Below are 56147 nucleotides of genomic sequence, written 5' to 3'. Positions count from 1 at the left end.
TGGCCCGCGCCCTGCAACCCGGCCTGGCCGCCCTCCCCGCCGAGGTGCAGGCCGAACGCGCGATCCGGTGGCTCGCCGACCATCCGGACCGGTGGCTGCTGGTCCTGGACAACGTCGAGTCGCCCGCCCACGTCCGCCCGCTCCTGGACCGGGTCCCGGGCGGCCGGGTCCTGATCACGACCCGGCTGGCCAGCGGCTGGCACCGCCACGCCACGGTCGTCCGCCTGGACGTCCTCGCCCCGGCGGACGCGGTCGAGCTGTTCACCCGCGTCCTCACCCAGCACGGGCCGCGCGACCTCACCGGCGCCGAGGCGCTGTGCGCGGAGCTCGGGCACCTCGCGCTGGCCGTCGAGCAGGCGGCCGCCTACTGCGCGGAGACCGGCACCGGCCCGCTCGCCTACCTGGAGCGGCTCGCGGCCTGGCCCGCGACGATGTACGCCGCGACCGCCGAGGGCGGCGACTCGGCCCGCACCTGCGCCCGCATCTGGCGCCTGACCCTCGACCGCGTCGAGGCCACCCCGTACGCGGGGAACGTCCTTCGCCTGCTGGCCTGGTACGCCTCCGACCGCATCCCCCGCGACCTGCTCGCCCCGCTCGCCCCGCCCCCCGACCTCGACGCGGCGCTCGGCAGGCTGGCGGCCTACAACATGATCACCGTCCACCCCGACGGCAGCCTCACCGTCCACCGCCTGGTCCAGTCCCTCGCCCGCACCCCCGACGCCGAGGACCCCCACCGCCAGGCGCTGGACATCGAAGTGGCCCGGGGGCTCGCGACGGCACTCCTCGTCGCCGCCTATCCCGCGGACTACGCGGATCCCGCGAACTGGCCCCGCTGCCAGGCGCTCCTCCCCCACGTCGACGCCCTCACCGGCCACCACGCCGACGAGCACGACACCCCCGACACCGCCACCGTCCTCGACCTCTCCGCCTCCTACCGGGAGGACCAGGGCGCGCTGGCGCCGGCCCTGGCCGGTTTCCGGCGCGCGCTCGCCGCGCGGGAGCGCACGCTCGGCCCGGACCATCCCGAGGTGCTGGCCTCCCGCAACAACCTCGCCGGCACGTACGAGGCGGCGGGCGACCCGCGCCGGGCCGTCCCCCTGTACGAGGCCGTCCTGGCCGACTGCGAACGCGTCCTGGGCCCCGACCATCCGTACACGCTCATCACGCGGAACAACCTCGCGGGCGCGTACAAGGCGGCGGGCGACCTGGAACGGGCCGTCTCCCTGCACGAGGCCACCCTCTCCGCACGCGAGCGGGTCCTGGGCCAGGACCACTCCGACACGCTCGTCTCGCGCAACAACCTCGCCCACACGTACCTGGCGGCGGGCGATCTGGACCGCGCCGTCCCGCTGAGCGAGAGGGTCCTCGCCGACTCCGAACGGGTCCTGGGCCCGGACCGGCCCGAGACCCTCATCGCGCGCATCAACCTGGCCGGCGTGTACGAGGCGGCGGGGGACCTGGACCGTGCCCTCCCCCTGTGCGAGACGGGCTGCGCCGCCTTCGAACGCGTCCTGGGCCCCGACCACCCCCGCACCCTCTCCGCACGCAACAACCTCGCCAGCATGTACCTGGCGGCGGGCAGCCCGGACCGCGCCGTCCCCCTGTACGAGGCGGTCCTCGCCGCCTGCGAACAGTCGCTGAGCCAGGACCACCCGATCACCGAGCAGGTCCGTGCCAACCTGCGGGTCGCCCGGACCGCCTGACGGAGGGCTCAGTCCCCCGCGTGCCGCACGTGGACGTGGCCGTCCCGGAGGTAGGCGGGCGGGGCGGCGGGGAGGACGTGGTCGAGGGGGTAGCGGGTCTTCTGGGCGACCCGGCAGGAGGCCGTGTTGTCGGTCTGGTGGAGGAGTTCGAGGCGTTCCAGGCCGTCGAAGGTGGTGAAGGACCAGTGGGTGAGGGCTTCCAGGGCGCGGGGGGCCACGCCCCGGCCCCGGGCGCGGGCCGTCGTCCAGTAGCCGACCTCGCCGGCCGGGCCGCCGGGGTCGTTCCGCTTGAGGACCGCGTGGCCCAGGAGCCGGCCCCGGGGGGACAGGACGGCGAAGGCGAGGCGGGTTCCGGACGCCCAGCCCTGCCGCTGGGTCTCCACCCAGCGCTCCCCGTCGGCCTCGTCGTCCACGGCGGTCGTCGTCCACCGGCGCAGGACGGGGTCCCGGCACGCCTCGATCAGCCCGGCGATGTCCTCCGTCCGCCAGGGGCGCAGGACGAGGGCGGGACGGTCGGGCGTCTCGGGCACGTGGAGGACGGCGGCGTCGGGAGCGTTCATCGGCTGATCGTAGGGGCGGCCGGGGGCGTACGGGGCGCGTCGCCGTCTCATCCGAGGCCGACGGCCACGAGGGTCGGGGCGAGGGTGAGGACCGTCGCGATCGTCCAGTACGGGTACGGCGGCGTGCCCGGGACGGTGCGGCGGCGCATCCACCCGTTGGCCAGCCCCCACACCGTCGCGAAGAGGGCGACGACGGGGACGACGATGACGAGCCAGAGGAGCATCCCGTCGTTCTCGTTCGGGTCGCGCCGGGTCCAGCCCAGGTCGGCGAGGGGCCCGTTGGTGAGGTAGTACCAGACGAGGAAGGCGGGTACGACGGCCGGGACGCCCAGCAGCAGGTTGACCGCCACCGGCACGAGGGATCTCCAGAGGGGTACGGGTTTCACGGCGCCTCCGTGGCGGGGAAGGGCGGCGCGGCGGGCGCCGGTCCGCCTACGTTAATCGGTTGCGTGTTCCCCTCGTGACGGGGTCGGATCGGCGGCATGACGATTGTGCTGAGCACGCCGGCGGTGGACGAAGTGCGCGGGGCCCTCGCGGTGTTGAGGGAGTGGCAGGACGACGGGGCGCCGATGCAGCTGCACCCCGGGGACATCGGTTGGTACTACCGCTTCGGGGCGGCCGAGACGGCTTCGGCCGTCCGGACCTGGAGCCGGGACGGGCGGATTCTCGCCGTCGGACTGCTGGACGGCCCGACGCTGCTGCGGGTGGCGGTCGCCCCGGACGCGTTCCGCGACGAGGAGTTGGCGCAGCGGCTCGCCGAGGACCTCTCGCTGTCCGGCCGCGATGTCTTCCCGGAGGGCGAGGTGTCCGTCGAGGCGCCGCCCGGCCTGCTCCTCCACGACCGGCTGACCGACCGGGGCTGGGGCGTGGACGAGCCGTGGACGCCGCTCTACCGCGACCTCGCGGGGGCGGTGGAGGACCCGGGGGCACGGGTCGGGGAGCTGGGCCTGGAGCAGGCGGAGGAGTTCGCCGCCGTGCTGCGGTCCGCGTTCGGCACGGACCGGCCCTCCGCCGCGTACCGGTACGGGATGGCGTCGGGTCCGTTCGCCGCCGACGGCCGGTGCCTGGGGATCTACGACGGCGGGGACGCCCCCGTGGCCGTGGTGACGGTCTGGTCGGCCGGTCCGGGGCGCCCGGGTCTCGTCGAGCCGATGGGCGTCCACGCGGACCACCGGGGCCGGGGCCTCGGCCGCGCGGTCACTCTCGCCGGGGCCGCCGCGCTCCGCGAGATGGGCGCGTCGAGCGTCCGCGTCTACACCCCGACGGAGAACGCCGCCGCGATCGCGACGTACGAGGCGGCCGGCTTCACGTCCCAGCCGGAGATCACCGACCGCGTCCGGAAGGGCTGACCCGCCCCCCTTCATCGCACTGGTGTGCCCAGGAGCATGATGTGTCCGGACACGAGGAGGACGCATGACGCAGACCACGCAGCCGACTTGGGGATCGACATCGCCGGGGGTTCCCGGGGATCCGAGCGGGCCGCCGCCGCAGGGGTTCGGGCCTGTGCGGCCTCCGGGTGGCGGGAACGGCGCGGTGTTCACCGTCGGGGCCGTGGCCCTCGGGATCGAGGCCGTGCTCGCCGCGCTGGTCGGCGTCCTGTACGGCTTGCGGTTCGAGTCCCATGGAGGCGAGGGCGGCCTCGGGTGGCTGTTCGGCACCGTGTTCGCGTTCGTGCTGCTGGCGGTGGTCTCGGCGGTCGCGGGGCTGGCCGTCTCGGCGGCGGCGGTGCTTCCCCTCGTCCATCTCGGGCGTGCGGTGGCCCGCCGTACGGGCCGGCCCGACAGCCCTCGGCTCACCCTGGCCACCGTGGCGGTCGTCTCCGGCGCCCTGGCGCTGCTCATCGGCTCCTGCGTGCTCCTGGCCGGCTTCGACGGCCCCGGCGACCTGCTGGTCTATCCCGCCCTCGCCCTCGGTCTCGTCGTCGTGCTGGCACCGGCGACCCTGTGCGCCCGTGCGGCGGGCAACCCCGGGGCTCCCGGGGCCCGTTGGCGGGTCCTCGGGCGCGTGGCGCTGGGCGGTCTGGGGCTGCTCGCGGTGACGGCCGTGGCCGGGGCGGCGGCGTACGGCGCGGGCATCCTCAAGGTCTACGAACCGCCCCGGCTCACCGCGGCCGACATGGTCGGCACCTGGACGGACGGCGACGGCGGAAGCCTCCGCTTCGAGGCGGACGGCACGGTGACGGCGAAGGGCGTCACCGGGTACGCGGCCACGGGCGAGCGGTCCGGCACCTGCGACCGCGCCGGGACGTGGCGGCTGGCCGAGGGCGAGAGTGCCGGGCTGCCGTTGGAGCTCGGCATCGCGGACTGCGCGGGCCTGTCCTCCGGCTGGGGCATCGGCGGCACGGAGGAGCGCCCGACGGTCTTCGCCTGGATCGGCGAGCCGGACACGGGCGACCGGTACGTCCTGACCCGACAGCGGTAAACCCTCCGGTACGGGGTCCCGGGCGGCGGCCCTCTCCGCACCGCGGACCGGCGGTGTGCGGGCCTCCGGTCCGGGTGGTGCGCCGGTACGGTGACCGGCCGGGTTCCGGGCGGCGTCGATGATGGCCGCGGCGGGGCCGCGGAAGTCCGGCAGGGCCCGCCGCCCCTACGCTCGGGGCATGAAGATCCGCCGGGTCGATCCCCGTGACACCGTCTGGGAGCAGGACCATGCCCGCTACCGCGTCTACTTCTGGGACGTGCCCCGGCTCACGGCCCATGAGTTCGAAGTCGCCGAGGACTCCGACGCGGACGCGGTTCTCGCCTGGGCCCGGGAGTACGCGGCCCGGCACGGCTGGAACCACACCGTCTACGTGGTGGTCCAGGGCGACGACGGCCCCGGGCTCGTCCGCCTCGCCGGCATCCTCGGCGACCCGTTCGCCCACGGCGCGCGACCGAAGCCTTCAACGGCTTCTCGCCGTCGTGGTTCCGGCGAGGGTTCGGTGGGGGCCGAATCGTCCGGCCGGTAGCGTGCCGAGTCCTGTGCGGGAGGTGCCCGTGCTGGTGAACACCGGAGGCGGCCCGATGTCGGAGACCGATCTGAAGCAGCGGCTCGCCGAGCGATTCCGCGAGGTCAACGGCGACCATCCGATGACCGATGCCGATGACGCGTACGTCAGCGCGCAGTTCGTCGTCCTGGAGGAGCTGTGCGCGATTCATGGCCGCGACGCCGACGCGGTCCGCCGGCTGATGCTGGGGCGGCGTCTGCCGCTTCCGGGGTATCTGCGCTCCGACGGTGCCGAGATGGTGCCGGCCGACCTGTTCGCCCTCGCCGGTGAGGCCGGCGGTGTGGAGCCGCTCGAAGCGTGGTTCACCGCCCACTGGGCCGATCCGGTCGCCGGGAGGGCGGAGTGGGACGCGTATCTCAGCGGGCAGTACGTGTGCCTGCGCTCGGTGACCCCGGCCGCCATTCAGCGCAAGGACCACCTGACGACCGCGATCGGCGCGGCGGCGAACGAGCCGGATGCCGGTTCCGCGCGGTGGTCCGGGCGGCTGCACGCGCTGGTCGACGAACTCGACGCGCTGGAACCGGCGTTCACGGCCTACGACCGTCTTCGGTTCGGCGGTCCCACGTCCCGGGACACCTGCGTCGACGCCCCGCGCGCCCGCTTCCCGCGCCCGTGACCCGGATCCGGCGAGCGGTCCGGCCCCGGCCGAATCGGGTCGGGCCGGGTCGGGTCGGGTCGGGTCGGTTCAGTGCGGGATGGAGTCGATCACTTCGCGCGCTCCCTGGCGGAGGAGTGCGACGGCGACCGAGGTTCCGAGGGTCGCCGGGTCGAGGCGGCCCGCCCATTCGTGCGCGTTCAGCATCGTCTTGCCGTCGGGGGAGAAGACGCAGGCGCGCAGGGAGAGTTCCCCGCCGCGTTCGACCCGGGCGAAGCCCGCGATGGGGCTGTTGCAGTGTCCTTGGAGGACGTGCAGGAGCATCCGTTCGGCCTGTGTCTCACGGTAGGCGCCGCGGTCGCCGAGGCCGCTGACCAGGTCGATCAGTTCCGTGTCGCCTTCTCGGCACTGGAGTGCGAGGACCCCGGCGCCGATCGGCGGCATCATCGCCTCGGTCGACAGGATCTCGGTGATGATCTCGGGGCGGCCGATGCGTTCCAGTCCGGCGACGGCCAGGAGCAGCGCGTCCGCCTCTCCGGCCGCGAGCTTCTCCAGGCGCTTGTTGGCGTTGCCCCGGATCGGGACGCATTCCAGGTGCGGGTGGGAGGCCGCGAGCTGGGCGACGCGCCGTACGGAGGAGGTGCCGATCCGGGTGCCGGCGGGCAGTTCGTCCAGCGTGAGCCCGCCGGGGTGGATCAGGGCGTCGCGGATGTCGTCGCGCTTGAGGAAGGCGGCGAAGACGGTGCCCGCCGGGAGGGGCCGGTCGGCCGGGACGTCCTTGACGCAGTGCACCGCGAGGTCGGCCTCCCCGGCGAGGAGCGCGGCGTCGACCTCCTTGGTGAAGGCGCCCTTGCCCTCGACCTGGGAGAGGTCGCCCATCCACTTGTCGCCCGTCGTCTTCACCGGCAGGACCTCGGTGGTGACGCCGGGGTGGAGCGCGGCCAGCTCGGCGCGGACACGCTCCACCTGGGCGAGTGCCATCGGCGAATCACGCGAAACGATACGGATCAGATCAAACGCCATGGAGGCACGATAGACCTTCGGGGCCGGGCCCGAAGACGGTCACTCCCCCGCGCGGTGCGCCACGAACCCCGCCCAGGCGGCCGGGCCGAAGGCGAGGCGGGGGCCCTCGATGTTCTTGGAGTCACGGACGTGGACCGTGCCGGGGGTGTTGGCGACCTCGACGCAGTCGTTGCCGTTACTGCTGCTGCTGTAGCTGCTCTTGAACCAGGTCAGCTCGGGTACGAAGTCCACGTCGGTTACTCCCCCGCGCGGTGCGCCACGAACCCCGCCCACGCGGCCGGGCCGAAGGCGAGGCGGGGGCCCTCGACGTTCTTGGAGTCACGGACGTGCACGGTGCCAGGGGTGCTGGCGACCTCGACGCACGTCTCACCGTTGCTGCTGTTGCTGTAGCTGCTCTTGAACCAGTCCAGTTCGGGCACGAAGTCCACGTCCTTCCTCAACCGTCAGGCAGTACGTCGATTACTCCCCCGCGCTGTGCGCCACGAACCCCGCCCACGCGGCCGGGCCGAAGGCGAGGCGGGGACCCTCGACGTTCTTGGAGTCACGGACGTGCACCGTGCCGGAAGCAGCGGCGACCTCGACGCACGTCTCGCCGTTGCCACTGCTGCTGTAGCTGCTCTTGAACCAGGTCAGCTCGGGTACGAAGTCCACGTCGGTTACTCCCCCGCGCTGTGCGCCACGAACCCCGCCCACGCGGTCGGTCCGAAGGCCAGGCGGGGACCCTCGATGTTCTTGGAGTCACGGACGTGGACCGTGCCGGGGGTGTTGGCGACCTCGATGCAGTCGTTGCCGTTACTGCTGTCGCTATAGCTGCTCTTGAACCAGGTCAGCTCGGGCACGGAGTCCACGTCCTTCCTCAGCCGTCAGGTACGTCGATTACTCCCCCGCGCTGTGCGCCACGAACCCCGCCCAGGCGGTCGGGCCGAAGGCCAGGCGGGGGCCTTCGATGTTCTTGGAGTCACGGACGTGCACGGTGCCCGGGGTGTTGGCGACCTCGACGCACGTCTCGCCGTTGCCGCCGTTGCTGTAGCTGCTCTTGAACCAGTCCAGGTCGGACGTGCCGATCATGTTTCTCCCAACAATCGTTCGATGAAGCCCCGCGATTCCACTGGCGTGAGGGCCATGGAGCGGATGATGCCATAGCGGAGGTCCAGGAACCGGAGGCGTTTCGGGTCGGACACCGGCCGTCCACCGAAGTCCCCGTCCATGCGGCCCACAGCCTTGCCGTCAGCGAACTTGAGGATCTCGATCACCCCGCTCGAACCGGGGTGTTCCGCACGCTCTGTTGGCATTACCTGAATCGAGACGTGGGGCAACTCGCTCACCTCCAGCATGTGCTCCAGTTGGCGGCGCAGCACCATTCTCCCCCCGACGGGCCGCCTCAGCGACACCTCTTCCTGGACGAAACTGAACTCTGGCGCCGGGTCCTTCATCAGCACTCCCCGACGGGCCTCACGAGCCGCCAGGTACCTCTCCAGTTGCGCCGGGGTGTACATCGGCCGCCAGCCCTGCATGATCGACCGTGAGAACTCGTCCGTCTGCAACAGGCCGTGGATGTCGAAGTTGGTGTACATGTTGAACTCCACCGCCTTCCCCTCCATCTTCGCGAGGTCCCGGATCGGCTTCGGGTAGCGGACCTCCCTGAGGTCGTTCTTCAAGTCCGCCACGACGCCGCCCGCGTTGAGCACCTCGTCGGCCCTGTCGAGGAACTCGGGGCGCGGAATGCGGTCGCCGCGCTCCAGCTTCCGGATCATGTCCTCGCCGTAACCAGTCAGGTCGCCGAGTTCTGCGGCGCTCAGGCCCGCCCGCTCTCGCCGATCCTTGAGGCGCCGTCCGACTACGGCCAGAACAGCCATGACCGGCTCATCGCCGGGATCGACCTCCCAGCCCGCATCCTCCGCAACCACACCGTCCACGTCCTGCACGCTCATGCGTGTCCACCTCCTTGTGTGGCGGCCCTCTACCCGAGGTGTGACCCAAGACAGTCGAGACAGCGCGGGACAGTCGCGAGACAGTAACCATACGTAAGGGCGTTTCTGGTGGGCAGCGTAGGCGGAGGTCGTCACGCTGGGCCCCATGAACATGGAAACCAGCCAACTCATGGCCGCCGCGCGTCACTTCACGCTCCAGCTCTCCTCGACCCGCAGGGGTGCGCGGCTCGCGCGGCTGCTGGCCGTTGAGCAGCTTCGTTCCTGGGATCTGGAGGCCGTCACGGAGCCGGTCGCGCAGATCGTGGCGGAGCTGGCGAACAACGCGGTGACGCACGGGCACGTCTCCGGGCGCGATTTCCGGCTGCGCGTGATCGTGACGGGAGCGGCGGTCCGGATCGAGGTGACGGACACGCAGGGTGACCACATGCCGCTCATCGAGGACCCCGAGGAGGTGGGCGAGACGGGGCGCGGAATGCTCATCGTGGAGGCGCTGGCGCTGCGGTGGGGGGCGGAGCGGGGGCCGGCGCCGCAGAAGACGGTGTGGGCGGAACTGGCGCTGCCGGTGGCGAATCCGGTACGGGCCGCCGGGGCGCGCGGCGCCCTGTCGCGGGGCGCCGGGGCGGGGGTCGCCGCGCCGCGAGGGGCCGCGTCGCGGTCCGGCACGACGTAAAGGAAAAAGACCGGGGGAAGTACCCTCCCCTCCCCCACCCTCTCCCCCGGCGAACCGCCGCCGGGCCCCTCACCCGGATGGGTGATCTGTGCCAACTGGGCTGGATTTGGAGCCGGTTGCCTGGCATATGCTCACGCTCACAACCCCAGACATGAGTCGGCCCCCGGCCGGGACGGCAATCCCGATCGAGGGCCTGACCACCGAGGAAGGCACAAACTTCCCGTGGCTCCGCAGCAGATTAGCGCGCCCCCGCGCGCCTCAGGGCTCGTTCACCGCAACGTGCGGCTGACCCGGCGGTACGTCGTCGTCAGCAACGACCTCGCCCAGCACCCCAGCCTCTCGTACACCGCCAAGGGCGTCGCCCTGCACCTCCAGTCGCTGCCCGCCGGGACGCCCGTCGGCATCAAGGCCCTGGCCTCGGGCGCCAAGGAGGGCGAACTCCGCATCGCGCAGGCCCTGCGGGAGCTGGAACGCTGCGGCTTCGTCGAGCGCACCAGGGAACGGCTGCCGAACGGGCGAATCGTCTGCCTGACCGTCTCGCACAACCTGCCGGTGGCTGACCCCGCCCCCGCACCGGCGACGCCCCCGCCCGCCCCGGCCCCGGCGCCCGCCGCACCCCGCACCCCTCCCCCGGGACCCGTACCGCCCCGGCCGCCCCCGCCCCCGGAGGTCGTACCCCCTCTTCCACCGACCCCGCCCCGGGAAGCCGCAACACCACCTCCGCCACCCCCGCCCCCGGCCCCGGAAGTCGCGACGCCGCCCCTGGAGGCCGTGCCGACCCCGGAAGCCGTGACGCCGCCTCCGTCCCCCGCCCCGGCCCGGGAAGCCGTCACGCCGCCCCCGGCCCCGGCGCCCGTGCCGCTCCCGCTCGCCGAGGCCGACCGGCCCGCCGCCGATCTGCTCGCCCGGCTCCGCGCGCACGAACCCCGGCTGCTGCTCTCCGAGCGGGACGTCCGGCGGCTCGCGCCCGGCGTGACGGCCTGGCTCGACCGGGGCGCGGACCCCGACGCCGTGCGCCGCACGCTCTGCGCCGACCTGCCGCCCAACCTCCGCCACCCGGCGGGGCTCCTCGCCCACCGCCTGGCGGCCCTCCTCCCGCCACCCCTCCCGGCGGGCCCCGCCCCCGCCCCGGTCGTCCCCCTCCAGAACTGCGACGCCTGCGACCACGCCTTCCGCGCCCCCGAACCGGGCACCTGCCCGGGGTGCAGCGCCGTGGCCGCCTAGGCACTGCCCGGCGGATCGCCGACACCCGGGACCGGGCCGAAGCGATCGCCGACTACTCGCCGGCCGCCATGATCGCGTTGATGAGGTCGCCGCCGCTGTCCCTCAGGGCCCGGACCGCGACCGCCCTGGACCTGCCGGTCTGGGCCATCACCAGCTCGATGTCCCTGGGGTCGATCCCGGTCTCGTCCGGGGCGTCCCCGGAGACGTCGTCCTCGGCCTCGGGAACGTCATCGAAATCTTCCGGCATGAATACTCCAAGTGCCTGGCTCCGCGAGCGGATCGAGCCCCCACGCCCTTCCGGGGCGAACGCGCGCCGGTCGCCCGCACGGCACGTGACGGCCCCACCAGCATGCGAGGCCCCCACGACCACCCCCCGGCGACACGTCCGGAAATCGCCCGGGCGAGTGACGCCGAACCCCACCCTCAGCTGCGGTTTCGCGTTCCACTGGCGTCTGTGGCCGTGCCCTGGTGTCCGCGCTTGGCGCCGTCACCGGCGCCGTCAGCGGTCCGCGCCGCCCGGGGAAATCCCGGGAACTCCGAACGCGTGTCAGGCGGCTTTGTCGTGCGGGGTGAGGCTGATGGTCAGGTCGGCACCGAGTGCCTGGGCCAGGCGGCGCAGGAGGGGAAGCGTGGGCACGGTCCCGCCGCCTTCGAAGCGGGAGATCTGCGGCTGCCGCATCCCGCACCGCTCGGCCAGCTCGGCCTGGGACAGTCCGAGCTCGATGCGCCGGTCGTGGACGAGCCGCCCGAGCTCCCGGGCGAGCGCGGAAGGCGGGTCCTGCATGGTCCCTCCCCGCCTCAGGCCGCTGGGGCGACGATGGTGACGGTGGGCTCGTCTCCGCCTGCGAGGTGCACGTCCACCGTGAGGTCCAGTGCGCGGGCCAGGCGCATGATGACCGCGATGGGCGGCAGCTCGGTGGCCGTCTCGATGCCTTCGATGTCATCGACGTCGACGTGCATGCGCTCGGCGAGGTCGGCCTCGCTCAGGCCCAGCTGCTTGCGCCGGTCATAGACGGCCTTGCCCAACGTCATGGCGAGGCCGGCCTCTTCGTAGACCCGGTCGTACTCGGGGTCGGCGTCCAGGTGCTCGCCCAGCAGCCGGCGGTGGCGACGGGTTTTCCATTCGCTGTGGTTCACCGGTTCTCCTTGAGGTCGCGGCTGTAGAGGTCGTGCCCGGCGGCGGCTTCATGCTCTGCCTCGCACCATCGCTGTGCGGCGTGGGCGCGGTCCACTTCGGCCTGCTCGCGCATCCTGGTCTTGCGGAACACGGTGAGCAGCACGACACGTCGGCCGGGTGCCAGCCAGTAGGTGATGCGCTGGTGCGCGTCGCCGAGGCGGAAGCGCAGCTCGCGGAGCTTGCCGCCCAGATGGCGGGAGTGCGGTTCGTCGAGCGTGGTGGGCTGCTCGGCAAGCAGGTCGGCGATGCGTTCGACCTGCTTGTAGTGATGGGCCGGAATGTTCTCCAGCCACAGCCGTACCTCCGGCTCGATCTCGATCGAGTACCGCCCGCCGTCCATAGCACCGATGGTATACGGGCCGGGCTGACGCGTCCCGGTTCGGCGGCGCGGGGGCCGGAGCGGGAGCGGTCCGCCGCGGGGGTGAGCTGCCTGGCCATCGCCCCCGCTGGAGGCGGTGGCGGTCACCGCCGTATCCGCTTCCACGACCTCAGGCACTCCACCGCCACCCGGCGACACGGCAGGAAATCACCCGGGCGGGTGACGGCGGACCGCAGCGACGAGCAGCCCACCGGCTCAGCATCGGACGCGCCACCACCGAGACCGGCATCGACCAGGCCGCCGCGCTCGTGCGGAACGGGTGGGTCCGGCGGCTCTCATGGCGGGCCGGGAGGTGGCCTCGCCGGGGCCTGTCCGCCCGGGACAATGGGGCATGGACACGGAGATCCGCGCGTGGGCGCGTGACTGGGCCGGCCGTCTGGGACCGGCGCTCGAACAGGCCGTCGCGGCGGTCGCGGGACGGCTCCCGGCGGACGACGTGGTCGGCGTCGGAATCGCGACCTGCGCCGACGCCACGGCGATCGTCGCCTTCGCGCACTCGCGGCGGCACCTCGACACGATGACCGCCCGGGAACCGGAGTTCGCCCTCGACGCGAAGTGGCACCTCGGCGAGTGGGACGTGGACATCGCCGGGGCCGACGACCCGCTGGAACCGGTCCGCGCCGAGGCGGACCGGGCCCGGCGGCACTTCGGCGGGTCGGACGCGGGCCTCCACGCGTTCCGGCAGGCCGTATGGGACTCGATCGCGCAGGCACTGGCGGAGTCGGCCGCCCGCGGGTTCTTCACACGGTGGCCGCACGCCGTCCGGGTCTTCCTCCCCCTCGACGCCGACCTCCCGGAAGCCGACCTCGCCCGGTGGAACGCCCCTCTGAACGACCCTGCCGGAACGACGGAGTTCCGGAAGTTCCTCCAGCTCGAAGCGGGTTGAGGCAGGGCGGACGGCCACCCGCACCGACACCGGCCGAGACCTGGACGATCAGAACGTCACATCGTCCCCTCCGCCGCGGCCTTGGTGCTCAGAACCCGTCGCCCCACCCGAAAGTGATGCGGTACGCGCGCTGGAGTGCGTGCCGGCCGTGGTCCCCGTCGGCGTAGGCCCATGCGAGGGCTGCGGAGAACCAGAGCAGAAAGACTCCCCCGACGACGCCCAGAACGACCGGCTTCCCGTTCCAGCCGAGGAGGACCAGGGCGACGGTCACGACGGCCACGCCGAGGTGGGCGCCCCACAAGTCGAGCGACGCGGCCTTGCGCGTCTCCCTGCGGCCGGCCCGCTCCGCGGCGAAGCGCTCCTCTCGAACAGACTGCGGTTCGTTCTCGTCGAAGTTCATCCCATCCCCCCTGGCACCGACGCTACATGGACCCGGTCCACGTCGGCGGATGGGCATCACGGGGACATGGATCAGGCACTCAGGGCCTAAGGAGCATCTGGCCTCGCTTCTCTCTGAGGCCGCAGCCCTTCGCCGCTCCCGCCCATTCCAGCGGGACGCGAAACGGACGCCTCGCCAGGTGCGGTGCACATCCGCCAGGTGCACGAGGAACGGACACTGCCGGTTGAGTCCCGGCGGCAGGGTCCGGAACGGGTGCTCTGGGTGCGCCTGCGCCCGTACCCGAAACGGGTGGGTTCCTCGGTTCTCATGGCGGGCCGGGAGACGGTCTTCCTAGGCTGCGGTGAGCACGCGGGGCGGCGGCTGGAGCCTTCCTGCGGCGATCGGCGCCGGAGAGCACACGTGAGCAGTGACGGCTTGGAAGGCAAGCTCGTACGGGACAGGATCCCGGAGATCATCCGTGAGAACGGGGCCGTGCCGGTCACGTACGTCGCGGACCGGGACGAGTACCGCGCCCGGCTGCGGGCGAAGCTCGGGGAGGAGGTCGCCGAGTTCCTTGAGGCGGACGCCGACTCCGCGCCGGAGGAGCTGGCCGGCATCCTTGAGGTGATCCAGGCCCTTGCCGAGGACATGGGCCTGGAGCCCGAGCAGTTGGAGAAGATCCGGCGCGCCAAGGCCGACGAGCGCGGCGGCTTCGCCGATCGGGTCGTCTGGACGGGCAACCGCTGACCCGCCGCCCGCCAGGGCCCGGCCGCGCCCGCCGCCGAGCCCGGCCGCAGCGGGCTTTCCGGCTACGGGCGGGCCGGGCCGGTGCCCTGGGTGCGCCTGCGCCAGTACGCGAAGCAGACCGCCGCCAGGAGCGGGCCCCAGAGGAGGAGCGGGATGTAGGTGGCGTGGAAGAAGGCCAGTTCCCAGCCGTGCATCGCGTTTCCGGGGTAGTCGCTCGGGAGCGGGTCGCCCTGGAGGGTCAGGCCGAACAGCGAGGTGACGAGCGCTGCCGTCCACAGGGCGGTCAGGGCCAGCGCCCCGAGGGCGGCGGGCACGACGGCCGCGAGCGTCGGCACCCGGCGGCCGCCCAGCAGCGGGATCCAGCGCGGGAAGACCTCGCCCCACGAGGCGATCAGTCCTATCGCCGTGAAGGCCAGCAGCTCGGAGACGAGCGACAGGGCCACCACGTACACCGAACCCGGCAGCCACGACGGGAGCTGCCCCCGCCCGTGCACGGCGCTGTCGCCGATCCCGAAGACGACCGTCATGATCCGCCACAGGCCGGAGGGCAGGACCGCGAAGGGGATGGTGTACGCGGCCCACCTCGCCCACCGGGGGACGCCGGGCACCGGCGCGTGCGCCCCGCGCCACGCGGCGCGCAGCCGCCCGAAGGGGGCGGGCTGGGCGGGTGCGGGGGCATGTCTGGTGGTCATGCGTGCTCCTCGGGCCGTCGGTGGGCGCCCGCTTCGGCGCCGGCGGTTCCCACGCTTCCAGCCCGGCCCCTCCCGGCGCGTCGCCCGCCGGTCCCACTCCCGGTGCGCTTCCCGGCTGACGGCGCCCCCGGCCCGTGCGCCCTGGGGATGACCACGGGCGGGCAGGGGAAGGCGAACACCTTTCCCTCCAAGGCATGTTGGCGGTACGAGGGGGGCGCCGGGGCCGTCAGAGCCTGTCGGCCGCCTCCGCCAGGACGTGGGCCAGTTCGCGGGGGCGGGTGGCCATCGGCCAGTGGCCCGAGTCGAGGTCCACGTACGTGACGTCGGCCGCGCGGGCCAGGTCCGGGCTGTCGCCGCCGGCCACCCACTCCTTCGCCTGGGCGGGGGTGAACTCCGGGCAGACGACCACGACGGGGACGTCGAAACGGCGCTCGTCGGCCAGGCGCACGATCCCCCGGGCGACCCCCTCGGGGACCGGCACCGCGACGGACGCCAGCCGGGCGCGGGCCTCCTCGTCCAGGTCGGCGGCGTCCAAGCCCTCGAAGGGGGCCCAGCCCGGGAACGGCATCACGCCGTCCTCGACCGGGAAGAAGTCGGCGTAGGCCCGCCCGTCGGGGACCGGGAAACCGCCGACCAGCACGACCCCCGCCACCTCCCCCGGGCGCGCGTCGGCCGCCGCCCAGGCCAGCGTCGACGCCGCCGAATGCCCCACCACCAGCGGCTTCCCCTCCGCCGCGTCCACGGCGGCGACCACCGCCGCCACCTGGTCGCCGAGCGACGCGACGGAGGTCCCGTCGCCCTGACCCGGCAGGGTGAGCGGCACGGGCCGGTGCCCGAGCGCGGCCAGCTCGGGGACGACCTCGTCCCACACGGAGCCGTCGAACCAGAGACCGGCGACGAGCAGGATGTCCATGGGGTTCCCCCTGGGGCGGATCGGATGCGGGCGCGGACGCGGGAACCGTATCGGCAGGCTCCGACAGGGCCCCCTAGGCCGGCCCTCCGTCCGCCCGCACATCCGGCCTTCCGGAGGGGAGGGGATACGAGCGCGTCAGAGAAGACGGAAGCCCCGCACGGCAGTTGAGCCGCACGGGGCGTTTTCGCTGTCTGGCGGTCTACGCGTCCGGCTCAAGCTCTCCGGGCACGGGTACGTGTACACCGTGCCGCAGCGGGGCACAGGTGAGCGACCGCGGCGAGGACGAACGCCAGGACGCGCAGTAACCCCGCCTCTGCGCCACGGGGGCGCACAGACGGGGCGAACTCGCCCGCTACGGGACCGTCGTCCTCGGTCGGCGGTTCTCCGAGACGCCGGGCTTGGAAAGCGCACGGTGCCGTGTGGCTGCCTGGTTCAGTACGTGAGCGGGACCGGCCGGTCGGGCCCGTCAAGCCATGCCGTCTGCCCCTCGGGCGTGACCGTCATGCCGAATCGGCCGGGATCCGGCCGCCCCTGGTCGACCCACCACGTGTACGCGTCCTTCACCGCGTTCCACAGGCTGGCGGGGCCGTGTTGGTAGACCTTGAACTCTTCCTCGGTCTCTCCGTCGTAGTCGACGGCCGCCCACGATGTCGCGTCGGCCGTGCCCAGCCACAGCCGGGACATGACGCCCGGGACGGGATTCGGCTGCCACACGTGCCAGACGTCCGGGACAGCCAGGCCCACGGAGAACTGCGCCGACAGGTCGTCGCCCGCCACAGCCCACGGAGTCAGCGAGGTGGCGCTCTCCCGGGGGACGTGCTCGTCGTGCACCACGTCGCGGTAGAGCTTGAGCCGGTTGCGCTGACTCCTCAGGAGCATGAACGCCGAGTACCCCGTGAACACCCCCTCGGCCGTCCGGCCGTCGCCCTTCGCCACGAGCCGCAGCAACCCGTAGTTGCACCATGCCGAGTCCCACGGCGTGAGGATGATTCCGCCGGGGCGGGTCTGCGCGACCCACGCGAACGGCACGGACCGCACGGAACAGGTGGCGATCACCCTGTCGTACGGGGCACGGCCCGCGTACCCCTCGGCCCCGTCCCCGGCGATGACCGTCGCGCCCGTCTCCTCGGCCTTGAGACGCGCGGCGGCCTCGCCGGCAAGGGCCTCGTCCACCTCGACGGAGACGACGTTCTCCCCGCCCACGGCGCGGGAGAGGAGCCCGGCATTCCAGCCCGTGCCCGTCCCGATCTCCAGAACCTTGTGTCCGTCCTGGAGGTCGGCGAGCGCGAGCATGCGGAACACGACACCGGGGGCGCTGGCGGAGCTGGACGGGTCCCGGTCGTCGGGATCGTCCGGGTCCTGGCCGTCGTTGATCTGCGTCACCACGGGGGCGTCGGCGTAGACCGCCTTCAGCCACGCCTCCGGGTCGTCGGCACGGTCTAACGGCGTGAGATCGTCACCCACGTAGATGCGATCCGGTACGTAGGCGGAGCGGGGCACGGCCCACACGGCGGCCTCCCACTCCTGCGGCAGGAAGCCGTCAGCTTCGAGAGAGGCACCTAGGGCACGGATGGCCGCGCGCTCCGACTCCGGGTTGATCGCCTTCACTTCTTCTCGTCCTTCTTGTGCTTCGGCTCTTCCTTGGGCTTCTGCGAGTCCGGGTTCGATCCGCTCGTGTTGAAGTCCTTGTTCCCTCCGTGCTTGCCGCCGCCGCTCGAACCGCCCTTGCCCGTTCCCCAACCCATGGTGACTCCTTCACGGTTGATGTGCTTGATGGAACCCGCCGACTGAACCGGCGGGACCGCGCCGCCCCTACTCCGACGCGCCGTCAGCACCGTTGTGGTGGCGCCCGGTCGGAGGGCGTCGTGCCCGGCGGGGGCCGGGCGGGCCCGGGAGTACGGTCCCAGGTGGAGGGGTGACCCGGAGCACGTTCCCGGTGCGGTCTCGTTCTTCGCGGCGACGGATCGGCGGGGTGGCGGATGGTCCTCTTGGAGGGCGCCGCGAAGAGCTCCGGCGCCCTGCTCAGAGGGGCTTTCCCATGAACGAGAACGCATCGGCGCACCCCCGTCCGCACCGGCCCCGCAGGCGCGGGCGCGCGGTGGCGGCGGTCGTGGCCGCCGCGGCCGCCGCCGTGCTGGCCGGGGTCCTGGCACCGGCCTCCGTCTCCGCCGCGCCCCGGCCGGACTCCGTACAGCAGCGGCTCGACGGCCTGGTCGCGCAGGACGGGGTGCCCGGCGCCCTCGCCACCGTCACCGGCCGCGACGGCCGCACCCGCGCCTACACCGCCGGGGTCGGCGACGTGGTCACCGGGGCCAAGGTGCCCCGGGACGGCCGGGTGCGGATCGGCAGCAACACGAAGGCGTTCACCGCCGTCGTCGTGCTCCAGCTCGTCGCCGAGGGGAAGCTCGGCCTCGACGCGAGCGTCGACACCTACCTGCCCGGCCTGCTGCGCGGCGACGGCATCGACGGCCGGACCATCACCGTCCGCCAGCTCCTCCAGCACACCAGCGGCCTGCCCGACTACGTCGACCAGAAGGCCGTGCTCGACGCCCCCCGGCGCTACTTCGAGCCGCGCGAACTCCTCGACGCCGCCCTGGTCAAGAAGGCCCACTTCGCACCCGGCGCCCGGTGGGAGTACAGCAACACCAACTACCTGGTGGCGGGCCTGATCGTCCAGAAGACCACCGGCCGCCCCTTCGGCGAGGAGGTCACCCGGCGGATCATCGACCGCGTCGGCCTGCGCCACACCTCCTTCCCCACCCCCGGCGACATGACGATCCCCGGCCCCCACCCCAAGGGCTACCAGCGCACCGAGGACGGCACGCCGCGCGACTACACGGTGCTGGACCCGTCCTGGGGCTGGGCGGCCGGCGCGATGATCTCGACCAACGGCGACCTCAACCGGTTCTACGGCGCGCTGCTCGGCGGCCGGCTGCTGCCCCCGGCCCAGCTCGCCCAGATGCGCGCCACCGTCCCCGCCGACGCGGTCGCCCCCGGGGCCCGCTACGGCCTCGGCATCATGAGCACCCCGCTCTCCTGCGGCGGCGTCTCCTGGGGGCACGGCGGCGGCATCCCGGGATACGCGACCTTCGGCGGCGTCACCGAGGACGGCCGCGCCGCGCACCTCGCCGTCACCACCATCCCGGGCGGCGACGGCACCGCGGAGAAGCACGCGAACGAGACCGTGGACGCGGCCCTCTGCCGCTGACCGCGCCCCGGGCCCGACCCCGCGCCCCGGCCCCGTACCCCCGCCCCGCGCCCCGGAGCGCACCCCCGGGGCGCACCCGTACGGGGGTGGGGTCCGCCCGCTCCGGTCCGGGGGTCTGCCCCATGGTCCCGTGACCGCCGGCTCCCCTAGCGTCGACGTACACCGGCGCCACGACGGACGCCGGGCACCCGACACCTTGAGAACACGGGGGACACCCATGCGCCGACGACCGCACCGCCTCGTCATCCTGGCCGCGGCCGGCCTCACGACCGCCGGACTCGCCGCGTGCGGGCCGCTCATGAGCTCGACCTTCGAGGACGACGGCACGCTCGGCGAGAAGATCACCTCGGTGCGGCTGGAGAACGGATCGGGCGGCGTCACCCTCAACGGGCGCACCGGCGGCGGGAGTCCGTCGCTGCACCGCGAGGTCCAGTACCGGGGCGACCGGCCCGAGGGCGCCAGCCACCGGATCGAGGACGGCGTCCTCGTCCTGCGCGGCTGCGGCGACCGCTGCTCGGTCCGCTACACCGTCGACCTGCCCGCCGGCCTGCCCGTGACCGGCGGGGTGTCCAACGGCGACGTCCGCCTGAACGAGGTGGGGGCGGTGCGGATCACCTCCGGGAACGGCCGGATCGAACTCGACGGCGTGACCGGCACGGTGGACGTGCGCAGCTCCAACGGCCGGATCACCGGCCGGAACATCAAGGGCCCCCGGATCGAGGCCCACACCACCAACGGGGACGTCACCCTCGCCCCGGCCACCCCCGCCGACGTCCGGGCCGGGACCTCCAACGGGGCGATCCGCGTCACCGTCCCGAAGGCCCGCTACCGGGTGACCGCCACCACGGACAACGGCCGGAAGGACATCGGCGTCCCCACCGACCCGGCGGGCACCTACGCCCTCGACCTCACGAGCGACAACGGCGACATCACCGCCCGGCACTCCTGACCCCGCGCCCCCGGCCCGTCTCAGTTCCTCCGCTCCAGCCAGGCGGCGGTCTCCCGCAGGAAGTCCCGGTCCCGGCCCCTCCCCGCCCGCACCTCCCGCTCCAACTGGCGCAGGACCCCCGGGGACCGTGCCGGATCCCGCACCGCGTACGCGCCGACGCCCGTCTCGTAGGTGTCCACCAGGATCCAGACGCCCCCGTCGAGGGCGAGCGCGGCGAAGCCCGGATGGCCCGCACGGGTGCCGAGGAAACCCGCCGCTCCCGTGCCCATGAGGTCCCACCGCTCCCGCAGCCGGACCCGGCGCCAGACCGGCATGTCGTGCCTCCGCCGGTGCTGCTCGGCCGTCCGGGCGGTCCTCGGCAGCATGAGCAGGAACTCGCCGTCCCCGTCGAACAGGCCGATGGAGGAGGCGAGTTCGTACCAGCTCTCGTTGAGTCGCTCCACCAGGCGCGGCGTCCCGTAGTCCAGTTGGAAGCCCCCGGCGTGCCGCTCCCGCTCCGCCCCGAAGACGTGCGGGACCGCCCCCTCCGGCACGCCCCCGGGCCGCAGCTCCACCCCCGCCCGCTCCAGCCGCCGCGCCACCTTCCGCTCCCACTCCCGCCGCCCCACGCGCCCGCTCCCCGCTCCGCTCCGTCCCGACCCGTCCGCCCGATTCTGCCGGTCGGCCGGGGCGTAGGGTCCCTCCCAGGGGGTGGCACATGGCCGACAGACACGACAGACACGCCGGGCACGACGCGTACGCCGGGGACGGCGACGACGGGCTGCGGGACGCCGAGCGGCGGGCCGCGCGGGCCGAGCGGATCGGATGGACGGCTATCGCCGGGGTGTCCGGGGCGCTCGGGTGCGCGCTGGTGGCCGGGGCGGTGCTCCTGGTGGGGTTCGTGGTCGCGGCGGTCTGGGTCGTGATGGCCGGGAACCGTTGATGCGGAAGGGGCCTGTGGGGCGGCGCGCGCCGCTGTAGCCTCCCGCGCATGGACCACCGCATGGACGAGCGCGCGGGCGACCCCGCGCACGACGACTTGGAGGCGGGGCGGGAGGCCGTCGCCGCCGGGGACTGGCTGGCCGCCGGACACGCCTTCGTACGGGCCGCGACCGAGGGCAGCGCGGAGGGCGCCGACCTCGCCGTGCGGGTCGTCGGCGGGCTCGTGCCGCTCGCCGACGCCGGTTCGGCCGACGCGGCGGCCCTGATCGCCGGCATCCTGCTGGAGCACTCCGACGGGTCCGCGCTGCCGACGGCCGCGGCCTACGCCCGCGCGGCGGCCGACGCCCGGCACCCGGCGGGCCAGCGCACCTACGGGCACCTGCTGGCCAACGGCCTCGGCGTCCCGGCCGACCCGGTCACGGCCAAGGCCCTCTTCCGGGCGGCGGCGGAGGCCGGGGACCCGTACGCCGCCTTCAACCTGGGACAGCTCTCCGACGACTTCGACGAGGCCCTGGCCCTGCTGCGGACCGCCGCCGAGCAGGGCGTCGAGGAGGCCGGGGCGGTCCTCGCCGACCGGCTGGCCGCCGTCGACCGGGACGAGGAGGCCCTCGGCTGGTACCTGTGGGCCGCCGGGCGCGGCCACATCGGCGCCATGCACGCCGCCGCCTCCTGGTACCGCGACGGCTTCGGCACCGCGCCCGACCCGGTGGAGGCGGTGCGCTGGTTCCTCGTGATGTTCGCGCACGGCGACGGGGACGGCGTCCACGAGGCCATAGCGCTGGTGAAGGCGGGCGCCCTCGACGCGGAGGGCATCCGCCGGGCCGGCCGGCTCGCCGGCACCCCGGGCGCGGCCGACGCCCTGCTCCCCTTCCTGCCCTGACCGCCCCCGGCCCCGCGCGAGGCCGGGGGCCCGCGAAGCTCCGCCGGACAGGCCCTAGCATCGCCGCATGGCGACCTTCGTGCACCTGACCCCCGGCGACCGGGTGGAGCGCGTCCGGCGCGGGGGGATCAAGGCGCTCGGGCCCCGGCGGGGCGTGTACCTGTTCCCGGTGCTGCCCTCGTACCCGGTGACGCACCAGTGGCTGCGCGAGCTGGCCCGGCGGCCCGGCCCCCGGCGGTACGCGGCCGTGCACGTGCGGCTGCCGGACGACGAGCCGGTGACCGTCGGCCGGTACGACGACCGGGAGCCCGCCGCGACGACGGCGGCCGGGGCCGTACGCCGGATCGGGGAGCTGGCGGACCCGCTCGGCTGGGAGGTCTTTCTGCCCCGGGCCGTCGCGCCCGGCGAGGTCCGGCGGATCCGCGCGGTGCGGCAGGTCGCCGGCTGGCGGTACTTCCCCGGCGCCCACGGCGTCACCCCGTGCGTCTGCGCCGGCTGCCGGGTGCGGGGCGAGTACGGCTCCCGGCGGCTGCGGGAGCGGCGCCCGCACCCCCTGGACGGGCCGCCGCCCGCGCCCGCGCTGCTGGCGAGCCGCCTGGAGCGGGCGGAGGCGCGCGGCGACACGGAGGAGCTGTGCCGGGTCCTCCAGGGGTACGAGCTGCGCCGCCGGGGGCCGGTGGAGCGGCTGGCCGCCCTCGCCGGGCATCCCGACCCGGGGGTGCGGCGGCGGCTCGCGTGGGCCGTGTCGGGGTGGCGGACACCGGGGGCGGACGCCCTGCTGCGGGAGCTGGCGGGCGGGGCCGAGCCCGCGGTGCGCGCGACCGTCGCCGCGATCCTCGGCCTGCGGTCCACGCCCGGCGCGGACGCGCTCCTCGCGGAGCTGGCCCGCGACCCGAGGGCCGCCGTGCGGGAGGCCGCGGCGGAGAGCCTGTGCGACCGCGACACGGACGCGGCGCGGGAGCTCCTGGACGTCCTGGCGGACGATCCGATCGCCTCCGTACGGGAGTTGGTGACCCTCCTGCGGGAGGAGTGACCGGCACCCCCGCATGCCCTCCTGTCCGCTGAGCGGACGGGGCTGACCGGATTGAGGTCTTGACGGGACATCGTCACGTCACTGAGCATTCAGCACGCGCACACCAACCGTAGGGGTCCCATCACCCCTACGGGCACCACCCGTACAGCTCCACGCCTCGTGCCACCCAGGGCGCGAGGCTCTCGCACGTTCCGTCCCATCCCCAGTTCGGAATCCGGAGCCCCCACATGAAACTCTCCGCGAGACTCTCCGCCCTGGCCGGTGCCTCGGCCCTCGTCGTCGGCGCCCTCGCCGGTGCCGCGCCGGCCTCGGCCGCGCCCACCGGTGCCACCGCCGCGCCGGACATCCCGCTCGCCAACGTCAAGCAGCACCTGGCCGACCTCCAGTCCATCGCGACCGCCAACGGCGGCAACCGCGCGCACGGCCGGACCGGCTACAAGGCGTCCATCGACTTCGTGAAGGCCAAGCTGGACGCGGCCGGATACACCACCACGCTCCAGACCTTCACCTCCTCCGGCGCCACCGGCTACAACCTGATAGCCGACTGGCCGGGCGGCGACCCGAACCAGGTCCTGATGGCCGGCTCGCACCTGGACTCGGTGACCTCCGGCGCCGGCATCAACGACAACGGCTCCGGCTCCGCCGCCGTCCTGGAGACCGCGCTCGCCGTCTCCCGCGCCGGCTACCAGCCCTCCAAGCACCTGCGGTTCGCCTGGTGGGGCGCGGAGGAGCTGGGCCTGATCGGCTCGAAGTACTACGTGAACAACCTCGCGTCGACCGAGCGCGCGAAGGTCAAGGGCTACCTGAACTTCGACATGATCGGCTCGCCGAACCCGGGCTACTTCGTCTACGACGACGACCCGACGATCGAGCAGACCTTCAAGACCTACTACGCGGGCCTCGGCGTCCCGACCGAGATCGAGACCGAGGGCGACGGCCGCTCCGACCACGCCCCGTTCAAGAACGCCGGCATCCCGGTCGGCGGCCTGTTCTCGGGCGCGGACTACGTGAAGACGTCGGCGCAGGCGCAGAAGTGGGGCGGCACGGCGGGCCAGTCCTTCGACCGCTGCTACCACTCCTCGTGCGACACGACGGCGAACATCAACGACACCGCCCTGGACCGCAACAGCGACGCCGTCGCGTACGCGATCTGGGCGCTGTCCGGCACGACGACCACGCCGCCGGCCGGCACGGTCTTCGAGAACACCGCCGACGTCTCCGTCCCGGACAACGGCGCGGCCGTCACCTCCTCGGTGACCGTCTCCGGCGTCACCGGCAACGCCCCGTCCAACCTGGCGGTCGGCGTGGACATCATCCACACCTGGCGCGGTGACCTCGTCGTCGACCTGATCGCCCCCGACGGCTCGGTCTACAACCTGCACAACCGCACCGGCAGCAGCGCGGACAACATCCAGCAGACCTACACCGTCAACGCCTCCTCCGAGGTCGCCAACGGCGTCTGGAAGCTCCGCGTGCAGGACAAGGCGTCCGGGGACACCGGCTACATCAACAGCTTCAAGCTGACCTTCCCGTAAGCCTCCCCGGCCTTACGGAAAAGACCACCCGGGCGGGTCGGTGACACGTATCCCGACCCGCCCGGGGCTCCAACCCTCTTGCTACTTGCCGGAGTTCGCCGCGTCCACGAGGGTCTGCGGGGTGACCGCGCCCGCGTAGACCTTGCCGGAGTCCGTCATCAGGACGTTGACGATCTTGGTCTTGAAGACGGTGCCGGAGCCGAACTTCCCCTTCACCTGGTCCCCGAGGGCGTTCAGGAAGTCCTGGGCCTCCGCCGGGGCCTCGTCCGTCTTCGGGGCGGGCGCGCCGGTGTCGAACCGCGCGATCGTGGTCCAGCCCTCGCCGATGACCCGGAAGCCGCCGTCCCCGCCGTTGACGCCGCCCCCGCCGAGACCGCCGAGACCCAGGTCGCCGAGGGCCTTCTCCAGCTCCTGCGGGGCCTTGTCCCCGCCCTTGCCCGCCTTCCCCAGGCCCTTCTCCACCTCGTCCGCCTCCGTCACCTTCGCGCCCTCGGGGACGCTGAAGGCGAACTCGGAGGCGGCCGGCCGGGAGAAGTCGACCGTGGTGAAGCCCGCGTCCACCACCGGCTTGCCGCCGTCGACGGAGTCCAGGGTGAACTTGAGCGGGGTGCCGCTGGCCGCGTCCACCGCGATGGTGACGGCCTTGACCGTCGAACCCTGCTGCTTCGGCGTGATCACCAACCGGTACGCGTCCCGGCCGGCGATCTTCGCCGTGCCGTCGACGGTGATCGAGGTGGTGTCCCCGGCGGCCTTCAGGACCTCGTCCGCCAGCTCCTTCGGGGTGGCGGGCAGCTCCTTGCCGAGCTCCTTCTCCGGCGCCGGGCCGGTGCCGCCCGCGCCCTTCTCGTGGAAGACCTCGTTCGAGCGGGAGTCGTAGGCCCACACCTCGTCGCCGTTGTGGACGAGGCTGTAGCGCTCCTTGCCGTCGAGGACCGTCAGCTTCTGCCGGTCCGGTCCGTCGGCCGCCACCTTCAGGGTGTGGGTGCCGGAGACCAGCCGGGTGAGCTGCGCGGACGGGTCGGCGGTGCCGGGCCCCTCCGAGGCCCCGGCGCCGGACGCCAGCCCGGACAGCAGCCCGTCGAAGGCCGGCAGCCCGAGGTCCGTGGAGACCCGGAAGGTGCCGGACAGGGTCTGGGTGTCCGAGGCGGCGATCTTCTCGATGAGCTTCTGGGCGGTGATCTCCGGCAGGTCCGGGTCGCCCGACGCGGCGAGCGCCGGGACGAGGCCGATGGTCGCGGCGGCCACACCGGCCACCGCGACGGGGACGATGTACCTGCTCGCCTTGCGCTGTGCTGCCATGGTCTGTGATCCCTCCGTGCCCTCAGTGGGCTGCCTGGTCGATGACACCATCACACCAGGACGGGAGGGCCGAATCGTCAGCCCCCGGGCCCAACCCCGCGTACCTCTCCGGGATGACAACCCCTAGGGAACCGCCCCCGGAAGGCCCCCCGGCGGGTCAGCCCGCGCGGTGCACCACCGCGTCGCACAGCTCCTCCAGGGCCGCCTTCGCGTACCCCTCGGGCAGCGGCGCGAGCATCGCGCGGGCCTCCTCGGCGTAGCGCACGGTGTCCCGGCGGGCCTGCTCCAGGGCGGGGTGGGCGCGGAGCCGGGACAGCGCCTCGGCGTGCCGGGCGTCGTCGGTGAGGTCGCCGTCGATCAGGCCGACCAGCTCCAGGTCGCCGGGGCGCCCGTGGGCGGCCGCGGCGGCCCGCAGGTGGAGCACCGGCAGGGTGGGGACGCCCTCGCGCAGGTCGGTGCCGGGGGTCTTGCCGGACTCGTGGCCCTCGGAGGCGATGTCGAGGACGTCGTCGGCGAGCTGGAAGGCGACCCCGAGCCGCTCCCCGTACTGGGTGAGGATCTCCACGACCGACTCGTCGGCGCCGGACATCATCGCGCCGAAGCGGCAGGAGACGGCGACGAGGGAGCCGGTCTTGCCGCCGAGGACGTCGAGGTAGTGCTCGACGGGGTCGCGGCCGTCGACCGGGCCCGCGGTCTCCAGGATCTGCCCGGTGACCAGCCGCTCGAACGCCTCGGACTGCACGCGGACGGCCTCCGGGCCGAGGTCCGCGAGGGTGTGCGAGGCGCGGGCGAAGAGGAAGTCGCCGGTGAGGACGGCGAGCGAGTTGCCCCAGCGGCTGTTGGCGCTGGCCACGCCCCGGCGCACGGCCGCCTCGTCCATGACGTCGTCGTGGTAGAGCGTGGCCAGGTGGGTCAGCTCGACCACCACGGCCGAGGGGACCACGCCGGGCGCGTAGGGGTCGCCGAACTGGGCGGCGAGCATCACGAGCAGCGGACGGAACCGCTTGCCGCCGGCGAGCACCAGGTGCTGGGCGGCCTCGGTGATGAAGGGGACATCGCTCTTGGTCGCGTCGAGGAGGCCCGCCTCGACGGCCGCCAACCCCGTCTGGACATCGGCCTCAAGAGCCTGGTCCCGCACGCTAAGCCCGAACGGCCCGACGACGGTCACGAGGGGTTCTCCTGTCTGCTGACGCCTGCCGGCGATCACTGGTGTGTCCGGTGGGGTTCACGCGGAGCACGCGAGTCACACGGATGGTCGATGTGTCGCTGGGATGCACTCCAGCCAGCGTATCCGGTCACGTTTCGATCACCGTGGGCGCCTTCCCGTCACCCCCGGTATGTTCGAGATCAGCTGATACGACACGGAGAGAACCTTATGTCCAGAACGGCGATCGGCAACGACGCGCACGACGAGGACGGCCCGCCCGGCGAACAGCCGCCGCCCGAGGACGACCACGCCTTCCTCGGCCATCCGCGCGGCCTCCTCGCCCTCTCCGGCCTGGAGGTCTGGGAGCGGTTCTCCTTCCTCGGCATGCAGGCGATCCTCGTCCTGTACTTCGCGGCGGCCGTCTCCGACGGCGGCCTCGGCATGGACGCCGGAACCGCCGCCTCCGTCTCCGCCGCCTACGGCACCCTCGTCTACCTGGTCTCCGTCGCCGGCGGCTGGCTCGCCGACCGCGTCCTCGGCTCCTACCGGGCCGTCCTGTGGGGCGGCGTCCTGATCGCCTGCGGCCACTACTCCATGGCGGTGCCCACCGCCGCCATGACCTGGACCGGACTCGGCCTCATCAGCGCCGGCACCGGCCTCCTCAAGCCCAACGTCGCCACCATGGTCGGCAAGCTGTACCGCACCGACGACGAGCGCCGCGACGCCGGCTTCGCCCTCTACTACATGGCCATCAACATCGGCGCCTTCGCCGGCCCCCTCATCACCGGCTGGCTCGCCGACCACAAGGGCTACCACTGGGGCTTCTCCGCCGCCGCCGTCGGCATGACCTTCGGCCTGATCCAGTACGTCGCCGGCCGCCGCCACCTCGCCGGGAAGAAGCACTCCGCCGAATTCCCGCTCGCCCCCGCCGCCCTGCGCCGCGCGATCACCTCCATGGTCGCCGGGGCCGCCGCCACCGCCGTGCTCGCCGTGCTCCTCGCCGCCGCCGGATGGCTCACCATGGGCCGCTTCGTCGACCTGCTCACCCTGATCTCGGTGATCGCGCCCGTCGTCTACTTCTGGGTCATGTTCACCAGCCCCCGCGTCACCCCCGAAGAACGCGGCCGGCTCAAGCCGTACGTCGTCCTCTTCCTCGCCTCCGTCGCCTTCAACTTCATCCTCTTCCAGGCGTACTCCACGATGATGCTGCTGGCCCAGTCGAACGCCCGCACCACCCTCCTCGGCTTCGACTTCCCGCCCAGCTGGTACGCCTCCGCCCTCGGCGCCTTCGAGGTCGCCCTCGCCCCCGTCGTCGCCACCGTCTGGGCCCGGATGGGCCCCCGCCAGCCGCACGCCTCCCACAAGATCGCCCTCGGCGTGATCCTCGGCGGCCTGTCCTTCCTCCTGATGGTCCTGCCCACCTCCGGCCACGCCGACGACACGTACCAGATGGCCGCCTGGTGGATCGTGGGCTCCTACCTGCTGCTCGGCCTCGGCGACGTGCTCCTGGAGACCTCCGGCATGTCCGCCACCAGCAAGCTCGCCCCCAAGGCGTTCTCCAGCCAGACCATGTCCCTCTGGTTCCTCTCCCTCGCCCTCGCCAACGGCATCCAGGCCCAGACCGTGAAGCTCTACGACGACGTCTCCAAGCCCGCCTACTTCGGCGTCAACGGCGCCGTCGCCGTCGCCGTCGGCCTCGCCGTGATGGCCCTGGCGCCCTGGCTGCGCCGCACCATGCACCCCGTCCGCTGAGATCCCCCCGAGGTCCCCCAGGCTCCCGAGGTCCCGCCATGCGCATCCGCACCGACTTCCCCCACGAGACCCGCCACGAGGACGTCCGCATCCCCATGGCGGACGGCACCCTCCTCTACGCCCGCGTGTGGCGCCCGGTCACCGACGAACCCGTCCCCGCCCTCCTGGAGTACCTGCCCTACCGGCTCACCGACTGGACCGCCCCCCGCGACCAGCAGCGCCACCCCTGGTACGCGGGCCACGGCTACGCCTCCGTCCGGGTCGACGTGCGCGGCCACGGCAACAGCGGGGGCCTGCCCGGCGACGAGTACGACGCCACCGAACTCGCCGACGGCGCCGCCGTCGTCGCATGGCTCGCCGCCCAGCCCTGGTGCACCGGAAAAGTCGGCATGTTCGGCATCTCCTGGGGCGGCTTCAACAGCCTCCAGATCGCCGCCCTCGCCCCCGAAGCCCTCAAGGCGATCGTCACCGTCTGCTCCACCGACGACCGCTACGACAACGACGTCCACTACATGGGCGGCTCCGTCCTCGCCGTCGACATGCACGCCTGGGCCGCCACCATGCTCGCCTTCACCTGCCGGCCCCCCGACCCGGCCCACGCGGGCGAGGAGTGGCGGGAGCTGTGGCTGCGCCGCCTGGAGGCCGTCCGCCCCTACATCCACACCTGGCTCGCCCACCAGACCCGCGACGCCTACTGGCGGCACGGCAGCGTCTGCGAGGACTACGGCGCGATCAAGGCCGCCGTCCTCGCCGTCGGCGGCTGGCACGACCCGTACCGCGACACCGTCCTCCGGCTCGTCGAACACCTCCCCGCCGACCGGGTCCGCGGCATCATCGGCCCCTGGTCCCACCAGTACCCCGACCGCGGCCTGCCGCCCGGCCCCGCCATCGGCTTCCTCCAGGAGACCCTCCGCTGGTGGGACCACCACCTCAAGGGCGTGGACAACGGCGTCATGGCCGAACCCGCGCTCCGCTCCTGGATCAGCGAATCCCACCCGCCCGCCACCGTCTACGCCGAACTGCCCGGCCGCTGGGTCGCCGACCCGTCCTGGCCCTCCCCGCACGTCACCCGCGCCGAGTACGGCTTCGGCGGCGAGCCCCTCCAGGTCCACTCCCCGCAGCAGACCGGCCTCGACGCCGGCCGTTTCTTCCCCTTCGGCAACGACGCCGACCTGCCGCCCGACCAGCGCGACGAGGACGCCCACTCCGCCTGCTTCGACTTCACCGTCCCCGAGGACGGCGCCCCCGTCGAGATCCTCGGCCGGCCCGCCGTCCGCCTCCGCCTCCTGACCCCCGCCCCCACCGGCCAGATCGCCGCCCGGCTCTGCGACGTCGCCCCCGACGGCTCCTCCACCCTCGTCACCCGCGGCGCCCTCAACCTCTCCGCCCGCCACGGCCGCGACCACGCCGTCGACGCGCCCGTCGGGGAATGGGACACGTACGCCTTCGAACTCAACGGCATCGGGCACACCTTCCCGCCCGGCCACCGCGTCCGGCTCGCCGTCTCCTCCGCCTACTGGCCCTGGCTCTGGCCCCGGCCCGACGCCGCCGGCTTCACCCTCGACCCGGCCGGCTCCGCCCTCACCCTCCCGGTCCGCGCCCCCACCCGGGACGCCGTCGCCTTCGAGGAACCCGAGCAGGCCCCGCCGCTCGGCGTCACCACCCCCGGCACCCTGGAGGAGACCCGCCCCGAACGGCTCGTCCGGCGCGACGTCGCCAAGGGCGAATGGACCCTCCAGGTCGACCCGAAGTACGGCGGCACCCGCGTCTACCCCGACGGCCTCGAATTCACCGAGGACGCCGTCGAGACCTACACCATCGCCGAGGACGACCCGCTGACCGCCCGCACCCGCTCCGACTGGACCGTCCGGCTGCACCGGCCCGACCTCGCCTGGGACGTCCGGATCGAGACCCGCTCCGAGATCACCTGCGACGCCCGCGCCTTCCACACCTCCGACGAGGTGGTGTGCACCGAGGGCGGCGAGGTCGTCTTCCACCGCACCTGGGAAAAGACGATCCCCCGCACGGCGGGCTGAGCCCGACCCGTACGGGGGATCGTCCGTCCGTCCTCCCGCGCGCCTACGCGCCCGCGCCGGCCTTCCGGCGCCGGGCCGCGAACACCGCGCCCGCGCCGAGCACGACCGCCGCGCCCGCCGCCGCGCCGATCCCCGGCAGGGCGTCGCCCGCGCCGGTCGCCGCCAGCTGCCCGCCGGTCAGCGGCACCGACGACGAACCGCCCTGCCCGGTGTGGTCCACCGGGGCCGGGGTGCCGGTCGACGGCTTCGCCTCCGGCACCGGCTTCCCGGCGGGCTTCGCCTTGACGACGTCGAAGTAGGCGTCCTCGTCCTCGGTGTAGCCGCAGCCGCCGTCCTCGATGTCGTACTCCCCCGCCGCGCTGAGGACGCCGACCCCGGCCGGCGCGCCCTTCGCGACGGTCAGCCGCAGCTTCGCGTCCGCCTTGCCGCCCTTGGAGAGCGCGCCCAGCTCGACCGCGTCGATCCCCAGGGCGGGCAGCTTCGTCCACTTCGGGTGGGCCGTGGAGGACCACTCGACCGTGGTGTGCCGGACGATCTTCTCGACGTCGTCCTCCTCCAGCTCCTCCAGGTCCTTGGCGGAGTTCGGCAGGATGCCGGAGAAGACGTACGCGTGCACCGCCTCCAGGTCCTTCTTCGCGGTGTTCTCCACCGTCAGCGAGAAGACGGCGCTGGTACCGGCGGTGACGGAGCGGGGGCCGGTCAGCGAGACGGCGAGCCCGCCGTCCTCGCACTCCTCCCAGCTCCCTTCCTCCTCCTCGTACTTCTCGAGGGCGGCCTCGGCGGCGGCGAGGGCCTTCTCGGCCTTCGCGATGTCGTCGGCGAGGACCGACGCCTTGCGGGCGAGCGCCACCCGGGCGTCGTGCCACGCGTCGACGGCCTTGTCGCGGCGCTCGGCGGCGGCCGTCCGGGCCGCGGCGGCCTCCTGGGCCTTCGTCCCGGCGGCGGTGACGAGCCCGGCGGCCAGCTCCTTCGCCTCGGGCGTGGCCTCCGGGTCGGCCTCGACCAGGGCCAGGGCGTCCTGCGCCGCCTTGAGGGCGGCGGCGGTGTCGGTGACGGCCGTCTCGGCCTCGGCGAGGGCCTTCTTCGCCGCGGCCTCCTCCTCCACCACGTCCTTGCCGATGTTGTCGTTATCCAGGTCCTTCAGGACCCGCTCGCGCTGCTCCCGCAGGCTCTTGAGCTTCTTCTCGGCCCGCTCCACGGCGGCGACCAGCCGCCCGTGCGCGGGGTCGTCCTGCTCGGCGCTGCTGCCGGCCGCCGGCTTCTGCGTCCCGGCGAAGGCCGGGGCGGCGGACAGGAACACGACGGGCGTGGTCACGGCGGCGGCCACGGCGGTCGCGAGAATGCGTCGGATCTTCAACGTGCGGACCTTTCCTGGTCAGGAAACCGGTCGGAAAGAAAAAAGGGGTGCGCGCCCGCGGGCTACGTCACGCGGGGGCGCCACCACCGTGATCGTAGGGCTCCGCCGGGCCCCCTGGCGGCGGGTTTTCCCCCCGCTCGTACGGGGACCGGCGGCCGCTCGCGGAACAATCCGGGCGCCCGGGGGCAGTTGCCCACGGAGGCCGCGCTTTCTCTGTGATCCATGTCATCCGCGCCGCGCGGCCCGAGCCGTAACGTGTCCCTCACCGATTCATCGAAAGCGAGGCACGCACCGATGTCCGAGCACAGCCCGCTCGACCTGGCCGAGGGCGACCCCTTCGGCCCGCACAACCTCCCGTACGGCGTCTTCACCACCGCCGACGAGCCCGCCCGGCGCCGGATCGGCGTCCGGATCGGCGGCCACGTGCTGGACGCGGGGGCCGCCGCGCACGCCCTCGGCTCGCCGCACGCGGACCTGCTCGGCCGGCCGTCGCTCAACCCGCTGCTGGCCGCCGGGCGCGCCGTCTGGCAGGAGGTCCGCCGGGAGCTCACCGCCTGGGTCACCGACCCGGCGCACCGCGCGGCCGTCGAGCCGCTGCTGCACCCGCTGGGCACGGTGGAGCTGCACCTGCCGTACGAGGTCGCGGACTACGTGGACTTCTACGCGAGCGAGCACCACGCCACCAACGTGGGCCGCATCTTCCGCCCCGACGGCGACGCGCTGACGCCCAACTGGAAGCACCTGCCCATCGGTTACCACGGGCGGGCGGGCACGATCGTCGTCTCCGGCACCGACGTGGTGCGCCCGACGGGGCAGCGCAAGGCGCCCGCCGACCCGGCGCCGGTCTTCGGCCCGTCGGTGAAGCTGGACATCGAGGCGGAGGTCGGCTTCCTCGTCGGCACGCCCTCGGAGCTCGGGCGCCCGGTGCCGCTCTCCTCGTACCGCGACCACGTCTTCGGCCTGACGCTGCTCAACGACTGGTCGGCGCGGGACGTGCAGGCGTGGGAGTACGTGCCGCTGGGCCCGTTCCTCGGCAAGTCGTTCCAGACCTCGGTGTCGGCGTGGGTGACGCCCCTGGAGGCGCTGGACGCGGCCCGGACCGCGCCGCCGGCCCGGGACCTCCCCCTCCTGCCGTACCTGGACGACGCGGAGGAGGAGCCGGGCGGCTACGACGTGCGGATCTCCGTGGAGATCAACGGGGAGGCGGTGGCCGAGCCGCCGTTCTCCACCATGTACTGGACGGCGGCCCAGCAGCTCGCCCACATGACGGTGAACGGCGCCTCCCTGCGCACCGGCGACCTGTACGGCTCCGGCACGGTCTCCGGCCCGGAGACCGGCCAGCGCGGCTCGCTCCTGGAACTCACCTGGAACGGCCGCGACGCCATCGAACTCGCCGACGGCAAGCGGACGTTCCTGGAGGACGGCGACGAGGTCGTCCTCACCGCGTGGGCCCCCGGCCCGGACGGCACCCGGGTGGGACTGGGCGAGGTCCGGGGCCGGATCGCCCCCGCGGCCGGCTGACTAGCCGACCCGCCAGAGGGCGGGGACGTTCGGCGGCTCCCAGCCGGCGATGGCGGTGTGGGCCTGGAGGCACACGTAGCCCACACCGCCGTAGGTGACCCTGGCCCCCGCCGTGTACGCCGTCCCGGCGGCCCACGTGCCGCCGGGCGGGTTGCTGGTGGCGGTCGACGTCGGGGTCGGCGTCGGGCTGGGGTTCTGCTTCACGTCGAGGACGAAGTCGAAGGCGGCCTCGCGGCCCCCGGAGCCGTCCCGGACGTTCATCAGCAGCCGCGGGTCGTAGATGGTGTCGGTGTTGTTCCGGGGCTCGTTCGGGAAGTACAGCTGGGTCGTGAGGATCGGGCGGCCCGGCGCCTGCACCTTGACGTGGATGTGGCGGGTGCGGCCCGGGTAGAGGCCGGGGACGATCGCGGTCAGCTTGTACGAGCCGTCGGCGCCGGTGAACTGGTGGCCGCGGAACTTGAAGCCGGTGTTGTCGTAGGCGCCGTTGTTGTCGGCCTGCCAGAAGTCCAGCAGGACCCCGGATATCGGCAGGCAGGACCGGCCGAAGACGTAGCCGCTGACGGTGAGGCGGGTGCCGGGGCCGTCGGGCATGCTGCTGCGCAGCGGCGAGTTGGGCTTGAAGTAGGGGCCCTCCATCTGCGGGATGGTCGGGTCGTCGCCGTCGTCGCAGGTCGGCGTCAGGGCCAGGTCCCCTTCGGACCCGCCCATGGTGCGGGCGAGCGCCGGAACGCCCATCAGGGCCACGGGCGCCGCCATGCCGGCCGCGAGCGCGGCCTTCAGGACCGTCTTGCGGGTGACGTGCCCGGTGCTGGTCTCGTTCTCCATGTTGCCTTGCTCCTCGGGTGGGGGGCTGAGGTCGGCAACGAACCTAAGCGGGCGGCGCGTCCGCTTCGATGGACGGAACACGGCCGTCGTGGTGTTTTCGGAAGCCGCCCGGACTGCGCCCGGCCTCCCGCCGGAAGAAGCGGCAGAAGTACGCCGGATCGTCGAAGCCGACGCGGGCGGCGACCTGACGCACCGACAGGTCGGTGGCGATCAGCAGCCGCTGCGCCTCCCGCACCCGCTCCTCCCGCAGCAGCGCGGCCGGCGTCCGCCCGGTGGCCGCCCGCACCACCTCGGTCAGGTGCCCCGGCGTCACCCCCAGCCGCTCGGCGCACTCCCGCACCGGCACCCCGGCGATCCCGGCGGCCGGGGCGAGCCGCAGGAACTCCTCCGCGACCCCCCGCACCACCGGCGCCACCGGCCCGCCCGCGCCACCGCCGCCCGGCTGCCGCGCCGCCCGCACCAGCAGGACGTGCAGCAGCGAGCGCAGCACCCCCGCGAAGCCGTCCGCGCCGCCCCGGTACTCCTCCGCCAGCTCCTCCATCAGCAGCCCGGTCCGGGCGTGCCCGGCCCCGTCCAGGTCCACCCAGGGCCGCTCCCCCAGCCGCCGCAGCAGCTCCTCGTCGCCCACCCCGCCGACCAGGAACTCCGGCGTGAACAGCACGAGCGACCCCTCCAGCCCCCGCACCCCCTCCCACCGGTGCACCTGCCCCGGCAGGATCACCCCCAGCTGCGGCGGCCGCACCGCGTACCGCTCGGTGTCGATGACGTGCACGCCGCTGCCCTCCACCACGTGCACGATCTCGTAGAAGGTGTGCCGGTGCGGGTACGCGGCCCGCGACATCGGTCCCATCGCGTCGAACCCCCCGGCGGCGAAGGGCACCTGGTCCGGCAGCCTCAACTCCAGCCGGTGCACCGGCGGATCCCCCTCCCGGGGCACGGCACAGGGCTCTCCGGCTAACACCGTGCTCCCCCGCATGGAAACCACCCCTCCACGACTGGTACAGACCATTAGCCGGTCCCCACGATCCCACGCCGGAGCCCGCCGGTCACCCTCCCCGGCGCACGAGAAGAAGCCCCGCAGGATCACTCCTGCGGGGCTTCCCGTCCGGAAGGGGTCCGGGGCCCGGCCCTCGCCGGGCGGCGGGTCAGGGCGGTGTCAGCCGCTCTTGCCCAGGTTCATCAGGACGATGCCGAGGAAGAACAGGAAGGCGCTCAGCGACATCCCCTTCTTCTGCCGGCTCGTCCAGTTCTCCCACCCGCGCACCCCGCGCGTGGTCACGGCCAGTCCGACCGCCCCCACGACGAGCACGGCGATTCCCGCGTACTTCATTCACCCCTCCACTGATGTCGGTCCGGGCGAGCGGCTCAGTCAGCCATCGCCGCCCGGATCTCGTACGTGGCGGTGGCGGTGACACCCGCCGCCGTGTTCCAGTTGTTGTACCGCGTGGCCCGGGCACCGGCGCTGACGGTGGAACCGAGCCCCGCTCTCAGTTGGTGGAACTGGTTCCGGCCCATCTTGAGGGCGGTCCGTGTCACACCGCTGAGTGCCGACTGGGCCACTTCACCCTGGTACATGGCCCTGCCGAACTTCAAGGCCAGGCCGCCTCCGGCCACTCCCACCAGGTCGAGTGTGCCCGCGACCCAGTCCCCCTTCGAGAAGTCACTGTAGGCGTCCGCCGCACCGCTCGCCATGGCGACCGGGATGAGGGCCGGGACGAAGATCGAGGCCACGCTCAGGATCGTCGTCCGATGGGTGTTCAGGAATTCGAGACCCCCCATGACCTTGCCGAAGAAGCTGTCCTTCTTCCGCCGTTCGGCGTCCGCCTTCGCCTTGGCGGCCGCGTCGGCCTCCCGCTGCCGCTTCCGGTCATCGGCGGCCTTCTTCGCCTGGGCGACCTTCTTGGCGTCGTAGTGGTACACCCGGTAGTTGGCCGGATCCGCCCGGTACGCCCGGTACTTGGCCCGGGAGGCGGCGTCCTTCTTGGGCGTCTGGTGCCAGATCCACTTGCCGCTCTTGTAGGTGTATCCGGCGGTCATGCCGCGTTCGCTGGCCCAGTAGGAGTCGCTGACGCCGTTGCCGCCGACCGGGCCGTCGGGGCGCAGGCCCGTCGGGTCGGACTTGGTGAGCGGGTTGTTGTGGGCGTAGGAGTACGCGTTCATCTGGGCCGGGTCGCCGAAGTCGACGACCGGGTCGACCGAGAGGAAGCGGCCCAGGACCGGGTCGTACTCGCGGGCTCCGAGGTGGGTCAGGCCCGTCGGGTCGTTGGTGCCGCCGACGAAGCCCCGGGTGCCGAAGACCGGCGACTGGGCGGTGCGCAGTTCACCGAAGGGAAGCTGCTTGCGCTGGGTGAACGCCAGGGTCGTGGTGTCGATGGCCGTCGTGGCCGTGCCCTGGTGGTCGTTGATCAGGTAGGAGACGGCCGCTCCGCTGCGGACCGCGACGGTCTCGCCGCCGTGGGTGTAGTAGCGGGTGGCCGTCTTGGTGGTGCCGTTGGCCGCCAGCTTCAGCTCGTCGCCGTTGGGCAGGGTCAGCACCTGGGTGCCGTCCGCGTTCTTGGTGAGGAGCCGTTCGCCGTCGGCGTTGTACACGTAAGCGGTGGTCTTGCCGCCCTCGGTGAGGGTGGCGAGCCTGCCTTCGGCGTCCCAGTCGAGGGTCTGCGCCCTGGTGCCGATGGCGCGGCCGGTGACGTTGCCCGTCGCGTCGTACTGGAAGGTGCTGACGCGGCCGTCGTCCGGGCCGCCGGTGACGGTGGCCTGCTGGACGGCGTGCGGCCGGTCGGCTCCGCCGGCGGGGTGGGTGTAGGCGGTGGTGACCGCGCCGAGCCGGTCCTTCTGCTCGGTGCGGTTGCCCGTCTTGTCGTAGCCGTACGTCAGCCAGTAGGTGCTCGGGCCGCCGACGCTCGTGGTGCCCGGTGCCGTGGCGCAGTCGGTCTTCGCCGTCCACGCCTCCGTCAGCCGGCCGAGGGCGTCGTTGGTGAAGCACTGGCGGTCGGTGACGGCCGTGGCGTCCTGGCCGGTGGTGCTGGTGAGGCTGGTGACGTTGCCGGCCGGGTCGTAGGTGTACAGCGAGCGGTCGACCCGCTGGGGCGCGAGGTACCGGTCGGTGGTGCGCTCGATCAGACGGCCGGTGTGGTCGTCGTAGGCCTGGGTCCGCCAGACCTTCTTGTCGAGGTCGGAGCCGAACTCGGTGCCGACGGGGCGGCCCTGCCAGTCGTACTGGACGTTGGCGACGAGGATGACGCCGCCGCGGGTGGTGCGGTAGGGCTGGTCGTCGCTGTTGTAGTTGGTGGTGACGCGCTCGGCGGGGATGTCGCCGATCGCGGGGTTGAGGGTCCAGAGCAGGGCTCCGGTCTTCTCCTCGTAGCCGTAGCTCCAGCTGTAGGTGCCGGCGAGGCCGCCCGCGGCGGCGGGGACGACGAGGCTGGCCGACGTCGGCTGGTACCGGTCGTCGAAGCCTCCGGCCTGCTCCTTGTACTCGGCTCCGCCGACGTAGCGGCTGCTGCTGGTGAGCCTGCCCTTGGCGAGGGTGTCGTAGGTCCACGCGGCGAGCGTGGTGGCGCCCTCCTTCAGCGCGGTCTTGCGGCCGAGCTTGTCGTAGACCGTGGTCAGGGTGCGCTCGCGGGCGTCCTTGGTGGTGACGACCCGGCCCAGGGCGTCGTAGGTGAGGTCGCTGACGCCCTTGTCGGGGTCGTCGACGCGGGTCTTCTGGCCCCGGGCGTCGAAGGTGTACGACCAGGTGTTGCCGGCCGGGTCGGTGACCGAGGACGCCTCGTCGTACTTGCCGTAGGCGTACGTCGTCGTCTGCGGCTGGGTCTGCCCGGCGCCGGCGTACTCGATCAGCTGGGTCCTGCGGCCCCTGGCGTCGGTGACCGTCGTGGTGGTCGTGCCGCCCTTCGGCGGGACGACCGTGACCCGGTCGCCGCCGTAGACGGTCGTGGTCCGCCACTTCTCGTCGCCGCGGAAGAGCGAGACGGCGTCGGTGACCCGGCCGAGGCCGTCGTAGGTGTTCTCGGTGACGTTGTCGACCGCGTTCTCCTGCTTCGCGGTGTACAGGGTCGCCGAGGGGGCGACGTCGCCGTAGTAGGGGGCGAAGGACTTGGCGACCCAGCCGCGGGTGTCGTAGCGGGTCTCCGTCAGGACGGTGTGCTGGGTGCCGGGCGCGGGGGCCTGGGTCTGGCGCTCCCTGAGCAGGCCGTCGTACAGGGCGTAGGTGGTCCGGTACTCGCCGTTCTGCTTGAGGGTCTTGGTGGTGACGGCGTTGGGCGCGGTCCGGGAGATCCGGTACTCGTACCGCACGGAGGGCTGGGTGGCGTGGTCGGCCTTGGACCAGCCGGGCTGCCAGACCTGGAGGACGCGGCCGAGGCCGTCGTGGACGGCGTCGGTGCGCTTGCCGTTGGCGTCGACGGCGGAGGTGGGGACGCCGCGCACCGGGTCGAGGTTCGTGGTGCTCTCGTGGCCGAGGGCGTTGGTCACCTTCACGGAGGTGGGGATGCCGGTGGCCGGGGTGTGGGCGGTCGTGGTGGTGTTCCCGAGCGCGTCGGTCTCGGTGAGCTCACGGCCGTACTGGTCGTAGGTGTGCTTGGCGGTGGTCAGGTACCCGGTGCCCGCGGCGTCCTGCTCGTCGAGCCGGGTGACGAGGCCCTTCGCCGGAACGGCGGTGAGGGAGGTGGCGTTGTCGTAGTAGCGGCGCTCGACGGAGATCAGGTCGGCGGGCAGGTTCGGCGTGGTGCCGCACGCCTGGGCCACGGTCCGGACCTCCGTCGGCAGGCCGAGGAGGGCGCCGGGCGCGTAGGTCGTGGTGGTGCACTCCTCGTCGCCGGTCTTCGCGGTGTCGCCGAGCCGGGACTCGGTGAGCAGGTCGCCGTTGGCGTCGAAGGTGCGGCGGGTCTCGGTGGTGCGCCAGGTCTGGCCGACGGCGGTGCGGATCCGCTCCTTCGCGCCGCCGGTGACGTAGGCGTGCCGGGCGGGCAGGCCTTCGGCCCGGGTCTCGGTCGCGGTCGCGGCCGACACCCACGGGGTGAAGCCGCTGGAGGTCTCCAGCCGGCCGCCGTCGCCGTTGTAGGTGGCCTCGTCGCGGATCATGCCCGCGAAGGCCTCGTGGTCGGTGGCGGGAACCCCTTCGCTGTCCTTGACCTCCGCGCCGGGGATGCCGCGGAAGTAGCGGTACTCCTTCAGGGTGCGCGGAGTGGAGGAGGCGCCGGAGCGCACCTGGACCCGGCCGAAGCCCTTGCGGTCGCTGTAGGTGAGGTTCTCGGCCTTGGTGAACTCGTCGTCCGGCGCCTTGCCCCAGGCCATGCCCTCGGGATAGGTGTACTCGGTCCGCTTGGGCACGCCGCCGGCGGTGTTGTCGGTCTCGACGATCAGGTTGACCGCGTAGGCGTGGAACCAGTCGAGGTACGGCTCGTAGTCGGCGGCCGGCGCGTCCGGCGGGGACCACTTGATCGGATAGCAGCGGCGGGTGTTGGCCGCCGTGGGGGCGGGCACGCTGGTGGCGGAGCAGTCCTCGGGCGTGTAGCCGACGCCGATGGTGCCGCCGCTCTCGGTGTTGACGGCGGTGACGCGGTAGCGCCTCATGCCGGGCAGCGGGTCGGGCTTTCCGCCGGTGGTGGCGCCCTCGACCCGGTTGGGGAGGGGGGTGCCGTTGAAGGTGACGGCGGGCAGGGTGACGGCGCCGGTGCCGGTGTGGCCGGTACGGGTGATCGACTTGAGCCACAGCGGGGCGGCGCCGCCGTCGCCGGTGGCCGGGAAGTTGGCGTCCAGGGCCCAGCTGTCGACGGGCTTCCAGGCGCCTGCGGACCAGACGTGGGTGGCGATGGTGGTGAGCTTGAGGCGGGTCCAGAAGGACGGCGAGTAGCGGTCCTTGCAGACGGCGCCGTTGGCGCAGTACTGGTCGAAGGGCACGTCCGGCCAGTTCTTGGCGTTGGCCGCGTCGAAGGTGGCGCAGCCGCTGACGCAGCGCTCGCCGTGGGTGAACTCGACCTTGGCGGCGGGCTGCCCGTAGAGGGCGGTGTCGCGCAGGCCGTACTCGATGCGCTTGAGGTAGCCGCTGCGGTCGTACGGGGTCGCGGTGGCGTTGCCGGTGGCCGGGTCCATGTTGCGGCCGTAGTTGTTGGTCTCCTCGCCCCAGTAGTACGTCATGGCGTTGCCGCGGGGGTCGACCACGTAGTCGAGGTTCCAGCGCCAGGCCTGCTGGCACCAGGCGTCCTTGAAGGCGGCCTGGTAGCAGGGCTCGCCGCTGTGGTTGCCGAAGACGGGGACGGTCCAGGTGGAGCGGGTCTCGGTCTTGCCGGAGACCCAGCCGTCGAGCCGGTTGGCGCCGAAGTGGTAGCGGGTGCCGTCCGGCGTCGTCACCTTCCAGTGCTCGCCGTTGTCGTCACCGTTGTTGTCGCCGTAGTTGTCGGCGGCGGTGCTGACGGCCTTCTCGATGCGGGTGCCGTCGTCGGACTGGAGGTGCCAGTCGCCGGTGGCGGTGTCCCGGATGAGCTGGTTGGTGCGGCCGTTCAGGTTGAGGACGGCGTTGTCCTTCTTCCAGCACAGGTCGCCGACCTTGGCGGTGGTGTTGTTGCTGCCGGTCTTGTCGTCCACGCAGGAGACGTACTGGCGCTCGATGTAGCCGGGTTCCATGGACCAGCCGTCGCCGATGCCGCCGGGCTGGTTGTTGGTGGCGGCGGTCCGGCCGTCGATGGCCAGGGAGCTGTAGCCGATCGAGAGCTTCGGGGCGGTGTCGCCGGGGACGTCGGGGACGGCGATGTCGTAGTTCCAGCTGAAGCCGCCGCTGGAGCCGCCGGCCGACCACGAGCCGGAGGGGGCGAGCGAGGTGGCCTTGAAGTCGCCGGAGGAGCCGGAGGCGGCCGCGGTGGCGGCGAAGACGGTGGCCTGTCCGGCCGTGGCCGACAGGGCCGCGGTGGTGCTGAGCGTGCCGGTGCCGGTGTCGTTGACGGTCGGCAGGTCGGTGCCGCCGGCGCAGCCCTTCACGCCGGGGGTCGTCAGGGCGCAGGCGGGCAGGGCCCGCAGGCGCAGCCGGGAGGCCCAGTCACCGCCGTAGGCGGCGCGGAAGGCGTCGTAGTCGAGTTCGACCCGCACCTCGCCGGTCTTCCGCTGGAGGGGTTCGACGGAGAACACCACTCCTTCGACGCCGAGCCGGTCCGCGGCGGCGCGGTCGAGCATCCGGACGCGGGTGCGGTCGGTGCCCTTGGCGTCCTTCTTGGAGACGCGGACGCCGGAGACGGCCGGGTCGGTCCGCGGGGACGGCCGGGCGTCCCGCTTCGCCGGTGCGAGGAGCACGGCGGGGTCGCCCTGGAGGCCCTGTTCGGCGGTGCGGGCCGCGGGCCAGGTCACGGCGGGGGTCTTCCAGTCGGCGACCCGGCCCTTCGCCCCGGCGGCCGCGTCCTGGGGGCGGACCTGCTCGACCTGGAGCGGTTCGGTCTTCTTCTGCGGCTCCGGCTGCCAGGCGACGGCGGCCGCGGCCACCGGTCCGCCGAGCAGTCCGGCGGCCAGGAAGCCCGCCGTGAGCAGGGAAACCGTGCTCACGGCGCCTTTCCGGACCGGTGGTCTGTGCTTTTCACGCCTAGTCATGTTCGTTTTCCCACCCCTGTGCACGTTTTGTGTGCGTAAAACGCTTGATCACTGACCGAAAGAACCTAGCCGGAAGCCCACAAGTCTCTTTACAGACGACTGAAAAATGACCCTTAGTTCGTCACATATAAAGGGGCGATTCGCATTAATTGCCGGTTAAACACCCGCAACTTCTCACCTGGTTCAGCTTTTTCAAGCCAACTATGGAAACCGAGAAGGGAGAAGCTCCGCTCATTCGAGACTGCGATCTAGTGTTCGATCCGAATGTTTTGGGGAGGGAGATCATGAAGTACCGAAACACCCGAAAAAGACCCGCGAGAACCCTCGCGCTCATGACCACGGCCGCCACGGTCCTGCTCGGCGCGATGGTCGCGCCCCAGGGCGCGTCGGCGCTCACCGCCGAGGGGACCGCGTCCCCGTCGGCCGCGCCGGCCCCGGCGCCCGAGGAGACCGCGAGCCTCCAGGCCCGGAAGACCGGGAAGCCCGTCGAGGTGCTGGCCCGCCGCACGGAGACGTCCCAGTTCTTCGCCGACCCGTCGGGCACCTTCACCAACGAGCAGTACGTCCTCCCCCGCTGGACGCGGAAGGACAACAAGCTCGTCCCGATCGACACGGACCTGGCCGCCGGCCCGGACGGCCGGCTGGCCCCGGGCGCCACGAAGACCGGGGTGTCCTTCTCCGGCGGCGGCACGGGACACGCCGTGACCATCGAGCAGGACGGCCGCTCCGTCTCCCTCGACTGGCCCTCCCCCCTGCCCGCCCCCGTGGTCGAGGGCGACACCGCGACCTACCGCGAGGTGCTCCCCGGCGTCGACCTCCAGCTGCGGGCCGGCAACAGCGGCTTCGGCCAGCTCCTCGTCGTCAAGACCCCGCAGGCGGCGGCGAACCCGGCGCTCAGGACCGTCCGCATGTCGATGGCCGCCGACGGCCTGACGGTCTCGGCCGACGCCGACGGCAACCTGGCCGCCGTGAACCCGGCCGGCCAGGAGGTCTTCACCGCCCCCACCCCGCGCATGTGGGACAGCTCGAAGGCCGCCGCCCCGGCGGGAGCGGGCCAGGCCCGCTCCCTGGCCGCCGCGGCCACGCCGCCCACCGACGCGTTCGAACCCGGGTACGGCGCGAAGGAGGCCCCGCTCGGCCTCTCCGTCACCCGCGACGCGCTGAGCCTCAAGCCGGACCAGTCGCTGCTCACCGGCAAGGACACCACCTACCCGGTCTTCATCGACCCCACCTTCTCCGCGACCGGCAGCCGCGAGGCGTGGGCCATCGCCTACAAGAAGACCCCGACCGCCTCGTACTACAACGGCGCGGGCTGGCACAACTCGGACGGCAGCGTCGGCACCAACCAGGCCCGCGTCGGCTACGAGAACGTCACCAACGGCCTCGCCCGCTCGTTCTTCCGCATGGACTCCAACAACCTGTGGAACACCAGCAAGTACATCAAGACCTCGACGTTCCGGATCAAGAACGTCTGGTCCTGGTCCTGCACCGACCGCTCCGTCGACCTGTGGCTCACCGGCGGCATCTCCTCGGCCACCAACTGGAGCAACACCGACAACTCCACCATGTGGAGCCGGAAGCTCAGCTCGGTCAACCAGTCCCTGGGCTACTCCTCCGGCTGCCCCGCGGGCGACCTCGCCTTCGACACCACCTCCGCGGCCAAGGAGTCGGTGACGAAGAAGTGGAACAACATCACGATCGGCCTCCGCGCCACCAGTGAGACCGACGTCTTCGCGTGGAAGAAGTTCGACGTCGGCACGGCCCGGCTGACCACCACGTACAACACCTACCCCAAGGCCCCGACGAACGTCTGGACCTCCCCGGACACCAACACCCCCGAGTGCCTGGCGGGCCCGTACCTCACCGCGACGATCGGAAACGCCGACCTCACCCTCGCGGCCACCGTCACCGACCCCGACGGCGGCACCGTCAAGGCCCGCTTCGTCCTGTGGCCCACCGGCTACGGCGGCGCCTCCAACGAGGTGAACCGGACCGTGGACGTCGCCTCCGGCAAGAGCGCCCGGACCGTCGTCACCAAGGCCGAGATGAAGAAGCTCCTGGCCGACAACGGCCAGACCGGCACCGGCACCTTCTCCTGGCACGTCCGCGCCGAGGACGGCGAGCTCTCCGGCCCCCGGACCTCCACCTGCTCCTTCCGCTTCGACGCCGCCCGGCCGAGCTTCCCGCCGGCCGTGACCTCGACCCAGTTCCCCGACGGCGCCGACGGCTGGCCCGAGACGACCGGCATGGCCCGCTCCGAGGGCACCTTCCAGATCACCAACAAGGACACCGAGCCGGCCGCCGCCTTCGAGTACTGGACCGACTGGGACCCGACCGTCCGCAAGGCCACCCTGCCCATCGGCGGCGGCATGCTGGCCAACCTCAAGCTGACGCCGCCCAGCGTCGGCCGGCACGCCCTGAGCGTCCGGTCCGTCGACGCCGGCGGCAACCTCTCCGACACCACCCGCTACTGGTTCTACGCCAACGGTCCCAACACCCCCGACAAGCCCGGCGACCTCAACGGCGACGGCCTGGCCGACCTCTACGGCGTGCGCAGCGACGGCGAACTGTGGTTCTACGCCGGCCACGGCACCGGCATCATGGCCCCCGCCGTCGTCGCGTCGAACCAGGACTTCACCGGCAGCGACATCACCCGCCGCGGCGACTGGACCCAGGACGGCTACGAGGACCTCATCGCCCTCAGCGGGGCCACCGACGAGAAGACCCTGACGATCTACCCCAACAACGGCTTCGGGCACGCGTGCTCGGCCCGGGGCGAAGAGGCCGACGGCGTCTCGAAGGCGTGCCAGTACGACGCGGCGACGCTCTCCGTCTACGACCCGAACAACAACCACTGGGCCGACGCCGACCAGGTCATCGCCATCGGAGACGTCGACGGCCCGCTCGACACCAACGCGGACGGCGTCGTCGACGTGCCCGGCCACCCCGACCTCCTGGTCAAGCAGGGCAACCTGCTGTGGCTGTACTACGGCTCCGCCGACCACTACCTCGACAGCGACCCCGGCCGCCAGCCCAAGCTCATCGGCACCGGCGGCTGGGCCCCCTACACCCTCACCGCCCCGGGCGACCAGGACAAGGACGGCTACCTCGACCTGATCGCCCGCCAGAACACCACCGGTGAACTGCGCCTCTACTCCGGCGGCAAGGACGGTGCCGGCCTCGGCTCCGGCTCCAGCTTCACCGTCATCGGAAGCGCCTGGACCGCCGCGAACCGCCCGCTGTTCACGGCCGTCCCCGACGCCGACAAGAACGGCACCCCGGACCTCTGGGCCACCACCGCCGACGGAAAGCTCTACTTCTACCCGAACGCCCTGGGCGCCGGGACCGTCGTCGGCACCGGAGGCTGGACCGCCTTCTCCGACCTGGCCTGACCCGTCCCCCTCCACACCGAACGGCTCGCACACCCCCGGGTGCGCGAGCCGTTCGCGTTTCCCGGCGCCCGGGATCAGTGCCCGAAGGACAGCACCGCCAGTACGGGCAGCCCGAAGAGGAGCGCCACCCCCAGGACGGCTGCGACCCGGAACCTCTTCACGGTCTCCCGGCGCTCCTCGCCCCACCGCCCTTCGAAATCCGTCCGGAACCCCTTCACGTCGAAGATCAGGGCGAACCCGAAGTACATCGACGGAACGATCGAGACGGCCACCAGAACGTCCCTCATGACATCCCCCCTCCGAAACGGCTGGACCCGCGAAGGGGGCGACGCCCCCCCGGACGCGAGCACCGGCACGACCAGGTCTCCTTCGGCCATCCTAGGAACCGGGCGGCCCCGGGACCGCGCCGCCCCCGGGGACACCGCGGCACGCCGAAGGGCCCGGCTCGCCCCCGAGCCGGGCCCTTCTTCCCGCCGTCAGCGGACGAAGACGCTCGCTTGGCCGGCGAGGTCCAGGAAGTACTGGGGGGCCAGGCCCAGGACCAGGGTGACGACCACGCCCGCCGTGATGGTGAGGGTGGTCAGGACGGAGGGGACGGCGACCGTGGGGCCGTCGGCCTTCGGCTCGCTGAAGAACATCAGGACGATGACCCGGATGTAGAAGAAGGCCGCGATGGCGGAGGCGATGACACCGACCACCACCAGCGCGCCCGCGCCGCCCTCCGCCGCCGCCTTGAAGACCGCGAACTTGCCGGAGAAGCCGGAGGTCAGCGGGATGCCGGCGAAGGCGAGGAGGAAGACCGCGAAGACGGCGGCGACCAGCGGCGAACGGCGGCCGAGACCGGCCCACTTGGAGAGGTGGGTGGCCTCGCCGCCCGCGTCGCGGACCAGGGTGACGACGGCGAAGGCGCCGATCGTCACGAAGGAGTACGCGCCCAGGTAGAAGAGGACCGACGAGATGCCGCTCGGGGTGGCGGCGATGACGCCCGCGAGCAGGAAGCCCGCGTGCGCGATCGACGAGTAGGCGAGCAGCCGCTTGATGTCGGTCTGGGTGATGGCGACGATCGCACCGCCGAGCATGGTGACGATCGCGACGCCCCACATGACCGGCCGCCAGTCCCAGGTGAGGCCCGGGAGGACCACGTACAGCAGGCGGAGCAGGGCGCCGAAGGCGGCGACCTTGGTGGCGGCGGCCATGAAGCCGGTGACCGGGGTGGGGGCGCCCTGGTAGACGTCCGGCGTCCACATGTGGAAGGGGACGGCGCCGACCTTGAACAGCAGGCCCATCAGGACGAGCGCGAAGCCGATGAGGAGCAGCGCGTCGTTGCCCATGGTCTGCGCGAGGGCCGGGTCGACGGAGCCGACGGAGCCGTCGACGACGCCCGCGATGGTGGCGTACGAGACGGAGCCCGCGTAGCCGTAGAGGAGGGCGATCCCGAAGAGGAGGAAGGCCGACGAGAAGGCGCCCAGCAGGAAGTACTTGAGGGCCGCCTCCTGCGACATCAGCCGCTTGCGGCGGGCGACGGCGCAGAGCAGGTACAGCGGGAGGGAGAAGACCTCCAGCGCGATGAAGAGGGTCAGCAGGTCGTTGGCGGCCGGGAAGACCAGCATGCCCGCGATGGCGAAGAGGGCGAGCGGGAAGACCTCGGTGGTGGTGAAGCCCGCCTTGACGGCGGCCTTCTCGTGGTCGCCGCCGGGCACCGCGGCCGCCTCGGCGGCGAAGGAGTCGACCTTGTGGCCGTGGTCGGCCGGGTCGAGCCGGCGCTCGGCGAAGGTGAGGACCGCGACGACGGAGGCGAGGATGATGGTGCCCTGGAGGAACAGCGCGGGGCCGTCGACGGCGATGGCGCCCATGGCCGCGATGTGGGCCTTGGTGGTGCCGTAGCCGCCGGCGGCGAGCGCGACGACGGCCGCGAAGGAGGCCGCCAGGGCGAGGAGGGTCAGGAAGACCTGGGTGACGTACCGGCCCCGGCGGGGCACGAACGCCTCGGCGAGGATGCCGAGGACCGCCGCGCCGACGACGATGAGGACCGGCGCGAGCTGGACGTACTCGATCTTCGGTGCCGGGATCTTGTTCAGCGGCTCGGCCGCCGTCGTCCACATGCTGTGGACGGTGAGGGCGTTCACTTGGCCGCCTCCACGTTCTGGACGGGGACTTCGGGCGTGGGGTCGGTCTTGCCGACGTCCGACATGGTGTGCCGGACGGCCGGGTTCACGACGTCCGTCAGCGGCTTCGGGAAGACGCCGAGGAAGAGGAGGACCGCGATCAGCGGGGCGACGACGGCCAGCTCGCGGGGGCGCAGGTCCGGCATGGACCGCACCTCCTCCTTCACCGGTCCGGTCATCGTCCGCTGGTAGAGGACGAGGACGTAGAGCGCGGCGAGGACGATGCCGGTGGTGGCGACGACGCCGGCCGCCGGATAGCGGGCGAAGGTGCCGACGAGGACCAGGAACTCGCTGACGAAGGGGGCGAGTCCGGGCAGCGACAGGGTGGCGAGGCCGCCGATCAGGAAGGTGCCGGCGAGGACCGGCGCGACCTTCTGGACGCCGCCGTAGTCGGCGATGAGCCGGGAGCCGCGCCGGGAGATCAGGAAGCCGGCGACGAGCATCAGGGCGGCGGTGGAGATGCCGTGGTTGACCATGTAGAGCGTGGCGCCGGACTGGCCCTGGCTGGTCATCGCGAAGATGCCCAGGACGATGAAGCCGAAGTGGGAGATCGACGCGTAGGCGATCAGGCGCTTGATGTCGCGCTGGCCGACGGCGAGCAGCGCCCCGTACACGATGCTGATCAGGGCGAGGACGACGATCACCGGGGTGGCCCACTGCGACGCCTCGGGGAAGAGGCCGAGGCAGAAGCGGAGCATCGCGAAGGTGCCGACCTTGTCGACGATGGCGGTGATGAGGACGGCGACCGGTGCGGTGGCCTCCCCCATCGCGTTCGGCAGCCAGGTGTGCAGCGGCCACAGCGGCGCCTTCACCGCGAAGGCGAAGAAGAAGCCGAGGAACAGCCACCGCTCGGTGCCGGTCGCCATCTCCAGGGTGCCGTTGGCGCGGGCCTCGGCGATCTCGGTGAGGGAGAAGTTCCCCGCGACCGTGTAGAGGCCGATGACGGCGGCCAGCATGATGAGGCCGCCGACCAGGTTGTAGAGCAGGAACTTGACCGCCGCGTACGAGCGCTGGGCCGCCGCGTTCTCGTCGGAGCCGCTGTGGGCGCGGTCGCCGAAGCCGCCGATGAGGAAGTACATCGGGATGAGCATGGCTTCGAAGAGGATGTAGAAGAGGAAGACGTCGGTGGCCTCGAAGGAGAGGATCACCATCGCCTCGACCATGAGGATCAGGGCGAAGAAGCCCTGGGTGGGGCGCCACCGCTTGGAGGAGGTCTCCAGGGGGTCGGCGTCGTGCCAGCCGGCCAGCATGACGAAGGGGATCAGCAGGGCGGTGAGGCCGATGAGGGCGACGCCGATGCCGTCGACGCCGAGCTCGTAGCGGACCCCGAAGTCCTTGATCCAGGCGTGCGACTCGGTGAGCTGGTAGCGGTCGCCGCCCGGTTCGAAGCGGGCGAAGACCAGTCCGGCGAGGACGAGGGTGGCGAGCGAGACGAGCAGCGCCAGCCACTTGGCGGCGGTGCGGCGGCCCGCGGGCACGGCGGCGGTGAGGATCGCACCGACCGCGGGGACCGCCGCCGTCACCGTAAGGAGCGGGAAGGACATGGTGGTTACACCGCCCTCATCAGCAGGGTCGCGGCGATGAGTACCGCCGTACCGCCCAACATGGAGACGGCGTACGAGCGGACGTAGCCGTTCTGGAGCTTGCGCAGCCGGCCGGAGAGGCCGCCGACGGAGGCCGCCGTGCCGTTGACGACGCCGTCCACGAGGGTGTGGTCGACGTAGACGAGCGAGCGGGTCAGGTGGGTGCCGCCGGTGACGAAGACGGCGTGGTTGAGGTCGTCCTGGAGGAGGTCGCGGCGGGCGGCCCGGGTGAGGAGCGAGCCGCGCGGGGCGACGACCGGGACGGGCTTGCGGCCGTACTGGAGGTAGGCCAGTCCGACGCCGATCACCATGACGGCGACGGTGGCGGCGGTGACGGCGGCGGCGCTGATCGGCGCGTGGCCGTGGTCGAAGCCGGTGACGGGCTCCAGCCATTCGGTGAAGCCGGAGAACTCGAAGACCGCGCCGCCGCCGACGGAGCCCACGGCGAGCAGGATCATCGGGACGAGCATGGACTTCGGGGACTCGTGCGGGTGCGGCGGCCTGCCGTCGGCGTCGGGCTGCCAGCGCTTCTCGCCGAAGAAGGTCATCAGCATCACGCGGGTCATGTAGTACGCGGTGACGGCGGCGCCGAGCAGGGTGACCGCGCCGAGGATCCAGCCCTCGGTGCCGCCCTTGGCGAAGGCCGCTTCGATGATCTTGTCCTTGGAGAAGAAGCCGGACAGGCCGGGGAAGCCGATGATGGCGAGGTAGCCGAGGCCGAAGGTGATGAAGGTGACCGGCATGTACTTCCGCAGGCCGCCGTACTTGCGCATGTCGACCTCGTCGTTCATGCCGTGCATGACCGAGCCGGCGCCGAGGAACAGCCCGGCCTTGAAGAAGCCGTGCGTGACCAGGTGCATGATCGCGAAGACGTAGCCGACGGGGCCGAGGCCGGCGGCGAGGATCATGTAGCCGATCTGCGACATCGTCGACCCGGCGAGGGCCTTCTTGATGTCGTCCTTGGCGCAACCGACGATCGCGCCGAAGAGGAGCGTGACGGCGCCGACGATGGTGACGACGAGCTGGGCGTCCGGCGCCGCGTTGAAGATGTCGGCGGAGCGGACGATCAGGTAGACGCCGGCGGTGACCATGGTCGCCGCGTGGATGAGGGCCGAGACCGGGGTCGGGCCCTCCATCGCGTCGCCCAGCCAGGACTGGAGCGGCACCTGCGCGGACTTGCCGCAGGCGGCGAGGAGCAGCATCAGGCCGATGGCGGTCAGCTTGCCCTCGGTGGCGTTCTCGGCGGAGGCGAGGACGGGGCCGAAGGCGAAGGTGCCGAAGGTGGTGAACATCAGCATGATCGCGATCGACAGGCCGATGTCGCCGACCCGGTTGACGAGGAACGCCTTCTTCGCGGCGGTGGCCGCGCTCGGCTTGTGCTGCCAGAAGCCGATGAGGAGGTACGAGGCGAGGCCGACGCCCTCCCAGCCGAAGTACAGCAGCAGGTAGTTGTCGGCGAGGACCAGGAGCAGCATCGCCGCGACGAACAGGTTCAGGTAGCCGAAGAAGCGGCGGCGCCGCTCGTCGTGCTCCATGTACCCGATCGAGTAGACGTGGATGAGCGTGCCCACGCCGGTGATCAGCAGCACGAAGGTCATCGAGAGCTGGTCGAGCTGGAAGGCGATGTCCGCCTGGAAGCCCTCGACGGGGATCCAGGAGAAGAGCCGCTGGTGCATCGCCCGGTCGTCGGCGCCCTTGCCGAGCATGTCGGCGAAGAGGGCGACGGCCGTGGCGAAGGAGACCGCGGCGAGGAGCGTGCCGAGCCAGTGCCCGGTCTTGTCGAGCCGGCGGCCGCCGCAGAGCAGCACCGCCGCTCCGAGCAGGGGCGCCGCGATGAGCAGCGCAATCAGGTTGTCCACGGTTCAGCCCCTCACAGCTTCATCAGGCTGGCGTCGTCGACCGAGGCCGAGTGGCGCGATCGGAAGACGGACACGATGATCGCGAGCCCGACGACGACCTCCGCGGCGGCGACGACCATCGTGAAGAAGGCGATGATCTGGCCGTCGAGGTTGCCGTGCATGCGGGAGAAGGTGACGAACGCGAGGTTGCAGGCGTTGAGCATCAGCTCGACGCACATGAAGACCACGATCGCGTTCCGCCGGATCAGTACGCCGACCGCGCCGATGGTGAACAGCAGGGCGGCGAGGTACAGGTAGTTGACGGGATTCACCGGGTGGCCTCCTTTCCTTCGCGGGCCTCGTCGCGGCCGCGTCCCAGGCGCTCCGCGGAGCGCTGCTCCAGCGCCTTGAGATCGGCGAGCGCCTCCGCCGAGACGTCCCGCACCTGGCCCCGCTCGCGCAGGGTGGAGATGACGGTGAGCTCGGAGGGGGTGCCGTCGGGCAGCAGACCGGGGACGTCCACCGCGTTGTGCCGGGCGTAGACGCCGGGGGCGGGGAGCGGCGGCAGGTGCTTGCCCTCGCGGACGCGCCGCTCGGCCAGCTCGCGCTGGGTGCGGGCGCGCTCGGTGCGCTCCCGGTGGGTGAGGACCATGGCGCCGACGGAGGCGGTGATCAGGAGGGCGCCGGTGATCTCGAAGGCGAAGACGTACTTGGTGAAGATGAGGGTGGCCAGGCCCTCGACGTTTCCGCCGTGGGCGGTGTTGGCCGCGCCGAGGCCGGTGAACTCGTCGAGCGAGGCGTTGCCGATGCCGGCGAAGAGGAGGACGCCGAAGCCGAGGCCGCAGGCGGCGGCCCACCAGCGCTGGCCCTTGATGGTCTCCTTGACGGAGTCGGCGGCGGTGACGCCGACCAGCATGACCACGAAGAGGAAGAGCATCATGATCGCGCCGGTGTAGACGACGATCTGGACGATGCCGAGGAAGTACGCCCCGTTGGCCAGGTAGAAGACCGCGAGGATGATCATGGTGCCGGCCAGGCACAGGGCGCTGTGCACGGCCTTGCGCATGAGGATCGTGCACAGGGCGCCGATGACGGCGACGGTGCCGAGGATCCAGAACTGGAACGCCTCGCCGGTGGAGGTGGCGTAGGCGGCGAGCGCGCTCATGCCTCCGCCCCTTCCGGTTCGGGGGTCTCGCCCTTGGAGACGGCGACCTGGCGCTCGGTGCCGGGCGCGACCTCGGTGACCAGGCCCCGGTAGTAGTCCTGCTCGGTCATGCCGGGGAAGATCGCGTGCGGGGTGTCGACCATCCGCTCGTCGAGCCCGGCGAGCAGCTGCTCCTTGGTGTAGATGAGGTTCTCGCGGGAGGAGTCGGCCAGTTCGAACTCGTTGGTCATCGTGAGCGCCCGGGTGGGGCACGCCTCGATGCACAGCCCGCACAGGATGCAGCGGGCGTAGTTGATCTGGTAGACGCGGCCGTACCGCTCGCCGGGCGAGTAGCGCTCCTCGTCCGTGTTGTCGGCGCCCTCCACGTAGATGGCGTCGGCCGGACAGGCCCAGGCGCACAGCTCGCAGCCGACGCACTTCTCCAGCCCGTCGGGGTGGCGGTTGAGCTGGTGCCGGCCGTGGAAGCGGGGTGCCGTCGTCTTCTTCTGCTCCGGGTACTGCTCGGTCAGCCGCTTCTTGAACATGGCCTTGAAGGTCACGCCGAAGCCGGCCACCGGATTCTGGAAGTCAGACACGATCCGTCCCCCTCTCATCACTCTCGGTAGCAGTATCGGGGCCGCCACTGACAACGAGGTCCCGCGGGCGGCGGGGCCCGCGCCGGGGCACGGGCGGCAGGGTCTGTCCGGGCTTGGGCGGTACGGGGAAGCCTCCGGCCATCGGGTCGAAGTCCCGTTCGGCGGCGGGCCCGGCCGCCCCGTCCTTCGCCTTGCGGTCGCGGAAGAGGTCGGCGAGGAAGGAGAGGAGCAGCACCACGAGGACGGCACCGGCCACGTACAGCACGATGTTGGTGAAGGCGATGTTCTCGTTGCGCAGCGCCCGGACGGTGGCGACCAGCATCAGCCAGACCACGGAGACCGGGATGAGGACCTTCCAGCCGAGCTTCATCAGCTGGTCGTAGCGGACCCGGGGGAGGGTGCCGCGCAGCCAGATGAAGAAGAAGAGGAGGAGCTGCACCTTGAGGACGAACCACAGCATGGGCCACCAGCCGTGGTTGGCGCCCTCCCAGAAGGTGCTGATCGGGTAGGGGGCGCGCCAGCCGCCGAGGAAGAGGGTCACCGACACGGCGGAGACCGTCACCATGTTCACGTACTCGGCGAGCATGAACAGCGCGAACTTGATGGAGGAGTACTCGGTGTTGAAGCCGCCGACGAGGTCGCCCTCGGACTCCGGCATGTCGAAGGGGGCGCGGTTGGTCTCGCCGACCATCGTCACGATGTAGATGAGGAAGGAGACCGGCAGCAGGACGATGAACCAGCGGTCGTGCTGGGCCTCGACGATGGCCGAGGTGGACATCGAGCCGGAGTAGAGGAAGACGGAGGCGAAGGCGGCGCCCATGGCGATCTCGTACGAGATCATCTGGGCGCAGGAGCGCAGGCCGCCGAGGAGCGGGTAGGTGGAGCCGGACGACCAGCCGGCGAGCACGATGCCGTAGATGCCGACGGAGGCGACCGCGAGGATGTAGAGCATCGCGATCGGCAGGTCGGTGAGCTGCATCGTGGTGCGCTGGCCGAAGATCGACACCTCGTTGCCGGCCGGTCCGAAGGGGATGACGGCGATGGCCATGAAGGCGGGGATGGCGGCGACGATCGGCGCGAGGACGTAGACGGCCTTGTCGGCGCGCTTGACGATCACGTCCTCCTTCAGCATCAGTTTGACGCCGTCCGCGAGGGACTGGAGGAGGCCCCAGGGGCCGTGCCGGTTGGGGCCGACGCGCAGCTGCATCCAGGCGACCACCTTGCGTTCCCACACGATGGAGAACAGCACGGTGACCATGAGGAACGCGAAGCAGAAGACGGCCTTGACGACGACGAGCCACCAGGGGTCCGTGCCGAACATGGAGAGGTCTTCCGCGGCGAGGGGCGTGTTCACGCCTGCGCCTCCTTCGGGGTGGCCGGGCCGATGCGGACCAGGTCGCCGGGGCGGGCGCCGGTGTCGGCGAGGACGCCGCGGCCGGTCGAGTTCAGCGGGAGCCAGACGACCCGGTCGGGCATGGCGGTGACGGCCAGCGGGAGGGCGGTCGTGCCGTCCGGGCCGGAGACCTCCAGCAGGTCGCCGTCCTTGACGCCGGTGTCGGCGGCGGTGGCGGCGGAGAGCCGGGCGACCGCCGCGTGGCGGGTGCCGGCCAGGGCGGTGTCGCCCTCCTGGAGGCGGCCGAGGTCGAGCAGCAGCCGGTGGCCGGCGAGGACGGCCTCGCCGTCGCCGGGCCGGGAGGCCGGGATGGCGTGGGTGGTGGGCTCGGAGGCCCGCTCCTCGCGCCAGCGGCCGAGCCGGTCCATCTCGCGCCGGGCCGAGGCGAGGTCGGGGAGGGCGAGGTGGACGTCGAGGGCGTCGGCGAGCATGTGCAGGACGCGCGCGTCGCCGGGGGCGAGCGGGCGGGTCATCTGCTCGGGCTTGAGCGCGGCCTCGAACATCCGGACGCGGCCCTCCCAGGTGAGGAAGGTGCCGGGCTTCTCGGCGACGGCGGCGACCGGGAGGACGACGTCGGCGCGGTCGGTGACGTCGCCGGGCCGCAGTTCCAGGGAGACGACGAAGGCCGCGTCGAGGGCTTCGCGGGCCCGCTCGGGGTCGGGCAGGTCGTCGATCCCGACGCCGCCGACGAGCAGGGCGGCGATCTCGCCGCCGGCGGCGGCCTCCAGGATCTGGCCGGTGTCGCGACCGTAGCCGTGCGGGAGTTCGCGGACGCCCCAGGCGGCGGCGACCTCCTCGCGGGCGCGCGGGTCGGTCGCGGGCCGGCCGCCGGGCAGCAGGCTCGGCAGGGCGCCGGCCTCGATCGCGCCGCGCTCGCCGGCCCGCCGCGGGATCCACACGAGCGTCGCGCCGGTGGCGGCGGAGGCGCGCAGGGCGGCGGTGAGCGCGCCGGGGACCCCGGCGAGGCGCTCGCCGACGGCGATGACGGCGCCGTCCTCGCGCAGGGCGTCGGCGGCGGCCCAGCCGGTGGGGTCGAGGCCGACGCGGGAGGTGAGGGCGTCGAGCCATTCGGTCTCGGTGCCGGGGGCGGCGGGCAGCAGGGTGCCGCCGGTCTTCTCCAGGCCGCGGGTGGCGTGGGAGGCGACGGCGTACGTCCGCTGGCCGTGCTTGCGCCAGGCCTTGCGGAGCCTCAGGAAGACGCCGGGCGCCTCCTCCTCGGACTCCAGGCCGACGAGCAGCACCGTGGGCGCGGCTTCGAGCGAGGTGTAGGTGAGCCCGGTGCCTCCCCCAAGTTCTCGGCTTCGCTCGAACAGGGAGGTGCCCCCAAGGTCGCGGCCGCGTCCGGCGACGTGCGCGGCGAGGAAGTCGGCCTCCTCGCCGGAGTGGATCCGGGCCCGGAAGTCGACGTCGTGGGTGTCGAGGGCGACGCGGGCGAACTTGGCGTAGGCGTACGCGTCCTCGACGGTGAGCCGGCCGCCGGGCAGGACGCCGGTGCGGCCGCGGACGAGGCCGCGGGCGGCGGCTTCGAGGGCCTCGGGCCAGGAGGCCGGTTCGAGGACCCCGTCGGCGTTGCGGACGAGGGGGGTGGTCAGCCGGTCGCGCTGCTGCGCGTACCGGAAGCCGAACCGGCCCTTGTCGCAGATCCACTCCTCGTTGACCTCGGGGTCGTTCTGCGCGAGGCGGCGCATGACCTTGCCGCGCCGGTGGTCGGTGCGGGTGGCGCAGCCGCCGGCGCAGTGCTCGCACACCGAGGGCGACGAGACGAGGTCGAAGGGGCGGGAGCGGAAGCGGTAGGCGGCGGAGGTGAGGGCGCCGACCGGGCAGATCTGGATGGTGTTGCCGGAGAAGTACGACTCGAAGGGGTCGCCCTCGCCGGTGCCGACCTGCTGGAGGGCGCCGCGCTCGATGAGTTCGATCATCGGGTCGCCGGCGACCTGGTTGGAGAAGCGGGTGCAGCGGGCGCACAGGACGCACCGCTCGCGGTCGAGGAGGACCTGGGTGGAGATGTTGACCGGCTTCTCGTAGGTGCGCTTGACGCCCTCGAAGCGGGAGTCGGCCTGCCCGTGGGACATGGCCTGGTTCTGGAGCGGGCACTCGCCGCCCTTGTCGCAGACCGGGCAGTCCAGCGGGTGG

The 56147-nt window shown here is 72.6% G+C and carries 54 protein-coding genes (2 of these 54 only partly in view); 19 read left to right on the top strand and 35 right to left on the bottom strand.

Going from position 1 to position 56147, the window contains the following annotated elements; genetic code table 11:
* On the top strand, nucleotides 1–1703 hold the 3' portion of the coding sequence (locus IE219_RS01865; RefSeq protein WP_189974687.1) for a tetratricopeptide repeat protein. 427 nt of this gene lie to the left of the window's left edge; the window shows 1703 of its 2130 coding nt (coding positions 428–2130); its start codon lies off the left edge, out of view; the stop codon is at nucleotides 1701–1703.
* 8 nt (nucleotides 1704–1711) lie between these two features.
* Here IE219_RS01865 and IE219_RS01860 read toward each other — a convergent pair whose 3' ends face one another.
* The gene (locus IE219_RS01860; protein ID WP_189974686.1) at nucleotides 1712–2263 is read right to left on the bottom strand and encodes a GNAT family N-acetyltransferase; all 552 of its coding nucleotides are present in this window, start codon (nucleotides 2261–2263) and stop codon (nucleotides 1712–1714) included.
* A gap of 47 nt (nucleotides 2264–2310) precedes the next feature.
* Nucleotides 2311–2649, bottom strand: coding sequence for a hypothetical protein (locus IE219_RS01855; protein ID WP_189974685.1), 339 nt, complete (start codon nucleotides 2647–2649; stop codon nucleotides 2311–2313).
* Nucleotides 2650–2745: 96 nt separating this feature from the next.
* Between IE219_RS01855 and IE219_RS01850 the strand changes: the two genes are divergently transcribed.
* The 4 genes from IE219_RS01850 to IE219_RS01835 all read left to right on the top strand — a co-directional run bounded on the left by IE219_RS01850 (nucleotide 2746) and on the right by IE219_RS01835 (nucleotide 5865).
* Nucleotides 2746–3612 (top strand): GNAT family N-acetyltransferase, encoded by an 867-nt coding sequence (locus IE219_RS01850; RefSeq protein ID WP_189974684.1) that lies wholly within the window; start codon nucleotides 2746–2748, stop codon nucleotides 3610–3612.
* A 202-nt stretch (nucleotides 3613–3814) separates the two neighbouring features.
* Nucleotides 3815–4684, top strand: a complete 870-nt coding sequence (locus tag IE219_RS01845) for a hypothetical protein (protein ID WP_189974683.1) — start codon at nucleotides 3815–3817, stop codon at nucleotides 4682–4684.
* Nucleotides 4685–4862: 178 nt separating this feature from the next.
* A complete protein-coding gene (locus IE219_RS01840; RefSeq protein WP_189974682.1) occupies nucleotides 4863–5210 on the top strand; it encodes a hypothetical protein in 348 nt (115 codons plus the stop codon).
* Nucleotides 5211–5265: 55 nt separating this feature from the next.
* Nucleotides 5266–5865, top strand: coding sequence for a DUF6058 family natural product biosynthesis protein (locus tag IE219_RS01835; RefSeq protein WP_189974969.1), 600 nt, complete (start codon nucleotides 5266–5268; stop codon nucleotides 5863–5865).
* A 69-nt stretch (nucleotides 5866–5934) separates the two neighbouring features.
* Here IE219_RS01835 and hemC read toward each other — a convergent pair whose 3' ends face one another.
* The 7 genes from hemC to IE219_RS01800 are packed head-to-tail and all read right to left on the bottom strand — an operon-like array spanning nucleotide 5935 to nucleotide 8798.
* Nucleotides 5935–6867 carry a hydroxymethylbilane synthase gene (gene hemC, locus IE219_RS01830; RefSeq protein WP_189974681.1) on the bottom strand — a complete coding sequence of 311 codons (933 nt, stop codon included), beginning with the start codon at nucleotides 6865–6867 and terminating at the stop codon, nucleotides 5935–5937.
* 39 nt (nucleotides 6868–6906) lie between these two features.
* Nucleotides 6907–7098 (bottom strand): DUF397 domain-containing protein, encoded by a 192-nt coding sequence (locus IE219_RS01825; protein WP_189974680.1) that lies wholly within the window; start codon nucleotides 7096–7098, stop codon nucleotides 6907–6909.
* A gap of 5 nt (nucleotides 7099–7103) precedes the next feature.
* A complete protein-coding gene (locus IE219_RS01820) occupies nucleotides 7104–7295 on the bottom strand; it encodes a DUF397 domain-containing protein (protein ID WP_229849535.1) in 192 nt (63 codons plus the stop codon).
* Between the two features lie 31 nt (nucleotides 7296–7326).
* Nucleotides 7327–7518 (bottom strand): DUF397 domain-containing protein, encoded by a 192-nt coding sequence (locus tag IE219_RS01815; RefSeq protein ID WP_189974678.1) that lies wholly within the window; start codon nucleotides 7516–7518, stop codon nucleotides 7327–7329.
* A 5-nt stretch (nucleotides 7519–7523) separates the two neighbouring features.
* Nucleotides 7524–7715 (bottom strand): DUF397 domain-containing protein, encoded by a 192-nt coding sequence (locus IE219_RS01810; RefSeq protein WP_229849534.1) that lies wholly within the window; start codon nucleotides 7713–7715, stop codon nucleotides 7524–7526.
* Between the two features lie 28 nt (nucleotides 7716–7743).
* On the bottom strand, nucleotides 7744–7935 hold the full coding sequence (locus IE219_RS01805) for a DUF397 domain-containing protein (protein WP_189974677.1): 192 nt from the start codon (nucleotides 7933–7935) through the stop codon (nucleotides 7744–7746).
* Entirely contained in the window at nucleotides 7932–8798 is an 867-nt protein-coding gene (locus IE219_RS01800) for a helix-turn-helix domain-containing protein (protein WP_189974676.1), read from the bottom strand. Before IE219_RS01800 ends, IE219_RS01805 begins: the two co-directional genes overlap by 4 nt.
* A gap of 145 nt (nucleotides 8799–8943) precedes the next feature.
* Between IE219_RS01800 and IE219_RS01795 the strand changes: the two genes are divergently transcribed.
* Nucleotides 8944–9468, top strand: a complete 525-nt coding sequence (locus IE219_RS01795; protein WP_189974675.1) for an ATP-binding protein — start codon at nucleotides 8944–8946, stop codon at nucleotides 9466–9468.
* Nucleotides 9469–9690: 222 nt separating this feature from the next.
* Nucleotides 9691–10692, top strand: coding sequence for a helix-turn-helix domain-containing protein (locus IE219_RS01790; protein ID WP_189974674.1), 1002 nt, complete (start codon nucleotides 9691–9693; stop codon nucleotides 10690–10692).
* 52 nt (nucleotides 10693–10744) lie between these two features.
* On the opposite strand, the gene IE219_RS01785 is transcribed toward IE219_RS01790, so the two are convergent.
* The 4 genes from IE219_RS01785 to IE219_RS01770 all read right to left on the bottom strand — a co-directional run bounded on the left by IE219_RS01785 (nucleotide 10745) and on the right by IE219_RS01770 (nucleotide 12209).
* Entirely contained in the window at nucleotides 10745–10939 is a 195-nt protein-coding gene (locus IE219_RS01785; protein ID WP_189974673.1) for a UBA domain-containing protein, read from the bottom strand.
* Nucleotides 10940–11239: 300 nt separating this feature from the next.
* Nucleotides 11240–11476 carry a helix-turn-helix domain-containing protein gene (locus IE219_RS01780; RefSeq protein WP_189974672.1) on the bottom strand — a complete coding sequence of 79 codons (237 nt, stop codon included), beginning with the start codon at nucleotides 11474–11476 and terminating at the stop codon, nucleotides 11240–11242.
* Between the two features lie 14 nt (nucleotides 11477–11490).
* Nucleotides 11491–11829, bottom strand: coding sequence for a helix-turn-helix domain-containing protein (locus IE219_RS01775; RefSeq protein ID WP_229849533.1), 339 nt, complete (start codon nucleotides 11827–11829; stop codon nucleotides 11491–11493).
* A complete protein-coding gene (locus IE219_RS01770) occupies nucleotides 11826–12209 on the bottom strand; it encodes a type II toxin-antitoxin system RelE/ParE family toxin (protein ID WP_189974671.1) in 384 nt (127 codons plus the stop codon). The genes IE219_RS01775 and IE219_RS01770 overlap by 4 nt, the downstream gene beginning before the upstream one ends.
* A 370-nt stretch (nucleotides 12210–12579) precedes the next feature.
* On the opposite strand from IE219_RS01770, the gene IE219_RS01765 reads away from it, so the two are divergent.
* A complete protein-coding gene (locus IE219_RS01765; RefSeq protein ID WP_189974670.1) occupies nucleotides 12580–13134 on the top strand; it encodes a DUF4303 domain-containing protein in 555 nt (184 codons plus the stop codon).
* 88 nt (nucleotides 13135–13222) lie between these two features.
* Here the strand turns inward: IE219_RS01765 and IE219_RS01760 are convergent, their stop codons facing one another.
* Entirely contained in the window at nucleotides 13223–13534 is a 312-nt protein-coding gene (locus IE219_RS01760) for a hypothetical protein (RefSeq protein ID WP_189974669.1), read from the bottom strand.
* A 399-nt stretch (nucleotides 13535–13933) separates the two neighbouring features.
* Between IE219_RS01760 and IE219_RS01755 the strand changes: the two genes are divergently transcribed.
* The gene (locus tag IE219_RS01755; protein WP_189974668.1) at nucleotides 13934–14260 is read left to right on the top strand and encodes a nucleoside triphosphate pyrophosphohydrolase; all 327 of its coding nucleotides are present in this window, start codon (nucleotides 13934–13936) and stop codon (nucleotides 14258–14260) included.
* Between the two features lie 62 nt (nucleotides 14261–14322).
* On the opposite strand, the gene IE219_RS01750 is transcribed toward IE219_RS01755, so the two are convergent.
* The 4 genes from IE219_RS01750 to IE219_RS01735 all read right to left on the bottom strand — a co-directional run bounded on the left by IE219_RS01750 (nucleotide 14323) and on the right by IE219_RS01735 (nucleotide 17610).
* Nucleotides 14323–14952, bottom strand: coding sequence for a hypothetical protein (locus IE219_RS01750; protein ID WP_189974667.1), 630 nt, complete (start codon nucleotides 14950–14952; stop codon nucleotides 14323–14325).
* A 226-nt stretch (nucleotides 14953–15178) separates the two neighbouring features.
* Nucleotides 15179–15865 carry an alpha/beta fold hydrolase gene (locus IE219_RS01745; protein ID WP_189974666.1) on the bottom strand — a complete coding sequence of 229 codons (687 nt, stop codon included), beginning with the start codon at nucleotides 15863–15865 and terminating at the stop codon, nucleotides 15179–15181.
* A 432-nt stretch (nucleotides 15866–16297) separates the two neighbouring features.
* Complete coding sequence (locus IE219_RS01740; protein ID WP_229849532.1) at nucleotides 16298–17473, bottom strand: methyltransferase domain-containing protein; 1176 nt, start codon at nucleotides 17471–17473, stop codon at nucleotides 16298–16300.
* Nucleotides 17470–17610, bottom strand: a complete 141-nt coding sequence (locus IE219_RS01735) for a hypothetical protein (protein ID WP_189974665.1) — start codon at nucleotides 17608–17610, stop codon at nucleotides 17470–17472. The genes IE219_RS01740 and IE219_RS01735 overlap by 4 nt, the downstream gene beginning before the upstream one ends.
* Before the next feature lie 293 nt (nucleotides 17611–17903).
* On the opposite strand from IE219_RS01735, the gene IE219_RS01730 reads away from it, so the two are divergent.
* Both IE219_RS01730 and IE219_RS01725 read left to right on the top strand, forming a co-directional pair.
* Nucleotides 17904–19073, top strand: coding sequence for a serine hydrolase domain-containing protein (locus IE219_RS01730; RefSeq protein WP_189974664.1), 1170 nt, complete (start codon nucleotides 17904–17906; stop codon nucleotides 19071–19073).
* A gap of 217 nt (nucleotides 19074–19290) precedes the next feature.
* Nucleotides 19291–20022, top strand: coding sequence for a DUF4097 family beta strand repeat-containing protein (locus tag IE219_RS01725; RefSeq protein ID WP_189974663.1), 732 nt, complete (start codon nucleotides 19291–19293; stop codon nucleotides 20020–20022).
* A 20-nt stretch (nucleotides 20023–20042) separates the two neighbouring features.
* Here the strand turns inward: IE219_RS01725 and IE219_RS01720 are convergent, their stop codons facing one another.
* A complete protein-coding gene (locus tag IE219_RS01720) occupies nucleotides 20043–20630 on the bottom strand; it encodes a hypothetical protein (RefSeq protein ID WP_189974662.1) in 588 nt (195 codons plus the stop codon).
* An 89-nt stretch (nucleotides 20631–20719) separates the two neighbouring features.
* On the opposite strand from IE219_RS01720, the gene IE219_RS01715 reads away from it, so the two are divergent.
* The 4 genes from IE219_RS01715 to IE219_RS01700 all read left to right on the top strand — a co-directional run bounded on the left by IE219_RS01715 (nucleotide 20720) and on the right by IE219_RS01700 (nucleotide 24391).
* Nucleotides 20720–20944: a hypothetical protein gene (locus IE219_RS01715; protein ID WP_189974997.1), complete on the top strand. Its 225-nt coding sequence runs from the start codon at nucleotides 20720–20722 to the stop codon at nucleotides 20942–20944.
* A gap of 48 nt (nucleotides 20945–20992) precedes the next feature.
* On the top strand, nucleotides 20993–21823 hold the full coding sequence (locus IE219_RS01710) for a tetratricopeptide repeat protein (protein ID WP_189974661.1): 831 nt from the start codon (nucleotides 20993–20995) through the stop codon (nucleotides 21821–21823).
* Between the two features lie 67 nt (nucleotides 21824–21890).
* On the top strand, nucleotides 21891–22856 hold the full coding sequence (locus tag IE219_RS01705; RefSeq protein ID WP_189974660.1) for a HEAT repeat domain-containing protein: 966 nt from the start codon (nucleotides 21891–21893) through the stop codon (nucleotides 22854–22856).
* A gap of 227 nt (nucleotides 22857–23083) precedes the next feature.
* Nucleotides 23084–24391: a M28 family metallopeptidase gene (locus tag IE219_RS01700; protein ID WP_189974659.1), complete on the top strand. Its 1308-nt coding sequence runs from the start codon at nucleotides 23084–23086 to the stop codon at nucleotides 24389–24391.
* Between the two features lie 81 nt (nucleotides 24392–24472).
* Here IE219_RS01700 and IE219_RS01695 read toward each other — a convergent pair whose 3' ends face one another.
* Both IE219_RS01695 and IE219_RS01690 read right to left on the bottom strand, forming a co-directional pair.
* Entirely contained in the window at nucleotides 24473–25690 is a 1218-nt protein-coding gene (locus tag IE219_RS01695; protein ID WP_189974658.1) for a LolA-like protein, read from the bottom strand.
* Nucleotides 25691–25847: 157 nt separating this feature from the next.
* Nucleotides 25848–26858: a polyprenyl synthetase family protein gene (locus tag IE219_RS01690; RefSeq protein ID WP_189974657.1), complete on the bottom strand. Its 1011-nt coding sequence runs from the start codon at nucleotides 26856–26858 to the stop codon at nucleotides 25848–25850.
* Between the two features lie 207 nt (nucleotides 26859–27065).
* Here IE219_RS01690 and IE219_RS01685 point away from each other — a divergent pair, with 207 nt between their 5' ends.
* Nucleotides 27066–28589, top strand: coding sequence for a peptide MFS transporter (locus IE219_RS01685; RefSeq protein WP_189974656.1), 1524 nt, complete (start codon nucleotides 27066–27068; stop codon nucleotides 28587–28589).
* A 38-nt stretch (nucleotides 28590–28627) separates the two neighbouring features.
* Entirely contained in the window at nucleotides 28628–30625 is a 1998-nt protein-coding gene (locus tag IE219_RS01680) for a CocE/NonD family hydrolase (RefSeq protein WP_189974653.1), read from the top strand.
* A 43-nt stretch (nucleotides 30626–30668) separates the two neighbouring features.
* Here the strand turns inward: IE219_RS01680 and IE219_RS01675 are convergent, their stop codons facing one another.
* Nucleotides 30669–31982 carry a peptidase gene (locus tag IE219_RS01675; protein WP_189974651.1) on the bottom strand — a complete coding sequence of 438 codons (1314 nt, stop codon included), beginning with the start codon at nucleotides 31980–31982 and terminating at the stop codon, nucleotides 30669–30671.
* 294 nt (nucleotides 31983–32276) lie between these two features.
* On the opposite strand from IE219_RS01675, the gene fahA reads away from it, so the two are divergent.
* Nucleotides 32277–33503, top strand: coding sequence for a fumarylacetoacetase (gene fahA / locus IE219_RS01670; protein ID WP_189974649.1), 1227 nt, complete (start codon nucleotides 32277–32279; stop codon nucleotides 33501–33503).
* Here fahA and IE219_RS01665 read toward each other — a convergent pair whose 3' ends face one another.
* The 4 genes from IE219_RS01665 to IE219_RS01650 form a co-directional block, all read right to left on the bottom strand.
* A complete protein-coding gene (locus IE219_RS01665; protein ID WP_189974647.1) occupies nucleotides 33504–34328 on the bottom strand; it encodes a dioxygenase family protein in 825 nt (274 codons plus the stop codon).
* Between the two features lie 43 nt (nucleotides 34329–34371).
* The gene (locus IE219_RS01660; protein WP_189974645.1) at nucleotides 34372–35304 is read right to left on the bottom strand and encodes an AraC family transcriptional regulator; all 933 of its coding nucleotides are present in this window, start codon (nucleotides 35302–35304) and stop codon (nucleotides 34372–34374) included.
* Between the two features lie 180 nt (nucleotides 35305–35484).
* Complete coding sequence (locus IE219_RS01655) at nucleotides 35485–35658, bottom strand: hypothetical protein (protein ID WP_189974643.1); 174 nt, start codon at nucleotides 35656–35658, stop codon at nucleotides 35485–35487.
* A 35-nt stretch (nucleotides 35659–35693) separates the two neighbouring features.
* On the bottom strand, nucleotides 35694–41858 hold the full coding sequence (locus IE219_RS01650; RefSeq protein ID WP_229849531.1) for an RHS repeat domain-containing protein: 6165 nt from the start codon (nucleotides 41856–41858) through the stop codon (nucleotides 35694–35696).
* 377 nt (nucleotides 41859–42235) lie between these two features.
* Between IE219_RS01650 and IE219_RS01645 the strand changes: the two genes are divergently transcribed.
* Nucleotides 42236–45295: an FG-GAP repeat domain-containing protein gene (locus tag IE219_RS01645; protein WP_229849530.1), complete on the top strand. Its 3060-nt coding sequence runs from the start codon at nucleotides 42236–42238 to the stop codon at nucleotides 45293–45295.
* Nucleotides 45296–45369: 74 nt separating this feature from the next.
* Here IE219_RS01645 and IE219_RS01640 read toward each other — a convergent pair whose 3' ends face one another.
* From IE219_RS01640 to IE219_RS01600, 9 genes are all read right to left on the bottom strand, one after another.
* Nucleotides 45370–45582, bottom strand: a complete 213-nt coding sequence (locus IE219_RS01640) for a hypothetical protein (RefSeq protein ID WP_189974641.1) — start codon at nucleotides 45580–45582, stop codon at nucleotides 45370–45372.
* A 189-nt stretch (nucleotides 45583–45771) separates the two neighbouring features.
* Entirely contained in the window at nucleotides 45772–47421 is a 1650-nt protein-coding gene (gene nuoN, locus IE219_RS01635) for an NADH-quinone oxidoreductase subunit NuoN (RefSeq protein ID WP_189974639.1), read from the bottom strand.
* Nucleotides 47418–49004, bottom strand: a complete 1587-nt coding sequence (locus IE219_RS01630; RefSeq protein ID WP_189974636.1) for an NADH-quinone oxidoreductase subunit M — start codon at nucleotides 49002–49004, stop codon at nucleotides 47418–47420. Before IE219_RS01630 ends, nuoN begins: the two co-directional genes overlap by 4 nt.
* Before the next feature lie 5 nt (nucleotides 49005–49009).
* The gene (gene nuoL, locus IE219_RS01625; RefSeq protein ID WP_189974634.1) at nucleotides 49010–50902 is read right to left on the bottom strand and encodes an NADH-quinone oxidoreductase subunit L; all 1893 of its coding nucleotides are present in this window, start codon (nucleotides 50900–50902) and stop codon (nucleotides 49010–49012) included.
* Between the two features lie 11 nt (nucleotides 50903–50913).
* Nucleotides 50914–51213 carry an NADH-quinone oxidoreductase subunit NuoK gene (nuoK, locus tag IE219_RS01620; protein ID WP_043227770.1) on the bottom strand — a complete coding sequence of 100 codons (300 nt, stop codon included), beginning with the start codon at nucleotides 51211–51213 and terminating at the stop codon, nucleotides 50914–50916.
* On the bottom strand, nucleotides 51210–52046 hold the full coding sequence (locus IE219_RS01615; RefSeq protein ID WP_189974632.1) for an NADH-quinone oxidoreductase subunit J: 837 nt from the start codon (nucleotides 52044–52046) through the stop codon (nucleotides 51210–51212). The genes nuoK and IE219_RS01615 overlap by 4 nt, the downstream gene beginning before the upstream one ends.
* Nucleotides 52043–52639 (bottom strand): NADH-quinone oxidoreductase subunit NuoI, encoded by a 597-nt coding sequence (nuoI, locus tag IE219_RS01610; protein WP_189974630.1) that lies wholly within the window; start codon nucleotides 52637–52639, stop codon nucleotides 52043–52045. The genes IE219_RS01615 and nuoI overlap by 4 nt, the downstream gene beginning before the upstream one ends.
* Nucleotides 52614–53942, bottom strand: a complete 1329-nt coding sequence (gene nuoH, locus IE219_RS01605) for an NADH-quinone oxidoreductase subunit NuoH (RefSeq protein ID WP_229849558.1) — start codon at nucleotides 53940–53942, stop codon at nucleotides 52614–52616. Before nuoH ends, nuoI begins: the two co-directional genes overlap by 26 nt.
* 29 nt (nucleotides 53943–53971) lie before the next feature.
* On the bottom strand, nucleotides 53972–56147 hold the 3' portion of the coding sequence (locus IE219_RS01600; protein WP_189974626.1) for an NADH-quinone oxidoreductase subunit G. The gene runs 344 nt beyond the window's last position; 2176 of the gene's 2520 nt are visible here — the last part of the coding sequence; its start codon lies beyond the right edge, outside the window — the gene reads right to left on this strand; its stop codon occupies nucleotides 53972–53974.

The organism is Streptomyces termitum (assembly GCF_014650175.1).
Lineage (GTDB): Bacteria > Actinomycetota > Actinomycetes > Streptomycetales > Streptomycetaceae > Streptomyces > Streptomyces termitum.
The sequence above is the reverse complement of the archived record's forward strand: the minus strand, read 5'-3'. Positions and strand labels throughout refer to the sequence as shown.

Bases quoted from the DNA above. Each gene is read 5' to 3' on its own strand.
- IE219_RS01860 (WP_189974686.1), bottom strand. From the start codon at position 2,263: ATGAACGCTCCCGACGCCGCCGTCCTCCACGTGCCCGAGACGCCCGAC.
- IE219_RS01850 (WP_189974684.1), top strand. From the start codon at position 2,746: ATGACGATTGTGCTGAGCACGCCGGCGGTGGACGAAGTGCGCGGGGCC.
- IE219_RS01840 (WP_189974682.1), top strand. From the start codon at position 4,863: ATGAAGATCCGCCGGGTCGATCCCCGTGACACCGTCTGGGAGCAGGAC.
- IE219_RS01835 (WP_189974969.1), top strand. From the start codon at position 5,266: ATGTCGGAGACCGATCTGAAGCAGCGGCTCGCCGAGCGATTCCGCGAG.
- hemC (WP_189974681.1), bottom strand. From the start codon at position 6,867: ATGGCGTTTGATCTGATCCGTATCGTTTCGCGTGATTCGCCGATGGCA.
- IE219_RS01805 (WP_189974677.1), bottom strand. From the start codon at position 7,935: ATGATCGGCACGTCCGACCTGGACTGGTTCAAGAGCAGCTACAGCAAC.
- IE219_RS01800 (WP_189974676.1), bottom strand. From the start codon at position 8,798: ATGAGCGTGCAGGACGTGGACGGTGTGGTTGCGGAGGATGCGGGCTGG.
- IE219_RS01795 (WP_189974675.1), top strand. From the start codon at position 8,944: ATGAACATGGAAACCAGCCAACTCATGGCCGCCGCGCGTCACTTCACG.
- IE219_RS01785 (WP_189974673.1), bottom strand. From the start codon at position 10,939: ATGCCGGAAGATTTCGATGACGTTCCCGAGGCCGAGGACGACGTCTCC.
- IE219_RS01780 (WP_189974672.1), bottom strand. From the start codon at position 11,476: ATGCAGGACCCGCCTTCCGCGCTCGCCCGGGAGCTCGGGCGGCTCGTC.
- IE219_RS01770 (WP_189974671.1), bottom strand. From the start codon at position 12,209: ATGGACGGCGGGCGGTACTCGATCGAGATCGAGCCGGAGGTACGGCTG.
- IE219_RS01765 (WP_189974670.1), top strand. From the start codon at position 12,580: ATGGACACGGAGATCCGCGCGTGGGCGCGTGACTGGGCCGGCCGTCTG.
- IE219_RS01760 (WP_189974669.1), bottom strand. From the start codon at position 13,534: ATGAACTTCGACGAGAACGAACCGCAGTCTGTTCGAGAGGAGCGCTTC.
- IE219_RS01750 (WP_189974667.1), bottom strand. From the start codon at position 14,952: ATGACCACCAGACATGCCCCCGCACCCGCCCAGCCCGCCCCCTTCGGG.
- IE219_RS01745 (WP_189974666.1), bottom strand. From the start codon at position 15,865: ATGGACATCCTGCTCGTCGCCGGTCTCTGGTTCGACGGCTCCGTGTGG.
- IE219_RS01735 (WP_189974665.1), bottom strand. From the start codon at position 17,610: ATGGGTTGGGGAACGGGCAAGGGCGGTTCGAGCGGCGGCGGCAAGCAC.
- IE219_RS01730 (WP_189974664.1), top strand. From the start codon at position 17,904: ATGAACGAGAACGCATCGGCGCACCCCCGTCCGCACCGGCCCCGCAGG.
- IE219_RS01725 (WP_189974663.1), top strand. From the start codon at position 19,291: ATGCGCCGACGACCGCACCGCCTCGTCATCCTGGCCGCGGCCGGCCTC.
- IE219_RS01715 (WP_189974997.1), top strand. From the start codon at position 20,720: ATGGCCGACAGACACGACAGACACGCCGGGCACGACGCGTACGCCGGG.
- IE219_RS01710 (WP_189974661.1), top strand. From the start codon at position 20,993: ATGGACCACCGCATGGACGAGCGCGCGGGCGACCCCGCGCACGACGAC.
- IE219_RS01705 (WP_189974660.1), top strand. From the start codon at position 21,891: ATGGCGACCTTCGTGCACCTGACCCCCGGCGACCGGGTGGAGCGCGTC.
- IE219_RS01700 (WP_189974659.1), top strand. From the start codon at position 23,084: ATGAAACTCTCCGCGAGACTCTCCGCCCTGGCCGGTGCCTCGGCCCTC.
- IE219_RS01695 (WP_189974658.1), bottom strand. From the start codon at position 25,690: ATGGCAGCACAGCGCAAGGCGAGCAGGTACATCGTCCCCGTCGCGGTG.
- IE219_RS01685 (WP_189974656.1), top strand. From the start codon at position 27,066: ATGTCCAGAACGGCGATCGGCAACGACGCGCACGACGAGGACGGCCCG.
- IE219_RS01680 (WP_189974653.1), top strand. From the start codon at position 28,628: ATGCGCATCCGCACCGACTTCCCCCACGAGACCCGCCACGAGGACGTC.
- fahA (WP_189974649.1), top strand. From the start codon at position 32,277: ATGTCCGAGCACAGCCCGCTCGACCTGGCCGAGGGCGACCCCTTCGGC.
- IE219_RS01665 (WP_189974647.1), bottom strand. From the start codon at position 34,328: ATGGAGAACGAGACCAGCACCGGGCACGTCACCCGCAAGACGGTCCTG.
- IE219_RS01660 (WP_189974645.1), bottom strand. From the start codon at position 35,304: ATGCGGGGGAGCACGGTGTTAGCCGGAGAGCCCTGTGCCGTGCCCCGG.
- IE219_RS01655 (WP_189974643.1), bottom strand. From the start codon at position 35,658: ATGAAGTACGCGGGAATCGCCGTGCTCGTCGTGGGGGCGGTCGGACTG.
- IE219_RS01645 (WP_229849530.1), top strand. From the start codon at position 42,236: ATGACCACGGCCGCCACGGTCCTGCTCGGCGCGATGGTCGCGCCCCAG.
- IE219_RS01640 (WP_189974641.1), bottom strand. From the start codon at position 45,582: ATGAGGGACGTTCTGGTGGCCGTCTCGATCGTTCCGTCGATGTACTTC.
- IE219_RS01630 (WP_189974636.1), bottom strand. From the start codon at position 49,004: ATGTCCTTCCCGCTCCTTACGGTGACGGCGGCGGTCCCCGCGGTCGGT.
- IE219_RS01615 (WP_189974632.1), bottom strand. From the start codon at position 52,046: ATGAGCGCGCTCGCCGCCTACGCCACCTCCACCGGCGAGGCGTTCCAG.
- nuoI (WP_189974630.1), bottom strand. From the start codon at position 52,639: ATGAGAGGGGGACGGATCGTGTCTGACTTCCAGAATCCGGTGGCCGGC.
- nuoH (WP_229849558.1), bottom strand. From the start codon at position 53,942: ATGTTCGGCACGGACCCCTGGTGGCTCGTCGTCGTCAAGGCCGTCTTC.